This window comes from Shewanella indica, assembly GCF_002836975.1.
GTDB classification, from domain to species: Bacteria; Pseudomonadota; Gammaproteobacteria; order Enterobacterales; family Shewanellaceae; genus Shewanella; species Shewanella indica.
Genome location: NZ_NIJK01000029.1, coordinates 1 through 56,881, shown reverse-complemented (window position 1 = coordinate 56,881; position 56,881 = coordinate 1). Strand labels below are relative to the sequence as shown.

Sequence of the window (56,881 nt, the reverse complement as noted above, 5' to 3'; positions counted from 1 at the left end):
ATAGAAAACCATGATGGTGATACCGAAGTGGAGCTGGAAGAGGCTTTTATTCAAACTTTGGCGATGCCGGCAGGGTTTGCGGTGCGTGCCGGTCGTTTCCTGTCTGACGTGGGCTATCTCAATAACCAGCATCCCCACACAGACGCCTTTACCGACCGACCGGCGGCTTACCGTGCATTCTTGGGCAATCACTACTTCGATGATGGTATCCGCTTGAACTATGTGGCGCCGACTGATCTTTACTGGGTCATGGGGCTGGAGGCCTTCAAAGGTGACAAGATGCGTGCCGAGGATGAACACGGTGAACGCGAGTTCGAGGATGTGGGTGTCTACACCGCTTACACCAAGATAGGCGGTGATATAGGGGCAGACAGCTCATGGCAGCTTGGGGTGTCATATCTGCGCAACGAAAATGGCCGCATGACCCCTTTTGAAGAGCACGCGGGTGAGGAAGAGGAGCATGATCACGACCACGAAGGTCACAGTCATGGTGCTGCTTATACGGGGGAAAATACCTATATTGCCGACTTTGTTTACAAGTGGGCGCCCAACGGCAACTACAAGTATCAGCATCTGACTGTGAGTGGTGAGTATTTCCGGGTGGCGGATTTCGTTGCCGAGGCCGAGCATGAGCATCATGAGGATGAACACGCTCATGCTGAGCCGAAAGATTACCATCAGGGCTGGTATCTGAGCGGTGTCTACCAATGGAGCCCCAGCTGGTCTACCGGGATCCGTTACGGTGAGCTGGATACCCAGCAGGCCCATGACGATCATTTCCACGGTCAGAAGCTGAAAGAAACCGAGGTCAGCTTGGCTTGGCATCACAGCCACTTCTCTACCGTAAGACTGCAGTACACCAATCAGCGTGGCACTAATTTCGACGGTATTGAAGACGACAATGTTATCACTCTGCAATACGTTATGACTCTGGGGGCCCACGGTGCGCATCAATTCTAAATTTGTCGGCCTGGCCACGGCCGCTTTGACTCTGGTGGCCAGTTGGCAGGCTCAGGCCAGCCTGAATATTTTTGCTTGTGAACCTGAATATGCCGCGTTGGCCAAGAGCTTGGCGCCGGATGCGGACATCTATTCGGCCACAACGGCCTTGCAGGATCCTCACCAGGTGCAGGCGCGGCCCAGTTTAATCGCCAAGATGCGCCAGGCTGATCTGGCGGTCTGCGCCGGTGCGGATCTGGAAATCGGTTGGTTGCCTATGCTGCAGATGAAATCTTCCAACGCCAAGGTGCGCTCTACGGATCAGGGGCTGTTTTTTGCAGCCGATCAGGTTGAGACCCTGGATAAGCTGGATTCGGTCGACCGCAGCATGGGGGATGTGCACGCCAAGGGAAATCCGCATCTGCACTTTGACCCTTATCGGATGCTGGATATCGCCAAGGCGCTGAGCGCCAAGCTGGTGGCCCTGGATCCTCAAGGAAAAGCCGACTATGAGGCTGCGCTCAAGGCATTCAGCGAGCGTTGGCAGCAGGCTATTCCCAACTGGGAAGCCGAAGCGGCATCACTCAAGGGCAAGAAGGTTATCGCCTATCACACCAGTTTCCGCTATCTGTTCAACTGGTTGGGAGTTTCTCAGGTCGCGGATCTTGAGCCCAAGCCCGGGTTGCCTCCCAGTAGTTCACATTTGGCTTCGCTGCTTGAGCGGGCAGGGCAAGGGGATGTCAGTGCCGTGGTAGTGGCATCCTATCAGGATGAACGTGGCGCCAACTGGTTGGGTGAAAGAGCCAAGCTGCCGGTATTGGTATTGCCCATGTCGGTCGGTGGTAACGCCCAGAGCCAGGATCTTTTCAGCCTGTATGACAGCGCCATCTCGCTGCTCAAGAGTGTGAATTGATTATGGACAGCGGATTGTTCAGCATACTTCTGCCGGCCTTTGTGGCCGGCCTGCTGGTGCTTTCAACCCATGTGGTATTGGGGCGCCAGGTGTTGAAGCGCGGGATCATCTTTATCGATCTGGCGATAGCCCAAGTCGCGGCACTGGGGGCGATAGTGGCGCATCTTAATCATGATTTGGAGGAGATCCCTTATTCTCATGTATGGATGCCGGCATTGTTTGCCCTGGCCGGGGCCGGAATCATAGCCTGGTTGTCACGTAAAATGGCCTCTGAACTGGAGGCCATGATCGGCTGCTTCTATGTGTTGGCTGCAGTGGCTGCCATGTTGTTGCTCTCCAACGACCCCCATGGTGCCGAGCTGCTCAAGCAACTGATGTCGGGGCAGATCCTTTGGGTCAACTGGCCACAACTGATCTTGCCGGCTCTGGTTTATGCTCTGGTGTTGGGGCTATTGCTGTGGCGCCCGTCTTTGCTCAATGGCGCCGTGTTTTATCCCCTGTTTGCCCTGGTGATAACCCTGTCTGTGGAGCTGGTGGGTGTCTATCTGGTGTTCAGCACCTTGATTCTGCCGGCACTGGCGCTGAATAAATACAGCGGCCGTTTCGCACTTGGCTGGGCCTATCTGGTCGGAGTATTGGGTTATGTCGCCGGTCTGTGGGCCTCGGCGAGTTATGACCTGCCTAGTGGGGCCGCTATAGTGGCAACTCTGGCACTGAGCGCTCTGCTGTTTCGTATACTGTTAAGTTTCAGCGATCGTCACTGAGTTCAGGAAACTGAGAACAAGCCTCAAAATGCGGCCCGGCGGTCGCATTTTTTTGCTGTTAAAAATCAGCGCACAGATGTAAACAAAAGATTGAGCCGCAGCAGGCCTGTAGCTATACTGTCCGCCGTTGCATAAGCGGAGTAAATTTATGCTGTTGATAGTCCGTTCTCTGCTGCTGGCAGTGCTCTTGTTGCTGGCCTTTGTTTTTGGTGGCATTTTTTGCATTTTACGCCCGAGACACAGAGATAATGTACACCTGTTTGCCCGACTTTTTTCGGCGGTAGCGCCCATACTGGGTGTTAAAGTTATAGTGCGAGCAGGCAAAACCAAACCGGGTGAGCCCTGTATCTTCCTGGCGAATCACCAAAATAATTTCGATATGTTTACCCATACTGCTGCGGTTCCCAAGGGCACTGTCAGCCTGGGGAAGAAAAGTCTGTTGTGGATGCCGCTATTTGGTCAGCTTTATTGGCTTTCGGGTAATATTCTCATCGATCGCAAGAACCGTGCCCGCGCCTTTGAAACCATGGCCGAAACGGCGCGCAAGATCAAAGAGAAATGCCTTTCTGTGTGGATCTTTCCTGAGGGTACCCGTAGTCGCGGTCGCGGCCTGTTGCCCTTTAAGGCTGGAGCATTTCATACCGCTATAGCCGCCGGAGTGCCTATGGTGCCTGTGCTGGCTTCCAATCAATGCCATATCAAGCTCAACCGCTGGAACAATGGTGTGGTGATTATTGAGATGATGGAGCCGGTGGAAACCCAAGGCTTGAGTAAGGCTAATGTCAAAGAGTTGTCCGATAAGATCCATGCCACCATGGCCAGTAAGCTCAAACAACTGAATGCCGAGGCGGCAGCACTTATGGGTAAAACTGTGCCCGCGGATATCGTATAATACCCTCTGACCTATTTTTTCGGAGACAAGCATGTCCATTGAACGTCTGTTGCAGGCACAGAAGCAGGAAAACCGTGACATTATTCAGTCCTTGCTGGATGACGGTTCTGAGGCCGATGCTGAATACACCATAGAGCACCATTTTTCGTCCACTAACTTTGACCGTCTGGAAAAAGCCGCAGTAGATGCCTTTAAATTGGGCTTTGAGGTTAACGATGCTGAAGAGGTGGAACTGGATGACGGTAGTCTGATTTTCTGCTTTGACGCTATAGCCTATCATCAACTGGAAGCCGAGCTTCTGGATAAGGCCTGTGAGCAATTGCTGCAGCTTGCGGTCAAGCACAAGGTCGACTATGACGGCTGGGGCACCTATTACATAGGTGACGAGCTGGAAGATGAAGACGACGAAGAGCAGGACTAAGTCCTGTTACCAATAAAAACACCGGGTTCTTGACCCGGTGTTTTTGTTTCTGCCACCTTTACCGGCAGATTGATTTTCAGTTGTAGTCTACCGGTTTTTCGCCAATGACGACCGGAAGTTCTATCTGTTTACCGGCGCGGATCACCTGCAGGGTGACCTTGGTACCCGGGGTGGTCTCGGCAATCCTGTCCATCAGCATATAGATGCGGGTAACGTCTTCACCCTGATACTGAGTGATTACATCTCTGGGTCTCAAGCCAGCCAGCGCTGCCGGGCCATTAGGTTCTATGCCGGTCACCACTACGCCGCGAAGATCCGGCAAGTTGAGTATTTGTGCCACAACCGGGCTGACGTCTTCACCCGAGATCCCCAAGGCACCGCGAATAACCCGGCCATCCTTGATCAGTTTGCCCATGACGGCGTAGGCCAGCTTGATGGGAATGGCGAAGTTGATGCCATGGCCCCCCCCTTCACCACCTATCTGGAAGGCAGCAGTATTAATGCCTATGAGTCCCCCATGGGTATCAATCAAGGCGCCGCCCGAGTTACCGGCGTTGATGGCGGCGTCGGTTTGCAGAAAGTCCAGGTAGCCTGTACTCAGGCCATTACGGCCGGTGGCACTGATGATCCCCTGAGTGATGGTTTGTCCCAGGTTATAGGGGTTACCTATGGCCAGCACCACATCGCCCACCTGAGGAGGACTGTTGAGGTTAAGCGGCACCACGGGCAGATTTTCGCCTTGGATCTCCAGCACAGCCAGGTCGGTTTCCGGATCCTGACCAACCACTTCGGCACCGAATTTTCGGCCGTCCTGTAATGCCACGACAATCTCATCGGCCTTCTTGACCACATGATAGTTGGTGAGAATGTAGCCTTCTTTGCGCATGATAACGCCTGAGCCCAGGCCCTGTAGCGAACCGCCGTTAAGGGGGCGGCTTTGGTTGATGCTCAGGCTGTAGATATTCACCACTGCAGGCGCGGCGCGGCGTACCGCTTTGGCAAAGGACAGCTCTGCACCACTGTTTCCCCTGAACTGCAACAGGTTGCCACCAAGATTGCCTTCGCCCATAAAACGGCTGACCAGCAGAAAGACTGCTGCCATTACCAGGCCAAAGACCACTGCTTTGCAGATATAGATCAGGGTTTCTTTCATTGTGATGACATTGCTGAATATTAAAAAAGGCTCGTTAGATTAGCATGTTTCTTGCTATTGCGAACAATAGTCAAGGCTCGGGAAGTTAATTTTGTCCTGAATTGGGCGCCGGAAATAAAAAAAGCGGGGAGCACCCCGCTTTTTCAGGATGGTTGTTAACTTCTGAGGATCAGATACAGGTTGCTATTGCCCCTGACTATCTTCAGCGCCACCGCGCCTTGCTGCTCTTTAAGCTCCTCTTTCAGCGCTTTTAGGGTGGTGGTCTTGGTGCGGTTAACCCCAATAATCAGGTCACCTTTTTGTAAGCCACTCATGGCCGCTGGAGAGTTCTGGGCGATATCGGTGATTTCGATACCTTTCTTGCTGTTCTCCAGTGTGGCACCGGTCAACATCGGATGAACAGCACCCGCCGCAGTTTCTTTCACCTGGCTGGCTTCGCCCAGGGTAACTTTGACTGTCTTGTCATCACCATCACGTATCAGGCCAAGCTCTATTTTACTACCGGCACCCATGGTGCCAATCTTGGCCCGCAGTTCTTGGAAGCTCTTGATCTTGCGCCCATTGATGCTGACGATAATATCGCCGGCCTTGATGCCTGCCTTGTCGGCGGCGCTGCCTTCCATTACTTCGCTGACAAAGCCACCGTGCTGGGTCTCGAGACCGAAGCCTTGAGCCAGTTCATTATCCAGATCACGACCCATAACCCCCAGCACGCCGCGGCGCACTTCGCCGTGTTCGATTATCTGATCCACCAGGCTGTGAACCATGTTGGCCGGTATCGCGAAACCGATACCTACGTTACCGCCGCCGGGAGCCACAATAGCGGTATTGATACCGATAAGCTCGCCGCGCAGGTTAACCAAGGCGCCGCCTGAGTTACCGCTGTTGATGGCGGCATCGGTTTGAATAAAGTTTTCCAGCATCTCTATGCCAAGGCCGGTGCGCCCCAGAGCACTGACGATACCTGAGGTGACGGTTTGCCCAAGACCGAAGGGGTTACCTATGGCTACGGCAAAGTCACCGACTCTTAAGTCATCCGAGTCGGCGGACTTGATTGCCGTGAGGTTGTCGGCTTCAATCTGCAGCAGAGCGATATCGGCGTCTTTATCTTTACCTATCAACTTGGCCTTTATTTCACGGCCGTCGTGTAGACCTATTTGAATATCATCGGCGCCATCAATCACATGGTTGTTGGTGACTATGTAGCCCTTATCGGCATCTATGATGACACCGGAGCCCAGGCCGCGGAAGGGGCGCTCCTGTACTTGCTCCTGAGGGGCATTGGGGCCAAAGAAGTAGCGGAAGATATCCGGTACCCGTTGGCGGGAAACCTGAGTGCCGGAAACGGCGACAGAGACAACTGCTGGAGTAGTTTGCTCCAACATGGGGGCCAGGCTCGGCATGGTTTGGCCGGCAACAGCTTGAGGTAGAGCGGCCTGGGAAACCACAGGAGCCAGTGTCAGTGTGGCTCCAAGCAGGGCGGCGGAAACAAGAGATAACTTGGTCTTCATCTATGCATTGCTCCTAATACGGGATCAAATAACCATGTACTGTTTGCCACCAAGGTGGCTGAATCTTAAAGGCTCTTTTACGAGCGTTCGGTAATTAATCCGACTTTAATCTTGTTTAAAAAGTTCATCCTTCATTAATAAAGATTAATTTTTAATGCTTTCCGGCGAGAGTACGGCGTCACTCTTGTCATCAAGGTCACTGATACTGGTTTGCATAAATGGCAAAGGGGCCAGCTGCTCCTCTTTGGCTAATCTTTGGCTGCCCTGATTCCAGTGCTGATTAAGGCGATTGATTTGCTCTGTCAGTTGTCCCAGCAGTGCTCTTTGTTCAGCCAGATGATCACTGACTTCCTGTTTGTGTTGGCTCAACTCCATCTTGCTGCGTTCAATAGCCACACTTTTACTACTCTTGCCGAGTCCGCGGCTGACCAAGGTCTTGCCGATATAACCCAGTATTAACCCCAGAATGAAAGCCGCAAACACCAGTGGCCATTCCATATCGACTCCTTAAGTTTGTCTTTGTGTCTTAAGTTTTTGCCCGATCCCATAGGGATAATAGGCAAAATATACCCCGAGCGTGGGTCTCATGATACCATTTGCCGCCCCGACTCTGTTGCTTGAGTTGGGTTAGGGAAGATGCGAACCAGTCCTTGTGGGACTGGTTCGCATCTTCCCTAGTACCCATCAAATAAGGTTAAAAGAGAAGAATTCAAGTGTCGCAGTTAACCCCTTGGCAGCATTACCAACAAGATCTCACCCGTGAAGATTTCAGCCATGACCCGGCGCAGGAGCAAGCGGTAAAGGCATTGCAGCGTGTTTATGATGAGCTGCAAAGGCCGCAAAAGTCCGGATGGCGCAATTGGTTCAGCCGGGAAAAAAACAGCAAGGTTCAGGGGCTTTACCTCTGGGGCGGTGTTGGGCGCGGCAAGACCTACCTCATGGACACCTTTTTTGATGCCCTGCCGGGTGAGCAGAAACTAAGGGCGCATTTTCATCGCTTTATGCACAGAATTCATCAGGAGCTGGACGCGCTCAAGGGAACCAGGGATCCTCTATTGGTGATAGCCAAACAGATGGCAGCGAAATATAGAGTGATCTGTTTCGATGAGTTCTTTGTTTCGGACATCACGGATGCCATGTTACTGGGCACTCTGTTCGAAGCCCTGTTTAAGGAGGGCGTGGTCTTGGTGGCCACCTCCAACATAGTACCGGATGATCTTTATAAAAACGGTTTGCAGCGGGCCAGATTTTTACCGGCTATCGCCGAGATCAAGGCCAACTGCCAGGTGCTGAATGTCGATTCAGGAATCGACTACAGACTGCGAACTCTGGAGCAGGCTGAGATCTACCATCATCCACTCGATGAAACGGCCGAATCCAACCTGCAACGTTATTTCACCCAACTGGCGCCCGAGTCGGAAGTCTCTGAAACGCCGCTGGAAATCGATGGACGCAGCATAGTGATCCGCAAACAAGCCCAAGGTGTTTTGCTGGCTGACTTTAGAGCCCTGTGCGATGGACCGCGCAGTCAGCGGGACTATATGGAACTGGCGCAATTGTTTCATACTGTGCTGCTCAGCGGCCTGGAACAGATGGGCGCCCAACAGACAGGGGATGATATCGCCCGTCGTTTCCTGGCGTTGGTGGATGAGTTCTATGAACGGCATGTGAAACTGATCATTTCGGCTGAGGTGCCGCTCGAGCAGATTTACACTGATGGGCAATTGAGTTTCGAGTTCCGCCGTTGCCGCTCCCGCCTGATTGAGATGCAGTCCCGGGATTATCTGGCGCTGGAACATCTGCCATAGCTAAAGGGAAAATCCGCTTAGATGCGGGAAATTCAATCAAATAGCCATACTCAATAAGCCTTGGATGGCGGCAAAGTGCTAACAGCTTGAAAAAGATCGTCTTTTAAGGCGAGATATTAAAAAGCAGGTGATTTTTAGTTCAGCTTTGACTATAATCCGCCACCTGCCCACGTTACTCCGCCGATTGGGCGGATTTAAAAGCCAGTTTCTTTGCTCGAAGGGGCAGAGAAAGGCATTTTTGTGTTATCTGCATCCGCAGGTAGCATGTGACAGAATTTAACTTTGGGTTTTTGTAATAATGAAGACTTTTACTGCTAAGCCAGAAACTGTAGCTCGTGACTGGTACGTTGTTGATGCCGAAGGTAAGACCCTGGGTCGTATCGCCACTGAAATCGCTCTGCGTCTGCGTGGCAAGCACAAGGCTGAGTACACTCCTCACGTAGATACCGGTGATTACATCATCGTGATCAACGCCGAGAAAGTAACTGTGACCGGTAACAAGGCTGCAGGCAAGACGTACTACTCGCACTCAGGCTTCCCAGGTGGCATCAAGCAAATCAGCTTCGAGAAGCTGCAAGCTCACAAGCCAGAAATGATCATCGAGAAAGCAGTCAAGGGTATGTTGCCAAAAGGCCCCCTGGGTCGTGCCATGTTCCGTAAGCTGAAAGTTTACGCTGGCGCAGAGCACAACCACGCTGCACAACAACCTCAAGTTCTTGATATCTAAACGGGATTAAGCAAATGGCTGCAACTCAGTACTACGGCACTGGCCGTCGCAAAACTTCAACTGCTCGCGTATTCGCTAAAGCAGGTAGTGGCAACATCGTTGTTAACCAACGTCCTCTGGATGTTTACTTTGGTCGTGAAACCGCTCGTATGGTTGTTCGTCAACCACTTGAGCTGGTTGAAATGACTGAAAAACTGGACATCTATGTAACAGTTAAGGGCGGTGGTATCACTGGCCAAGCTGGCGCTATCCGTCACGGTATCACCCGTGCTCTGATGGAGCTGGACGAAGCTCTGCGTCCTACTTTACGCTCTGCTGGTTATGTAACCCGCGATGCTCGTAAGGTTGAACGTAAGAAAGTGGGTCTGCGTAAAGCACGTCGTAAGCCACAGTTCTCCAAGCGTTAATATCGCTTTCGAGATACCAAAAACCCAGCGTATGCTGGGTTTTTTTATGGTTGAGATTTATCTCTGACAGCCCTGTATACTTTGGGCACTTGTGGCATAAAGGGAGAAAATCATGAGTTGGCAATTGTTGTTGATAGCCTTGGGTTTGGTATTGATACTTGAAGGTCTTGGACCCTTATTGTTCCCCAACCGCTGGCGTCGTTATCTGCTGGAAGTGGCTTCCCAACCGACCGCCATCATGCAACGCCTGGGCGGCGTCCTGGTTGTTGCAGGAATCGTCATATTGATTATTTTTTCATAAATACTTGCCCCTTTCATGCCAATATCTGTTAGAATCCTGCTTTAACCGCAACCTTGCAGCAAACAATGGGCAAAAATGTAGTTGTTCTCGGCACTCAATGGGGTGACGAGGGAAAAGGTAAGATTGTCGACCTTCTGACCGAACAGGCAAAATTCGTAGTCCGTTACCAAGGTGGCCACAACGCTGGTCATACTCTGGTTATCGATGGTGAAAAAACCGTTCTTCATCTGATCCCCTCAGGCATTCTGCGCGATAACGTCAAGTGCATTATCGGCAACGGCGTGGTTTTGGCGCCCGATGCTCTGATGAAAGAGATCGGCATGCTGAAAGATAAAGGTATTCCGGTAGAGGAACGCCTACTTATCTCTGAAGCTTGTCCTCTGATCCTTCCTTTCCACTGTGCGCTGGATATCGCTCGCGAAAAAGCGCGTGGCAATAAGGCTATCGGTACTACAGGACGCGGCATAGGCCCGGCTTATGAAGATAAAATTTCCCGTCGCGGTCTGCGCGTAGGGGATCTCTTCAATCCGCAGCTATTTGCCGAGAAGCTGAAAGAAGTGATGGCCTATCACAACTTTATGCTGACAGAGTACTATAAGTGCGAAGCCGTTGATTACCAGCAGACTCTGGATGAAGCGTTGGCTCTGGCAGACTATTTGAAAGGTCTGTGTGTGGATGTCACCGAATTGCTGGATCAAGCCCGCAAGAATGGCGACAACATACTGTTTGAAGGCGCTCAGGGCACATTGCTGGATATTGACCACGGTACTTATCCATTTGTAACCTCTTCCAACACTACCGCGGGTGGTGTGGCAACTGGTTCTGGATTCGGCCCTCGTCATCTGGACTATGTCTGCGGCATCATCAAGGCTTATACCACCCGTGTGGGTGCCGGCCCATTCCCGACTGAACTGGAATGTGAAATCGGCGATCACTTGGGAACCAAGGGCCAGGAATTTGGTGCGACAACCGGTCGTAAGCGTCGTCCGGGTTGGTTGGACATAGTGGCTATGCGCCGCGCGGTTCAGATCAACAGCATCAGTGGTTTCTGCCTGACCAAGCTCGACGTTTTGGACGGCTTGAAAGAAGTGAAGCTCTGCGTAGGCTATCAGCATCCAGACGGTACTGTGTCCAATGTGACTCCGCTGGCAGCAGAAGGCTATGAGCACGTTACTCCTGTGTATGAAACCATGCCAGGCTGGAGTGAAAACACCTTTGGTGCCACTTCACTGGAGCAACTGCCACAGGCAGCAATCAATTATATCAAGCGGATTGAAGAACTGCTGGAAACACCTGTCGATATCATCTCAACCGGGCCAGACCGGAATGAGACCATGATTCTGGTGAATCCATTCAGTTAAGTAAAAAGGCCGCCTAAGCGGCCTTTTTCGTTTATGGGGCTTACACTGTTTGCCCTTAAGAATTGGGTTATACTGCCGATGAAAAGACAGTCTATTTGTCATCAGGACAGCTTATGTTGCGTATAGCCCTATTACTCTTGTTAGTAACCAGTGCCAATGTGTTGGCCGAAGAAACCAAGGCCGTGGATATCTACAGCCAGGAAGAACTGCTGGAGCTTATTCGCAGCAAGCAATACCTGACCCGGGTCAAAGCCGATGACTGTCAGCTGGTGCAGGATATTGAGGCACGCGCCGAAGTGCTCAAGCAGCCGTTGTACCAGTACCTCTGGGGTGAGATGCTTAATTTCGGCATCTGCGTCAAGGCCAATCCACCCAGAGGAATATCGCTGCTCAGGGATGCCGCCGAGCAGGGCAGTGCCGAAGCCATGGTGCGCATTGCCGAGTATTATAAAGATGGCAAGTTTGTACTGCAGGACAAAGAACGTTCGGTGCAGTACCTGTTACCCGCTGCCGCCAACGGTGACTTGCCGGCCAGGATGATGCTGGTCGAGCTGTTTGCCAAGGGGTATGGCAGCCCAAGGGATTATGTCTTGGGGTATCACTGGCTCTACAACCAGGTGTTCAGCGATGAACAGACCCAGCAAGACGCCAAAAGATTATTGCAGCTGTTAGCGGCTAAAATGCCCGCCAGTCAGGTGGAGAAGGCCAAAAATGAACATCTGCAAAGCCGTTAATTAGCTTGTCGCATTGGATGCGACAACGAAGAAATTGGAAATTGAATGATAAAAGATCCTCATTTTGAGCGAGAGCAAGATAAGTACGACAACCCCATTCCCAGCCGGGAATTTATATTGGAATATCTGCGCTCGCAGACCTCTCCCCTGAATCGTGAGCGGATCGCCACGGCCCTCAACATCTCCGACGAAGAACAACTCGAGGCGCTGCGGCGTCGGCTGCGTGCCATGGAGCGCGATGGTCAGCTGGTATTTACCCGCGGCCAGTGTTACGGCCTGCCGGAGCGGATGGACTTGATCCAGGGCACAGTGCTGGGCCACAGAGATGGCTATGGCTTTTTCCGTCCCGATGAAGGCGGTGATGACCTGTTTATCAACCATGGCGATATGCTCAGGTACTTCCATGGCGACAAGGTGTTGGCGCAAAAGGCCGGAGTCGATCGCAAGGGGCGCCGCGAAGCCCGCATAGTGCGCCTGGTTGCCGAGCGAACCGCCGCTCTGGTGGGGCGCTTCCATGTCGATTGCGGCATGGCCTTTGTTATCGCCGATGATAAGCGTATTACCCAGGAAATATTGATAGACAACGCCGATCGCAACGGCGCCCGTCAGGGCGATGTGGTGGTGGTGGAACTCACCCGCAGGCCGGGACGCTATGTCAAAGCCGCCGGTAAGGTGGTCGAGGTGCTGGGTAAAGAGATGGCACCGGGAATGGAAATAGAAATTGCCCTGCGCAACTATGATCTGCCCCATACCTGGTCTGCCGCCATCGAGAAGAAACTGAACAAGATCCCCGATGAAGTGCAGGAACAAGACAAGGTAGGGCGGGTCGACCTGCGACAACTGCCCTTGGTCACTATAGACGGTGAAGATGCCCGCGACTTTGACGATGCCGTCTATGCCGAGCGTAAGCGTAGCGGCGGTTGGCGCCTGTGGGTGGCCATTGCCGATGTCAGTTATTATGTGCGTACTCAATCGGCGCTGGATCAAGAAGCCCGTGCCCGAGGCAACTCTGTGTACTTCCCGTCACAGGTGATCCCTATGTTGCCGGAAAAGCTCTCCAACGGCCTGTGTTCCCTGAATCCGGGAGTTGACCGCCTCTGTATGGTGGCCGAGATGACAGTGTCGGCGGCGGGTAAGTTGTCCGGCTACAAGTTCTATCCGGCGGTGATGCATTCCCACGCCCGCTTCACCTATACCCAGGTGGCGGCTATGCTGGAAGGCGAAGAAGGCCTGGAAGAGCATAAGCCTTTATTGCCGCATCTCAAGGTGTTGCAGGAGCTGTATCTGGCGCTCGATAGCCAGCGGGCCAACCGTGGCGCTATCGCCTTTGAGACGCTGGAAACCCAGTTCATCTTCAATGAGCAGCGCAAGATAGACAAGATAGTGCCCAGAGCCCGTAATCAGGCGCACAAGATCATCGAAGAATGTATGATCCTCGCCAACGTGGCGGCGGCCAAGTTTGTCAAAAAGCACAAGGGGGAAGTTCTCTATCGGGTGCATGAAGCGCCATCCGAGCAGAAGCTGACTCAGTTCAAGGAGTTTCTGGCTGAGCGGGGCCTCTCCATGGGCGGCGGTTTAGAACCCGAGCCCAGTGACTACCAGGCGCTGATGGAAAAAGTGCAGGGGCGCGCCGATGCCGAACTCATTCAGGTGATGTTGCTGCGCTCCATGCGCCAGGCGACTTACACACCGGACAATGAAGGCCACTTTGGTCTGGCGTTGGAGGAGTATTCTCACTTTACGTCGCCCATTCGCCGTTATCCTGACTTGGTGTTGCACAGGGTGATCCGTTACCTGCTCGCCAAAGAGCGTGGCGAAGCGAGCGATAAGTGGACCCCGGACGGCGGCTATCACTATCAGCTCGATGAGCTGGATCAGCTTGGCGAAGAGTGTTCCAACACCGAGCGCCGCGCCGATGAAGCCACCCGGGACGTCTCCGACTGGCTCAAGTGTGAGTTTATGCAGGACCATGTGGGTGACACCTTCAATGCGGTGGTGGCTTCCGTCACCAGCTTCGGGCTGTTTGTGCGTCTCAATGATTTGTTTATCGACGGTTTGGTGCATATCTCCACTCTGGGCAGCGACTATTTCCAGTATGATCCCATGCGCCAGCGCCTGATAGGTGAGCACTCAGGGCAGATCTACCAGATTGGCGATGCTGTGACGGTCAAAGTCGCCTCGGTCAATCTGGACGACAGGCAGATAGACTTGCTGATGGTGGACGAAGAGGGCCGCAGCCAGCGCCGTAAAGGCCGCAGCAAGAGTAAGCCGCTGACCGCGCGGGAAAGGGTCAATATTGAAGGAGCCCGCCGCTCGGCCAAGGCACAGAAGCCGACAGGTAAAGGGAGCGCCAAGTCTAAGTCCACAGGCGCATCCGCCAAAAGCAAATCAACCAAGGCTGCCGGCAACGCCGGGGCGAAAAAGCCCAAGGCAGCCAAACGAGTCAAGAGAAAGAAGTAAATGAAAAAACAGGAACTGGTGTTTGGCATTCACGCGGTCGAGTCTTTGCTGAAACACGCTCCGGAGCGGGTATTGGAAATGTGGCTGCTCAGTGGTCGTCAGGATGACAGGATCAAGCCCTTGTTGGAGATGGCGGCTCAGTGGGGCATTCGCCCCCAGCAGGCATCCCGCAAGACACTGGATGACAAGGCCGAAAGCTCTCAGCATCAAGGGATCATCATCCGGGTGCGTCCGGCCAAGGTCTTGACCGAAAACGATCTCGAAGCCCTGCTGGATAAGACAGACTCGCCATTTTTGCTGATCCTGGATGGGGTCACAGATCCCCACAATCTGGGGGCCTGTCTGCGAAATGCCGATGCGGCCGGGGTTCACGGCGTCATAGTGCCTAAAGACAACTCCGTGGGACTGACGCCGACCGTCAGCAAGGTGGCTTGCGGCGCGGCCGAGACAGTGCCGCTGTTTCAAGTGACCAACCTGGCGCGTACCATGAAGCGTTTGCAGGAACGGGGTGTGTGGATTGCCGGCACTGCAGGCGAGGCCGACAGCACTTTGTATCAGGCTGACCTCAAGGGGGCTCTGGCCATTGCCATGGGCGCCGAAGGCAAGGGGCTGAGACGCCTGAGCCGCGAAAGTTGCGACACCCTGATCTCTATTCCTATGGCGGGCAGTGTCTCCAGTCTGAACGTGTCGGTGGCGACCGGCATCTGTCTGTTCGAAGCTGTGCGTCAGCGTCTCTAACTGCCGAATATGGCAGCCTCTCTTGAGAATACGGGCCATAAACTGTATAGCAGTGCCGGCCCGTATCCCATGCAACTGCAACAAGGCTATCTGGGTGAAATCTATGGCATGGCGTTCTTCGAGCGCCTGGGCCGGGATTATCATTTTCAGGCAACTGAAAGCCAGTTAACAGAAATCCACTTAACTGAAAGCCACTTAATAGAAAGCCAAGCCGCATTTTCTCTACTGTTCAAGGTGGAACAATATACTGCCAAGGCTTTGCTGCAATTGCTGCCTGAACTGACGAGTCTGGATGAGGCGTTGCAGGAGCAAGTGCGCATGCAAGCGCAAAAAGAAGTGGACAGTTGGCTGAAGCTTCCCTGGCATGAGTTGCTTGCGGCGCTCAGCCTCTGGGTTGAACCTTACCAGCAAAAATATGCCAAGTGGGCGGATGATGCCGAGATCAACTCTGAGTACGGCGCTGCCTTTCGTCTATTGGAGCGGCATGAAACCGCCATCTATCGCTATCTGCAGGCGCTTGAGCGCGGTGACAAGCGTTCAGCGTTAAGCCTGGAGTGTTTTCTTGGAGCTCTTTAGTTGAAAGAGCTCTTCAAGCGAGGGAGTTACTGAAAGGTATAGAGCAGGTTGAAGGTGGTGATGGTATCTGTCTGTCTACTGCCTTCCGGCACCACTTCTGTATATTTGACGTTAAAGCCTATTTTGAAGGCCCAGTCCTGAAACAGGGTATTTTTATAGCCCATGTCCAGCGCCAGGGTGTTGTTGTTTTCGCCCACCTCGGCGGTCAGGTCGGCAGTGAAACTGGTGTATTCGTGGATTTTCTGCTCGAACTTGGCCGCGGTTCGCAGGATCACATCCTTTTCGGCCACAGGGTCCGGAGCGGCATCGGTTTCCTTGGGCATGTTGTATCGGTAACCCGGGCCGACTTCGAAGCTCAACTTGGTACGACGGGTACTGATGGCATCGAAACCATAACCACTGGACGCGGTATAAATTTCTGTGTAAGAACCGAACTTGTCCCAGATAAATTCGCCGCGGCCGAAGATATAGCCGCCGTTGAGTTTGTAGTTGGACTGCAGTTGCAGATTGTACTTCTCGGCAGTGGTTTTTTCAGAGTCAGAGGCGAAATAGGCCTTGAGGGTTCCTTCCTGTTTGGCGTTTTCCGTGTCGTAAACCAACTTGGTGCGACCATTGAAACTGCTTGAGTCTGTGTTACCAGTGTTGAGCTGAAAGCCGGCCTCAATCTCAGCGGTGAAGTCGCTCGGAGGCTCGCGATAATCCGGAGGCACCAAGGCCCACGCCGAAGTCGGTAGCGCAAACAATAACGCCAATACAGAGGATCTTGTCATTATTCTTGTGTCTTTTGCTGTCACTGCCATAAATTTAGCGTCACATAATACCTGCTGATGGGGCCGAGGCAAAGTTATTGCTTGAATTTACCGCGGCCTTTATGTACTATTTCGCGCCTAATTCAGTCACATTAATTTTCGTTCCTTGCCTCCATTTGGTCTGACTGAGCCAACCACGAGGCTAGATAACCGTAAGGAGCACTAAATGCGTCATTACGAAATCGTATTTATGGTTCACCCTGATCAGAGTGAACAAGTACCAGGTATGATTGAGCGCTACACAGGTGTTATCACCGAAGCTGGCGGTCAAATCCATCGTTTGGAAGACTGGGGTCGTCGCCAACTGGCTTACCCAATCCAGGATCTGCACAAGGCTCACTATGTTCTGATGAACGTTGAGACCACTGCAGAGTCTGTTGAAGAGCTGGAAACTGCTTTCCGTTTCAACGACGCCGTTCTGCGTAGCCTGGTGATGCGCACTAAAGCTGCCATCACTGAAGCATCTCCAATGGCCAAAGCTAAAGACGAGCGCGATTCACGTCGCAGCGCCGTTAGCGAAAAAGCTGCTGAAGAAACCCAAGAAAACGCTGAAGCAAGCGCTGAGTAAGTTTTTCTGTGACCACCAATCACTTGGTGTTGTCCGGTACCGTCATTCGGTCCAGACACTTTGATAGCCCGGCTGGAATACCTCACACGGTACTTCAACTGGAACACAGGTCGCAGCGTTTCGAGGCCGATTTGCCCAGAAACGTCTACTGCCAACTTCAAGTGATATTGAGTGGTGAACGCTTCAAGAGCGTAGCAGACAAGCTGAAAGCGGGTGTGGATATCCAAGTCAGTGGTTTTCTGGCTCTACAACAGAGTCGCAATGGCCAAAGCCGACTGGTGTTACACGCCGAAAATGTCGAATTGAAAAATTAGGAGACTGTCAAATGGCACGTTATTTCCGTCGTCGTAAGTTCTGCCGTTTCACTGCTGAAGGTGTTACGGAGATCGATTACAAAGATATCGCTACTCTGAAAAACTACATCACAGAAAGCGGTAAGATTGTTCCAAGCCGTATCACTGGTACTTCTGCCAAGTATCAGCGTCAACTGGCTCGCGCTATCAAGCGTGCTCGTTATCTGTCACTGCTGCCATACACTGATCTGCATCAGTAATCGGCACTGTTCTAGCTAGAGGAATTGATAATGAACGTTATTCTGCTTGATAAAATCGCAAACCTGGGCAACCTGGGTGACCAGGTATCAGTTAAGGCCGGTTACGCTCGTAACTACCTGCTGCCAAAAGGCAAAGCTGTTGTTGCCAACGCTGAGAACGTAAAAGTTTTCGAAGCTCGTCGTGCTGAGCTGGAAGCCAAACTGGCTGCCGACCTGGCCGCTGCCACTGCTCGTGCAGAGCAGATCTCTGCTCTGGAAGCGGTTGTTATCGCTTCTAAAGCCGGTGACGAAGGCAAGCTGTTCGGTTCTATCGGTACCCGTGACATCGCTGATGCAGTAACTGCTGCCGGCGTTGAACTGGCCAAAGCCGAAGTACGTCTGCCACTGGGCGCTCTGCGCACTACTGGCGACTTCGAAGTTGAAGTTCAGCTGCACACTGAAGTAAAAGCGGTAGTTAAAGTAACTGTTGTTGCTGAAGCTTAATCCCGGCTTTTACTAGAAAAACACCGCCTTCGGGCGGTGTTTTTTTATGCCTGTTTGGTCGCTGAGTGCCTCGGGGGCCCCCCTTTCTTCTTTGCCTGCGAATGCCCAAATCAAGCATCTATTACCAGCACACCTTCACTACTATATAGTCGCTTGTTCACGTCGCTATTACAGCGGCATTGATTGAAGATTTGTTATCTCTGGTAGAAGCGCTGCTGACTTGATTGGCGATGACTACAGAGACGAAAACACCCGCCGGGGCGGGTGTTTTCAGGGGTATTGCAGATTAGTGGCTATCAGTTGCGCACCAGTTCCAGCTCTTTGAGCAGGTTGTCGGCATGATCTACTTCATCCATCATCCACAGAATGTAGCGGATATCCACGTGTACGGCGCGGGTGATGGTGGGGTTGAAGTACCAATCTTTGGTGATGGCTTCATAGGTGGAGTCAAAGTTGAGACCAACCAGCTCGCCCTTGCCGTTAAACACAGGGGAGCCTGAATTGCCTCCTGTGGTATCTACGCTGGAGAGGAAGTTAACCGGTACAGAGTTGAACTCGGCCGGGTTATCCAGGCAGGAGAACAGGCGGCACAACCAGCTGCGGGGATCCTGATACAAGTGCTGCACCTTATGCTCGCCCAGTCGTCCCTGCTTGATGGCATCCAGCAGCTTTTGCGGTGCATTGTAGGGCTCGACACCTGTGTGCTTGGCAACTATCCCTTCCAGCTTGGTAAAAGGTTGCTTGTAGAGCGCATCACGGGACTGATAGCCATCGACCATACCATAGCTGATCCTTAAGGTGCCGTTGGCATCCGGATAGACAGGCTTACCCATGGCCTTGTTATAGGCGATGATCGCCTTCATGTAGGCGGGGCGGGCGATGGACAGCTTACCGGCCAGTTCCTTGTCGGCTTTTTCCTGCGCCATATTGGTGTCGTACAGGGCTACTGCCATACGAATGAAGGGATCGCTGCTGCTCTCGAAAGCTTCTGGCTTGGCCTGCATCCAGTCGAGGCGTTTTTCTGGGTCGGTCAGCTCGGTCAGGGCATACATGCCTTCGAGCTTGTCGCCCAGGCTGATGCCTTGCTCGGGTGTCAGCAACTGATCCATCACGGCGACCCGGTTATCCTGCGCCAGGTAGGCGTCGATATCCATCTGCCATAGTGTCTTGTCGACGCTGATATCGAAGCTGGAATCAAGTCGCTTGAGACGGGCAGCGAACATCTTCATGTCACGTTCTTGATAACCCGCTTCGCGCTCGGCATCCGGCTTTTGGTTTTCTTTGGCCAGGCGATAAAGCTGCTTGGCGGCGCCGAGCAGAGCACTGGATTGAGCGTTGTCAAAATAGTAGCTCTGCTGATACTTGTGCTGTTGCTCGGCCAGCAGTTGTTCGAGCTCACTCAGTTGCGCCATCAGCGGCTGTGCGTCTTTATCTTTGGCCAGCCAGTCGCGGAAGGCATTTTCCTCGACCTGCTTGATGGCGGCGATGTCAGTGGCGTGGAAGCCATCCAATAAGCCGTTGAGTTTTTTCATCCGGTTGGCCATGCCGGCCAGAGTCCCGGCATACTTGATGGCGATATCCTTGTCGGAAGCGCCCATGCCCTCAATGGTGTCGATTTTGGCCTGATAGCGGGCGGCTTGGGTCGGATAGAGCCAGTCGCTGGCGAATCTCAGCTCTGAGGTCAGGCGGTAGCGGCTGGTTGAACCCGGGTAACCGGCCACAAACACGCCATCACCGGCCTTAACGCCATCGGCATTGACCTTGAGGAAGCTCTTGGGCTGATAAGGCACGTTATCCTCGGCATAGGCTGCCGGTTTGCCATCCTTGCCGACATAAGCCCTGAGGAAGGTAAAGTCGCCGCTGTGACGAGGGTATTCATAGTTATCTATGTCGCCACCGAAACCGCCAACACTCTCGGGTGGCGCATAAACCAGGCGCACATCGCGAATAATCAGCTGTTTGATCAGGTAGTATTCAAGTCCATTGTGGAAACTACGTACTGAGCAGCGGTAGTTGTCGTCGGCTTCACACTCTTTGACCACCGCCTTGCTGTTGGCCTGGATGGCTTCATAACGCGCCAGTGGCTCGCTCGGCAGGTTGACCGTTATTTTATCTGTGACATCTGTGACCGCCTCGGTGACATAGAGGCGCTCGTTGGGACCGGCCGAAGGCTCCAGGCGTTGTTCTTTGGCCAAAAAGCCGTCGGCCAGATAGTTGTGTTCTTTGGTGCTGTTGTATTGGATACCCCGATAGGCACAGTGATGGTTGGTGACAACCAATCCTTGGGGTGAGACGAAACTGGCGGTACAATAGCCGAGGCCCACCACGGCGTTCATGGGGTACTTTCCGAGATCGGCCAGTTGCTCTGCCGGGATGGCGATGCCGCGCTCACTGAGCTTGTCGGCAATAGAGGGCATTTGGTAAGGTTGCCACTGCCCTTCATCGGCTATGGCGAGGCCGGAGGTCAGCGCCAAGGCTGCAGCCAATGCATTGCGCATGTTCATTCCTTATTTATTGTTAGTGTCCGTTTGGATATGAAAAACAGGTGATTGTAGGTGTAAAATTCCTGTTCTGATTGAACCGGGTTTTATATCACATTTTGCCTGATTGTTGGAGAGTTGGAGATTTATGCAACAGCAAGGTGCCTTTAAGGCCAAAGATAAGCGAAGAGACGTCCAGGTTGACGCGCTCAAGCTGCCCCCCCACTCCATTGAGGCGGAGCAATCCGTGCTCGGGGGACTAATGCTGGATGCAGAGGCCTGGGACAAGGTGTCCGAGGCCGTGGTCAGAGAAGACTTTTACTCCCGTTCCCACAGGCTGATTTTCGGTGCCATGCAAAAGCTAGTAGAAAATGGCCAACCCATAGATTTGATTACGGTTTCAGAACAACTGGAACTGACTGACGAGCTGGAAGATGCCGGTGGTTTTACCTATCTGGGTGAGATCGCCAAGAATACCCCCAGCGCCGGTAATATTCTCTCCTACGCCGAAATCGTGCGCGAGCGTGCCGTGGTGCGGGAGATGATCCGGGTGGCACATGAGATTGCCGATGCCGGTTACAACCCAGAGGGGCGGGACTCAGGCGCCTTGCTGGACTTGGCCGAAACCAAGGTGTTCAAGATAGCCGAGCAGCGCGCCAACGCCAACGAGGGCCCGGAGGGGATCAAGACCATCCTCGAAAAAACGGTCGACAAGATTGAGCAGCTGTACAACAACCCGCACAACGGTGTGACCGGGGTATCCAGCGGCTTCTCCGATCTGGATAAGATGACCGCAGGTTTCCAGTCCGGTGATCTGGTTATTGTCGCGGCCCGTCCTTCCATGGGTAAGACCACCTTTGCGATGAACCTTTGTGAATACGCGGCGCTCAATGAAGACAAGCCAGTGCTTATCTTCAGTCTCGAGATGCCCTCGGAACAGATCATGATGCGTATGTTGGCGTCGCTTGGCCGGGTGGACCAGACCAAGATACGTACCGGCCAGCTGGATGATGATGATTGGGCGCGGGTGTCATCCACCATGGGGATCATGCTCGAGCAGGGCAAGATGTATATCGATGACAGCTCGGGCCTGACACCGACCGAAGTGCGCAGCAGGGCCAGGCGTATCGCCCGGGAATACGGTGGTCTGTCTATGATCATGGTCGACTACCTGCAGTTGATGCAGGTGCCGGCGTTGGCCGATAACCGGACCCTGGAAATTGCTGAAATCTCCCGCTCGCTCAAGGCTTTGGCCAAGGAGCTGGAGATCCCGGTGATCGCCCTGTCACAGCTGAACCGCTCATTGGAGCAAAGGGCCGATAAACGCCCGGTAAACTCTGACTTGCGTGAATCCGGCTCTATCGAGCAGGATGCGGACCTTATCATGTTTATTTATCGTGACGAGGTGTATAACGACGATTCGCCCGATAAAGGCACGGCAGAGATCATCATAGGTAAGCAACGTAACGGCCCCATAGGCCGGGTCAGGCTGACTTTCCAGGGGATGTTCTCCCGCTTTGACAATTACGCCGGTCCGCAATTTGAAGAGGACTAAACCTCTGCGGACGGTTTTCCCGGCGCGGCCAGAGAGCGCGCCATCCAATCCAAGATTGAAGGTAAGCTTTGAAACCCTTTCCCAGAGCAGAGATTAGCAGCCGGGCGCTGCAACATAATCTGGCCAGGCTGCGTGAGATCGCGCCCGCCAGCAAAGTTATTGCTGTCGTCAAGGCCAACGGCTATGGCCACGGCTCACTGAACGTGGCCAAGAGCCTGAGCAGTGCTGACGGCTTCGGTCTGGCGCGGCTCGAAGAAGCGTTGGAGCTCAGGGCCGGTGGCGTAACGGCCAAGCTGTTGTTGCTCGAAGGTTTTTTTCGCAGTACTGAGTTGCCTCTACTGGTTAAGCATGACATAGACACTGTGGTGCATCATGAGTCGCAGTTGCAGATGCTGGAGCAAGCCAAGCTGGATAAGCCGGTAACTGTGTGGCTCAAGGTCGACAGCGGCATGCACAGATTGGGTTTTCGCAGCGACGAGTTTAGCGAGGTGTATCAGCGGCTGCTGGATTGCCCGCAAGTGGCCAAGCCCATCAATCTGATGACCCATTTCGCCTGCGCCGATGAGCCGGACAATGACTATACCCGCAAGCAGTTGGAGCATTTCAACCAGCTCACCGCCGGGTTGGATGGCGACCGCAGTCTGGCCAACTCGGCCGGTGCCCTCTATTGGCCCAGCAGCCAGCAAAACTGGATTCGCCCGGGTATCGCCCTCTATGGGGTGTCCCCTGTTGTCGGTGACCGAGGCGCCAACCACGACCTGCAACCGGCCATGAGTCTGGTGTCACAACTGATAGCCGTGCGCGAGCACAAGGCCGGGGAGAGCGTGGGCTATGGAAGCTTTTGGCGTTCATCAAGAGATACCTGTCTCGGGGTGGTGGCTATAGGTTACGGTGACGGTTATCCCCGCAATGCCCCCGAGGGCACGCCTGTGCTGATTAATGGTCGCCGGGTGCCTGTGGTTGGCAGGGTGTCGATGGATATGCTGACTGTGGATCTGGGGCCTGATGCCCGGGACGCGGTCGGTGATGACGCCCTCTTGTGGGGGCCGGCGTTACCGGTGGAAGAGGTGGCGGCTCATATCGAAACCGTGGCCTATGAACTGGTGACCAAGTTGACTCCCAGAGTGGCTGTCTGCCTCGATTGAGTCTGAATCATGCCATTGAGTTGGCAAATAATAAAGGGCGCCTCGGCGCCCTTTGTCATTACTGTCCTTCGAAACAGATCTCTATGTAGGCCGAGCCCTTGGGAGCGACAAAAGGCATGATTATCTTCTTGCCCTGAGCCTGATGGGAAATCTTATGGCCTATGCCGGAAACCACCACAGGGGTGGCCATTTCAAACTCATAGCCCTTGTCCGACAACAGATTCTTGGCGCCGCTGGTCACCATGTTGGTGATTTCCCCCACCAGATCTGTCACTTCTTCATTGATATTGCCGGGGTTTTCTCCCAGCATATTTTGCATTATCTCCAGGATCAGCTCTTGTTCAAAGGTGATCGACAGTGATCCTTTGGTCTGTGGGCCCACCATACCGATAAGCCCGGAGACATCACCTTTGGCCAGGTTGTCTGTCTTGAGTCTGGGCTTACCCGGGGTCAACTGCATGTTGGCCATGGTGGAAACTACGTTGAGGAGTGACTGAAGAAAGGGATTGATAAAAGTGACATTCATGCCGGATTTGTTCCTCTTGCTGCCAAGGGATGCGGATAGTGCAAGGCTAATCCATAAGCGGTTTCACTCCAGCCCACTGGATCACACTCTTATTAGCTTAGAACAATGGCTTGGGCTCTGTGGCGATTTCTTGCCCGGAAAAACTGTGCCCGGCATAAAAACCGGGCACAGAACGAGCTTCAGGAGACTTTTTCGATTTTGGCCGGCAGTCCCTGGCGGGCCGAGGCGCCGCTGGCCCAATCCACCAGGGGATAGGAACCCGAGCGGCTGGGATCCAGCACGGCGAGATCGTTGAGGTTAACCCCGGCGCGGATCAGCGGGTTGGCGGCAACCTGCTTGTCATCTATGCTGAATGCCCGCGCGCCGAGCTCCTTGTGACCAAAGCCGTGTTCGATGGCGATACACTCGGGATGCACGCCGGCGACGCATTCCACCAATGCCAGCACACTGCCGTTGGGGGTGCTGATTTTCACTGTATCCCCTGTGGCTATCCCCAATCTTTGGGCCGTGTCTTTATTGATCCGCACTGGATTATTGGGGTGCACCTGTCTGAGCCTGTCAGAGCCGATACTCATGGAGCTCATGGTGTGCGACTTGTAACTCGACAGCAACATGGGCCAGGACTGGCGGTCGAAGGCTTGCCTGAGTTCTGTGCCATCGGCCAGGCGCTGACCATAACTGCGCGGACAGCCACTGAGAAACTCGCCGCTCTGGGAGTGACGGCGACTGCCCACCTGAGGGTTCCACAACATCATCGGCTTGGGCCAGACCTTGGTGGGGTTGCCTTCGGCGTCCCTGGCCTGGTTCATTGATTCGAAACGGCCGCCGCGGGCATAGAGATAAGCCACTCTCGATGCTTCCTCTTCACCGAGACGAGCCTTGAGTTCGGGAATGATCCTGGCAACCCCGGACCAATAGAGATCTTCCTTGCCTATGGCGGGGACTTTTTCTCCCAACCAGGCGACGTTGGCGGCGCCGTAGAGAGAAAAGTCGGCGGCGCGAGTCAGCGGGTGGCGTGTGCCATCATGGGCCAGCACCGCATTTTCACCGAAGCCGGGCAAGGCCAGCGCCATGGCAACCCGGGTAAGAAAGCTTTCCATGCACACGGGATCGCCATCCACTGTGTGCTCTACCCTGGGTTTGACTATCGGCCAGCGGCCGGTGGCTATCTTGGTCATGGTGCCCTGCCAGGCCGAGGTCCAGCCCCAGGACTCATAGGTGAGGGTGTCCGGCACTATATAGTCGGATAACGCCGTGGTTTCGTTGATAAAGCTATCGATACTGATAAACAGCGGCAGCACCTTGGGATCTTTGAGTTTATCGCCTATGGCGGCGCCGAGCCCGGCCTGACCATAGACAGGGTTGCCCATATGGTTGATCCAGGCCTTGAGCGAATAAGGGTAACCGTTGACCGCCGCAGTTAGATGCTCGCTCAACATGGGCGCCGAGATCGGGAACCAGGGCTCCTTTGCCGGGTAGGGCGACTCGCCGGCCTGCTGCTTGCGCTTGTATTCCGAGCTTTTTTCATAGGGGAAACGGGAGCGCGACAGGAATACTCCCTTGGGCTGCACCATGCCGTCAAACTCGGCCAGATTGTAGCGTGGGCCTTTGCCGAAGGCCGGGAAAGTACCGCCCTTGGCCAGCGCGCCGCCCTTTTGGTTGATATTGCCTATCATGGCGTTGAGCATCATGATGGCCCAGGCGGTATAGAAGCCATCACTGCTCATGGTGCCGCCGTGGCTGATCACCGCCGCCTTGCTGCCATGGCTGGTGAACTTGTTGGCCAGGGCTTCAATCTCATCGACCGGCACATCGCATTCGGCGCTGTATTGCACCAATGTCTTGAGCCGGGCCGATTCGGCCAGCAGGCTGAAACTGCTTTTGCAGGCCAGGCTCTGGCCATTTGGGCCTGTGAGTCTGCTGTCCACTTCAAGCTGCGCCTTGGGGCAGGCCTCGGCGGCCATGGGTTCACCGCTGATGGCGTCCAGCACCAGCAAGGGGTCTTCATCACCGAAGGGCTTGCCGCTGAAGGCCAACCCCAATTCGCTGGCGTGCAGATATTGGCCGTACCTCGGATGCGCCTGGTCTGAATGCACCAGGAAACCGGCATTACTGAAACCGCGGAAACCGGCGGCTTTGGCGGCCTTGGCATTGGGAGCGCTGAGAAACTCGGCGCTGTAGCGCTGATTGTCGATGATCCAGCGCAGCATAGCCATCGCCAGCGAGGCGTCTGTGGCCGGGCGGATCGGCAACCAGACATTGTCCGGCGCCGACGCCAGATTGGAGGTGTTGGGCAGCATGGGCGAAACCACAACATAGCTGAAGTTGCGGTTGTTGACCCTGGCATTGGCCATTTGCCGCGCTTGGCGCTTGAAGGGGTTGCCGGATTGCTGCGGTGAAGTGCCGATGAACAACAAGAACTCGGCATGATCCCAGTCCGGTTTCAAGTGGGCGTACTTTTTCAGATCGTCCAGCAAGGCGCCGGCACCGGCCCGATAGCTGAAGCCACAGTAAGAGCCGTGGTTGGCAAAGTTACGGGTGCCGAAGCTATTGAAGGTGAAGCGTTTTATCAGCGTGTCCCGCCCCTCATCCGAGGCGTTGCTGACCAATAGCTGATTGGCCTTGGGACCATATTCAGGGTTGGCGGGATCCAAAGGCGTGTTGAGATCGCGAATCGCCCTGAGTCCATCCACATGGCCTTCACCAAACAGATCGCCACCTTCGACAACCTCCTTGAGCAACTGCTCGAATGCTATGCTCTGCCACTGGCCCGAACCTCTGGGGCCGACCCGTTTCAGGCAGCGTGTTACCCGATAGGGGCTGTCCAGTAACTCCAGCATGGCGTTGCCGCGGGCGCAGGCGGTGGAACGCCCGGCAAGCCCCTGCTCCTGCCAGGCGCTGGTGGACACCAGGGCATCGCGCACCGGGGTGTCAAAGTCCAGGTGTTCACGGGCCGACAGCGGATGATAAGGATTACCACTGATACGGATAATGCTGTCGGTTTCATTATCGATACGGGCCCGTACCCCGCACTTGGTCCAGCAGCCGAAACACATGGTGTTGGCCAGGTGCTGGTTGTCATTGGCGCTCAGTTGGCCGCTATTCAGGTCAACCCTGAGCTCAGGTGCCAGCGAGTTGCCATGAATCGCTTCTTGGGTATTTTTGCCCGAGCTGCCATTGACCAGGCCCTTGCCCAACTGGGTCAGGGTGTGGCTGTAGCCTGCAACAAACAGTCCGGTACCACCTGTGATGGCAGCCCCTTTGATAAAACGGCGTTTACTCTTGTCCATTATGCGGCTCCTTTCAGTCCGGTGGCAGACTGACGTATCAGTTCGGAAATCAGGGTGATCAGGGCCAGCCATAGGCCAAAGGTACCCAGGATCCCCAGCAGCCCCTGTGGGCCCCAGGGCAGTTCATAGAAGTAGGTGCCGGCGCCATACTTGGGATCCGTCTGTGCCTGGATAAGCACCAGCCAGCGAAAGCCCCAAGCCAGGTGGATGGCGGCAAAGCTGCCAAACAGCAAGGCCCAGCGGGGCAGATGTCTGAAGGCCAGCAGCAGAGCCAACAAGGCCAGGGTTGCCAGCACCCAGATAGCGGCCAGTTGCCAACTGGGGCTGTCGCCGAGCAGTAATCTGGCTTCATTGGCGCTGTTGCCGCCACTGAGGGCCCAGCCGATAAGCAACAGGGCAAACAGGGCGAAGGAGCCACGCAGCCAGAGCAGCAGCTGTTTGTCGGTCTCCTGCTTATGGCCATTGAACAGGCGGTTGAGCCAAATCAGCATGCCGCTGCCGGCGGCCAGGGCACTGGCGGCGAACAGGGGCGGCAGCCAGTAGCTGTGCCACAGTGGCCTGGCCTTGATGGCCATGGTTTCCATGCCGGTGTAGAGGGCGATACTCAGGCCGCTGAGCAGGGCAACCCAGGCCATCGGCTTGAGCCAGGGCTCACCTTGCCAGTTCCCCAGGCGTAACCAGTATCCCAGGCGGCTCCAGCCATCTTTGGGCTGAGTCGGAAGGGAAGGGCGCAGCAAGAGGTAGGCAAAGGCCAGCGCCGCTGTCATAAACAGCGGCAGTAACCAGGCGCCATACCACATCCAGGAATCCGGTCTGAGCTGCATATAGAAGTGCCAGGCGCGGGCGGGTTGGTGCAGATCGGCCAAGAGTGCCACAGGTGCCACTATGGCGGTGCTGAGGATCAGGCTGCCGCAGAGTGTCAGCAGGCGCTTATCCTTGGCGCCGGGGCGGATAATGGTCAGCGCCGCAATCCACACCGCGGAATAGGCCAGTCCCATCATAAAGAAGTATTGCACCGCCCAGGGTAACCAGGTGATGGCGATATCCGGGGTCAAGATCTCTTTAATGTCCATGGTGCAACTCCTCTCCAGTGGCGGTCATCAGGCTGCGAACCGGCGCTTCGCCGCGGATCCTTTCTTCAAATGCGGCTGTCATCCCCAGATAGAATACGCAGGGCGAGGTTTCGGCCGAGGGCTTGAGTACCTTGATCTCGTCTCTGTGCTCGGCCAGCATGCGACTGATTTGGCTGCCGGGATCGTTGAGATCGCCGATGATCCTGGCCTCACCGACACAGGTTTCGACGCAGGCCGGTAGCAAGCCCGCTTCCAGCCGATGGGCGCAGAAGGTGCACTTGTCGGCGGTGTTGGTGTCATGGTTGATAAAGCGCGCATCGTAGGGACAGGCCTGGACACAGTAGCCGCAGCCGACACACCAGTGGCTGTCGACTACCACTATGCCGTCCTGGCGCTGGAATGTGGCGCCTGTGGGGCAAACCGGGATGCAGGGTGGGTTTTCGCAGTGATTGCAGAGCCTGGGCAGCATCATAAAGGCGCTTTCCTGCCCTTGGGTCACTTCATACTGGTTGACTGTGGTACGAAACTGCCCCAATGGGGGTTGATTTTCTATGGTGCAGGCGACAGTACAAGCCTGGCAACCGACGCAGCGGCGCAGGTCGATCAGCATGCCATAGCGTTTGCCACTGGTTGCCTGGGGCTTGGCGGTCGATGCCTGGGCGACGGGCAAAAACGCAGCTCCGGCGCTGATGGCGGCGATTTGCCCCAGTAGTTGACGTTTACTCTTGTCCATACAGACTCCTGAGTCTTGCGGTGATTGGAAACCCACCGGGCTCCTGTTGCCTGTATTCTCGGCAACTGGCGCCCCTGGTCTCTATAGTGGTTTTCCACATATCGGGGCCGCTATTGATCCAGCGCAAGAAATTGAGGCTAGAATGGCGGGCAGACTGATGCTGACCCTGCCGCTTGTGGCCGCAACATTTCCTAACCGGAGCCAAAACCAAGAGATGAGAACCCTGTATCTACTGTGTTATCTGTTTGCGACTGTACTGCTCGGCCATTGGCCGTCAGCTGCGGCAGCGACTGAGCCTTTGCCGCTATCAGGCCCAGCCATGACAAGCGGAGCGCTGACCGATAAGGCGGTGGTGGATATAGGTGTGTTGGCTACCCGGGGCTACAGCGACAGCATCAACCGTTGGCAACCCACCATGAATTGGCTCGAGCAGCAGATCCCGGGATATTACTTTCGCCTGCACCCCTTGACGCTGGAGCAGCTGTCGCAGGCGGTGGCTGCTCAGGAGCTGGACTTTGTGATCACCAATCCGGGCCAATCTGTGCTGTTGGCGCGGCAGTATTCCTTAAGCTGGCTGGCAACCCTCAAGAGCCGCCTCAATGCCGGTGAGCCGATGCAGGTGGGTTCGGCGCTGGTGGTAAGAAGCGAGTCCAGCTTGCAACATCTGCAAGATCTCAGGCACAAGCGTCTGGGGATAGTCTCGACCCAGGCCTTCGGCGGCTACCTGACCTTGGTGTATGAAGCGCGGCTCAAGCAGATTGATCTGCCAAGCTATGTGGCCGAGATCCAATCTTTGGGATTCCCGCTGGATAATCTGCTCTATCGCCTGCGCGATGGCAGCATAGACGCCGCCGTGGTGCCAGTCTGCCAGTTGGAGCAGATGGCGGCGGAGGGGCTTATCGATGCCGGGCACTATCGGGTGCTGGACAACCAGGCGCCGGCAGGGTTTGCCTGCGAGGTGTCGACCCGCCTCTATCCCAACTGGTCCATGGCCAAGACCAGCCGTGCCGGTCAGGGGCTGGCCAAGCAGTTGACCCTGGCCCTATTGGCACTGCCGGAGGACAGTGAGGCGGCCAAAATGTCCGGCTCGCTGGGGTGGACCACGGCGGTCAGTCAACTGGCCATTGATAAGCTGCTCAAGGATCTGGACCTGCACCCATTGCAGGCGCCTTGGTGGCAAAGGGCGTTGCAGTGGCTCAAGGCCCACAGTCATTGGGGCTGGAGCTTGCTGGCGCTGCTGGTGCTGCTCAACGGTTATCACTTCTGGCTCGAATACAGTTTCAGTCGCCGCGGCCGGGAACTGGCCAAGGCCCAGCGGCAACTGAGTGAAAACCTCAGTCTGCTGGAACATGCCCAGCGGGCGGCGGTGGCCGGTGAACTGGGTGCCAGCCTGGCCCATGAGCTGAACCAACCTTTGGCGGCCATAGGCAACTATTGCCACGGCGCCAGTGTCAGGCTGCAACAGGGGCAACTGGACAAGTTGCCGCTGGCACTGGAGCAGATACAGGCGGAAGTGGGCCGCGCCCACGGTATCATTCAAAGGCTCAGGGGGCTTTTGAAAAAGCGCCCGCCGCAAAAACAGTTGCAGCCGTTCAGCCCCTTGCTGAGCGAGACGCTTATTCTGCTGGGGCATGAATTGGAGAAACAAGCGATCCGCGTTGATTGGCAGATTGTCGGCGAAGAAAGCCCCATGCAACTGGATACGGTCGCCATGCAGCAACTCTTGTTGAATCTGCTTAAGAATGCCATCGAAGCCTTGGCTGAAGAACCTAAAGCCGAGCGAATTATTGCGCTGCGGCTGGATTATCAATCTCAGCCCGGCAAGCTCTTGCTGGAAGTGCAGGACAATGGCCCAGGGCTTAAACAGGATGGCAAGAGCCTGATGCAGGCCTTTACCAGTACCAAGACAGATGGCCTGGGGCTGGGGCTGGTGATCTGCCGCGAAATCGCCGAGAGCCATGGCGGCAGCATCAGCCTGCTGCAGCCGCCAGAGGGCGGTTGTCTGGTCACTGTGGTGCTGGCTTAAACCCGTTTTGCCAAGGAGAAAGAAAAATGCCGGGACAATTTGCGGCCCAAAACAGTTCACCAACCGATGACAAGCGTCAGTCAGTCTATCTGGTGGATGACGATGATTCGGTGCGGCGCTCGTTGGGGTTTATGCTGGAAGGCTATGGTTTTGAGGTGCAGGCCTTTGAAGATGCCGAGCATTTTCTCAAGGCGCAGCTGTTGGATCTGCCCGGCTGCCTGATCCTCGATATGCGTATGCCAGGGCTCAGTGGGGCGCAGCTGCAGCAACTGCTCAACGAGCGTAATAGCCCGCTGGCGGTGATCTTTCTCACCGGCCATGGCGACGTGCCGCTGGCGGTGGATGCACTTAAATCCGGCGCGGTGGACTTTTTTCAAAAACCCGCCGATGGCGCTCGCCTGGCCGAGGCGGTCACCAAGGCGCTGAGTCACTCTGCCGAAATCGCCAAGCGCCGAAAGCTGCAAGGCATCTACCAGGCGCTGACTCCGAGGGAGAAAGAGATATTGCATCTCATCGCCAAGGGCTATAAGAACCAGCAGATAGCCGACGAACTCTGCATCGCCATGCGCACAGTGGAGATCCACAGATCCAACCTGATGAAGGGCATGCAGGTGAGCTCGCTGGCTGAAATGTTGTTGATTTATGCCGGGATAGAGACAGAGTTTGAGTAACTCGGGTCAAAAGTCTTCGGCGGCAAAAGAATGACCTTTGATTCGGGTTTATGAGCGGGATTTATCTGCGGCTGTCGTTTTATGGCCGCAGAGGGTAAAATAGCGGCCCATTTTTTGCGTACCGGATCTGTGAATGCCAAGCCCTATCGATGCCAACCGCCGTTTTTCCATTGCCCCCATGTTGGATTGGACGGACCGCCATTATCGTTACTTTGCCCGGCTGATGTCGAGTCAGACTCTGCTCTACACTGAGATGGTGACCACAGGCGCGATACTGCATGGCAAGGGCGATTATCTGGCTTATAACCAGGAAGAGCATCCGTTGGCATTGCAATTGGGTGGCTCCAATGTTGAGGATCTGGCCCGCTGCGCCGAAATCGCCCGGCAAAGGGGGTATGACGAAGTTAACCTCAATGTGGGGTGCCCTTCGGATAGAGTACAGAACGGCCGCTTTGGCGCTTGTTTGATGGAAGAACCCGAGCTGGTGGCCCATTGCGTCGATGCCATGCGCCAGAAGGTGGATATCCCTGTGACGGTCAAGACCCGTATCGGCATAGACGATAAGGATTCCTACGAATTTCTTTGTGACTTCATTACCAAGGTGAGTGCTGCCGGCTGCGATACTTTTATCGTTCATGCCCGCAAGGCCTGGTTGCAGGGGCTTAGTCCCAAGGAAAACCGTGAGATCCCGCCATTGGATTATCCCAGGGTTTATCAATTGAAGCAGGATTTTCCCGGCCTGCATATCAGCATCAATGGTGGTATCAAGAGCTTTGAAGAGATGCATGCTCATCTGGCCCTGCTGGATGGGGTGATGGTGGGGCGCGAAGCCTACCAAAATCCCTATCTGCTGGCCGAGGTGGATCAGAAGATCTTTGGCCTCGATAGCCAGGTTATGAGTCGCGATCAGGTGGTGGATGCCATGTTGCCCTATGTGGAAGCTCATTTGCAGTCGGGTGGCCGCTTGAATCATATCAGCAGACACATGACAGGCCTGTATCAGGGGATCCCCGGCTCTCGCAGTTGGCGCCGTCATCTGAGCGAGAATGCCCACAAGCCGGGTGCCGGCATAGAAGTGCTGCTTAAGGCCCGTGAAATGATGCACAGCGGGGTTTGACCTTGCTGTAATACCCGAGTGGTGAAAATCGCTATGGTGATAGTGCTTTTTACCAACAGATAGGAAATTGCTGTATTTTTGTGCTGTCACGGTCAGTCATTCTGTGTTAATGATTGGCCGTTTTTATTTTTATTTCATTTAATATCATATCCTTAATCGAAACTTTTCCCAGTTGGCACGCCCTTTGAATTAGTCATCTTGACCGCTGACCCGTTCAGCTTAACCAGAAAGGGATGACAAGCATGAAAACTTCCAACCTGACTATTCAATCTCTGTTTCTTGGCGTTGTTATGGCTTCAGCCAGTGTTTCAGCCCAGGCCGATGTACTGCCTACCCAACCTATCTTCAGTGCTGTTGAACAGAACCTGAGTCAGCAGGCTCAGACCATGTTGCTCAGTGCCAAGCGCGAAATGCTGGCCTCTCTGCAACAGGAACTGGAGCGTAGCGTGGCCCAACTGAGCGACGAGATGACTCAAGAAACCCTGAGTCAGATCACCGAGTTACCCGTGGAGACCAGTGTTCTGACCCAAGCCAAGGATTGAGGTGCCTATGTGGATAAATAGCACTTTGGCACTACTGATGTTTCTGCCGTTGCTTGGTTACACCCTGATGGCGTTGTTAGCCTGCGGTGCCCGGCAGATACAGTTAACGAGATAATCGGAGTCAGTTATGTTTGATTTGGAACGCACACTCAAGGGAAATTCTTCCATCGTCTGTGGCCTATGCCGCGATATGGCCGAGCGTTTTGGCTGGTCGGTATTCTGGACCCGCATTGTTGCCGCAGTCATCACTCTGATGCACCCATTGCTCGGAGTGACGGCTTACTTTGCCCTGGCACTGTTGTGGCCCAAGTGGGTGAAATGAGTATGTATAACAAGAGTCGAAACAAGCACAGAAGATATAGGTTGCTGTCTCAGTTACTGGTGTGGAGCATAGTCGGCGCGCTGATCCTTATGGTCTCTCTGCTCAGCCGCGAGTTTATGTCAGTGGGGATCTGGGGTAGCCCGTTTTTATGGCTGGATGCCGAAAATTGGAGCTGGGTGTTGACCCTGATAACCGCGATGTTGGCATTGGTGTGGGCCGCAATGACTTTCAGTGTGTTGGCAGTGGTGTGCGTACTTTGTGTTGCTGCGGCATTACTGATGTTTATCAGCGGCTTTGCAATGATTTGGCCGGTGCTGGTTTTGGCATTGGCAGTATGGGGAATAGGCAAGTCCAGTCAATGGCAGGAGTAGTGTTGCTGCAACTGGCTTGATGTCAGCCCAGTCGCAGCAACATTGGATTCAGCTTCGATGATTTAACCTTTGTTGAGAAACTGGCGGAAAACCGCTTTGGCTTCATCGCTCTGCAGACGCTGGCCGAAGAGTTCCAACTCCTGATGCATCTGGTGTTGTACCCGGCTCTTGTGTGGCCGCATAAGTTGTCTGGTGAGTTGCAGCGCCTGAGGTGGCTTGGAAGCCAAGGCTTTGGCCTTTTCCAGCGCATAAGGTAAGAGTTCCACCGGACTCAACATGCGGTTGATGAGTTTGAGATCCAGCGCCGTTTCGGCATCGAAACTCTCGCCCAGCAACAGCAGCTCAGAGGCCTTTTGATAGCCGACCAATTCAGGCAGTAGCAGGCTGGAGCCGGCTTCAGGCACCAGTGCCAGGTCGATAAAGGGCAAGCGGAACTGGGCTGTATTATCGGCATAGACCAGGTCACAATGCAGCAATAGCGTGGTGCCGATCCCGACAGCGGCTCCGCTGACAGCGGCGACCAAGGGCTTTTTCAGCTCCAGCAGGCAAAAGAGAAATCGCACTGCAGGGTGGTTGGGCCCCAGATCCGGCTGCTTGAGAAAATCAGCCACATCATTGCCTGAAGTAAAGCAGTTTTCACTGCCTGTCAGCAGAAAGGCGCGGATCTCGTTGTCCGCTTCCCCCTGGATCAGGTATTCTGTAAGCTGCTTATACATATCGAGATCGAGGGCGTTACGTTTATCCGGGCGGTTAAAACGTATGATACGTACACCCTGCTCATCCTGAACCTGAATCGTGCTCATTCGTTGTTTCCTTTACTGACGAAATGGGTTTTACATGGAGTTTAAGACATAGATGGCGATATTCAAACAACTGTTTAAAGTTATCTTGCTGGCCGGTATCAGTGCCAGCGCCTTCGCCTCGAACATAATGCTCGAACAAGGATATATCCGGGCCATGCCCGCTTCTGTTCCCAATACGGCGGCGTATCTGACACTCAGCAACCATGGCGCGGCGACTGAGCTGGTTTCTGCCAGCACCCCTGCGGCCCGTGAAGCCATGCTGCATACCCTGATCGAAGAAGATGGCCTGGTTAAAATGCGCCATGTGGCGGCTTTCCCGCTGCCTGAGCATGGTCAGTTGACGCTGCAAAGCAGTGGCGATCACATTATGATTATGGGCCTCAAGGCGCCGTTGCAGTTGGGGCAAAAAGTGCCTATGACACTGAGTTTTGCCAATGGTGAAACCCTCAATATCGAACTCGAAGTAAAATCCCCCCATGATGCTCCTGCAGCCCAAGAGCATCATCATCACCATCATTAAGGAGAACCCGGGATGCAAATGACATGGAAAAAAGGTGTCGGTGCTGCGGCCATAGTGTTCGTTATCGCATACGGCATCAGTGTTTGGTGGAGTATTGAACCCGATGTATTGACCCCTGAGGTGATGACATCGGAAAAAGGCGAAAAGATAACAGGTTATGCCACCACCAGCGCGCTGATAAATACCATGGAGACCTTGCTGGATAAGCAAGGAGGTTGGTTGTCCAACGACATGATGCCGCCTTCTGTGATGATGGACAACATGCCGGCGTTTGAATTCGGCGCCTTGGAACAGGTGCGGGATCTTGCCTTGATCATGCGTAAAGAATTCAGCCGTTCTCAGTCACAGTCCACAGCCGATAAAGATCTGCTGGAAGCACACTCCAAGCTGAATATCGAGCATACCAGTTGGCTGGTGCCCAGTGCCGAGAGCGAATATCGTGATGCCATCAAGCTATTGAAGGTTTACCGGGCGCGGATGATGGATCCCAATAACCCGGATGCTCAGTTTTATGCTCGCGCCGATAACCTCAATGAATGGTTGAAAGAGGTGCAGAAGCGTTTGGGCAGCATGTCACAGCGTCTGGCAGCCAGTGTGGGTCAGGAGAGGTTGAATACCGATCTTGCCGGCGACAGTGCCGCCCGTCAGTCGACCCCCAACCTGGCGAGTCAGCAGATTAAGACCAGCTGGTGGCAAATAGACGATGTTTTCTATGAATCCAGAGGCTCTGCCTGGGCTTTGCTGAATTTCATGAAGGCGGTAGAAGTCGACTTTGCTGACGTACTGAAGAAAAAGAATGCCGAAGTGAGTCTCAAACAGATCATCCGTGAACTGGAAGCGACTCAGCAAACAGTCTGGAGCCCAATGATCCTCAACGGTTCCGGATTCGGTTTGGTGGCCAACCATTCCTTGGTGATGGCCAACTATGTGTCCCGCGCCAATGCCGCGGTGATTGATTTAACCAACTTGCTTTCACAGGGTTAATTTATGAAAAAGACTTTATTGGCGACAGCCTTGCTGGCTTCTTTGATGGCGACCTCCGCCCAGGCAGCAACAGTCGTAGGCTTTAAGGTAGGCGCCGATTACTGGAAAGGAGATGCCAGCGGTACTTTCGCCGAGAAAGGCCAGCCGCAGCAGGAGTTCAACTATGACTCTTCCGCCCAGTACAGCCTTTGGTTCAGCGTTGAGCACCCTGTGCCACTGCTGCCCAACCTGAAGATCCGCGAAAACCGCCTGAAAGAAGATGGCGCGATGAGCAATGCCAACTTCAACTTCAACGGCCACAGCTTCAGCGGTGATGTTTACGCCACGGCTGACCTGAGCAACACAGACTTTATCCTCTACTATGAGCTACTGGACAATGACCTGGTTGCTCTGGATGTAGGTGGTGCCTATAAGTTGATGGATGGTTCTTTCCGGGTGGCTGACAAGGGGCATCCGGAAGAGCGTGATATCGACAGCGGTGTGGTCATGGGTTATGCCAATGCCGAGGTGGGCCTGCCTTTCTTCGGCCTGTACGCCTTTGCCGATGTGTTGGCCGGTATCAATGAGTCCAGTGTTTATGACTACCAAGTAGGCCTAGGCTGGGAGTTTGATGGTGTGGCGCTGGATACTCGGGTGCGTGCCGGCTATCGCGACTTTAAATTTGACGTAAACGGCTTCAACGGCATGAGCAGTAATATGCAGTTTGACGGCTTCTTTGCCGGTGTGGAACTGGTGTTCTAATTCCGTTATCCGTTGATAAGTCACAATAAAAAAAACCGCCAGCTGGCGGTTTTTTTATTGGCTGAGCTCCAGCTTATTGCTGTGCAGGAGTTGTCAGGCCGTTATTGATTGAGATGACGTCATCTTCATTCAGGGTGCCTGTGGCCTGCTTCAGTGCCAATATCGACTTGATATAGCCGTAACGGGCGTTGGACAGCTGGCGTTTGGAATCATACAGATCCCGGGTACGGTTCAGCACGTCAACTATGGTACGGGTACCTACTTCAAAACCGGCTTGAGTGGCTTTCAATGCACTTTCGGAAGAGAGCACTGACTGCTCATAGGCTTTGATAGAGCTGATAGAAGCACCAACATTGTTGAAGTTGTTGCGAACATTTTTGACTACCTGGCGGTAGGTCTGCTCCAATCTCTGACTGGCTTCAACATAGGCATATTGCGCTTGTTTCACCTGAGAGCTGACTTTGAAACCTTCAAAGATAGGCACGCTCAGGTTAACGCCTACGGTACCGTTATCGAAGTCAGGTTGATTCTGACTGCCGATTTCTTGCTCCAGGCCCTTGGTATAACCGGCATTCAGGCTCAGAGACGGCATATGGCCGGCTTTATAGAGGCTGATGGTTTCCTGAGCGATATCTTTACCGATACGCTGGGTCAGCAGATCGACACTGTTGGTCTCGGCCATTTTAAGCCAATCGTTTGGCATGGCTGGAGTTGGGCTGGCCGCAGAGAAACGGTCTGTATCCAGAATGTCGATGCTCTTGTGATCTATGCCGGTGATTTCACGCAGGGCTTCATAGCTGTTGATCAACTCGTTCTCGGCCAGGATTTCGGCTGCGGTCGCCAGGTCATACTGAGCCTGTGCTTCATGGACATCGGTAATGGCTGTTAGACCAACAGCAAAGCGCTGTTTGGTTTGCTCCAACTGCCGCTCAATGGCACGCTTCTCGGCGCCTTTGAACTCGTAATTATCCTTGGCGGCCAACACGTCAAAGTAAGCGGTTGTTACCCGGGTGATCAGTGTTTGCAGAGCTGAAGCATAGACGGCGTCGGCCTGTGATGCGGCTTTCTCCGCCAGGCTTAAACCGACCCAGGCAGAATGATTATAGATGACCTGGTTAAGCTTGATTGCACCTGTCAGGCCACTGGTGTCATCAGAAGGATCGTTCCAGGCTTTGTCATAACCAACATTGGCACTGATAGTCGGCAGCAGAGGCGCACGACTTTCTTCAATTTTTTCATACAACTGGTCTCTTTGGGCCTTGGCCTGGAGCACCACTGGATCATTGGTTAATGCCTGCTGATATATCTGAAGTAAATCGTCGGCTTGAACGGCCGGGGCAGAAACTGCGAGCGTTAACGCCGCGCATAAAGTGCGGATCTTGAATTTCATTGGCTGTCCTTATAGACAAACACCCTGTGACGGGCGGTTTCAACTTCGTTAGACTGTTAATGCCTTTGATAAAGGCGGTTTGCGCTTCCCGACGCTTCCCGATACAGCAAAACTTAATGGTTTTGATACTAAAAAATCAACCGTTTTCAAGTCAATTCGGAAGTGTAACAGATTTTATTGGTAAATGGTGCCGGGTGGGTTGAAATTGCATCTTTTATAGCTAAAGCGGAGTGAAAATGGCAGTAGAAAAATTCACCAAAGAGGATGTTCAGGTGCTGGGGCAGCGCACGCTATACCGTGGCTTTTTCCGGATGGAGGAATATCGTTTCCGTCATCGGCTGTTTGCCGGGGGCTGGAGTGAGGAAGTGAGTCGCGAGGTATTTGAGCGGGGTCACGCCGTAGTGGTTTTGCCCTACGATCCGCAAGAAGACAAAGTGGTGCTGATAGAGCAGGTGCGATTCCCTGCATTGGAAACCAGTGAATCCCCTTGGCTGCTGGAGTTGGTGGCGGGTATGATTGCCCCCGGCGAAGTGGCCGAGGATGTCGCCAAACGGGAACTTTTGGAAGAAACCGGACTCAACTCCAGTGCAATTTCGGCCGTAAGCAGCTATCTTTCCAGCCCCGGAGGTTGTAGTGAGCGTTTCTACTTCTATTGGGCTGAGGTAGATTCATCCAAAGCAAACGGGCTGCACGGCTTGGCCGAAGAGCATGAAGATATTCGGCTGCATGTGCTTTCCCGCGTTGATGCTTATGCCAAAGTGCTCAGTGGCGAAATCGACAACGCTTCAACCGTACTCGGGCTGCAATGGTTGCAGCTCAATTATCAAGATTTACTGCAGGCCGATGAACAAGAGAGATAGTGACAAGAAATACCAGCCGGATGTCAGCCGCTTTTTAGCTTTGTGTGGTCGCAACTACGGTCATATTCAACGCTGGTTGCCGGAGCAAGGTGAAGTGGGTGAAAGCTGGCAGGTAGAAGGTGATTTCGGTTGCCTGGATGTCGAGCTGCTGGAGAATACCCGCTATACCCAGCTGGTGAGTATTTCCCGTCATGTGGGGAAGGGCGGATTGGTGCCTGTCCCCAAAGTTACCGTGCGGATTTATCATGATGCTAAATTAGCAGAAGTGTTAAGCAGCCGACAGATTTACCAATTGCGGCCGGTGTATGATTATCCGAACTTACGCATGTATCACCGCGATGAAAAGTACCAGGTAAACGCCTTCCTGGAGGAGTTATTGAAAATAGACTGTCAGGCGCGCCTCGTTTGTCAGTCCTGAGATTGGGTAATCAATGTGCTGAAAGAGGCAATCACATACGGTATTCCTGAGGACAAGAGTGTTCGTTTGGTGCAGATCACAGATCCTCACCTGTTTGCCGAACCTGAAGGACAGCTTCTTGGCGTCAATACCGCCAACAGTCTCAACGCCGTTATCAATACTATCCAGGCCGTCAAGTATCCCGCTGACATGCTGCTGGCCAGTGGTGACATCAGTCAGGATTATTCCGGTGAGTCATACCGTAACTTTGTTGAAGCCATCAAACCGCTGAATTTGCCTTGCCATTATTTGCCGGGCAACCATGATGACCCCAGGATCATGTATCTACATATGCAGGGCGAGCGTGTCTATGGTCACAGGCGGGTGTTGGCCGGGAGTTGGCAGATTATCCTGCTGGACTCTACAGTGCGGGGAAAACCCGGTGGTCATATGGCCGAAAGCGAAATTGAGATCATCCGTAGTGCCATCGCCGCCGAACCTGACAGGCATGTGCTGTTGGTGATGCACCATAACCCTGTGTTGGTGGACTGCACCTGGTTGGATCAACATTGCATGGACAACGGCGCCCAGTTCCTCAAAGAAATGGGGCGTTACCCTCAGATAAAGGGCATGCTCTGGGGTCATGTTCATCAGCAACTGGATACTGAATATCAGGGGGAAGGTCACAAGCTTTCCTTGATGGCGACACCATCGACCTGTATTCAATTCAAACCCTTGTCTTCCTATTTTGCGCTGGATGCACTACAGCCAGGCTACCGTTTACTGGAGCTCAAGCCAGATGGTAGCATGCTCACCAATGTTTATCGGATCCCGGGCGAACGCTTCGCACCGGATGCTGAGGCCAGCGGCTACTGAGTTTGCTTTGGAGCAGTGGCCCCTTGTGAGGAACTATGCTGCTCTATATTCACGGTTTCAACAGTTCTCCTTTGTCTGACAAGGCTGTGCTTACCCGTACCTATATTGAACAACACTTTCCCGGTGTGCGACTGGAACAGCCACAACTACCCACTTCGCCCAAGGTGGCGATGGAACTACTGATTCAGTTGACCGAAGCCGCCAAGGCCAGCGGCGAGCCACTGGCGTTTATCGGATCATCCCTCGGCGGTTATTTTGCCTCTTGGTTGGCAGAGCGTTATGGCGGCAAGGCGGTACTGATAAACCCGGCGGTGCGCCCTTTTGAGCTCTTTGGTGATTATTTGGGGGCACAGTACAACCCCTATACCGATGAACACTATCAATTATTGCCGGAGCATCAGCTACAGCTGATTGAATTTGATACGCCGGTCATTCTCAATCCGGATCGTTTTTTTGTATTATTACAGCCTGCCGATGAGGTACTGGATTATCGCCAGGCTCTGGGCAAATATCACTGCTGTGAGATGCTGCTGGAAAGCGGTGGAAACCATAGTTTTGTGGGTTACGGCGACAAGCTGGGCTCAGTCTGCCGTTTTTTACACTTATCTTGACAATCAGATCCTCGCGGCCCACCATGGCCTGAACATAAAAGACAGTGTGCGCTATGACCAATCAATACACCTCCGATGCCATTGAAGTACTGAACGGACTGGATCCGGTAAAACGCCGTCCCGGCATGTATACCGATACCACTCGACCCAACCATATGGGTCAGGAAGTCATAGATAACAGTGTCGATGAGGCCTTGGCCGGGTTTGCAACTCGAATCGATGTGGTGTTGCACACAGACAACTCCCTTGAAGTCACAGACGATGGCCGTGGTATGCCGGTGGATATTCACCCTGAGGAGGGGATCCCCGGGGTCGAGCTGATCCTGACCAAATTGCACGCCGGTGGTAAGTTTTCCAACAAAAACTATCAATTTTCCGGTGGTTTGCACGGGGTGGGGATCTCTGTGGTCAACGCTCTTTCTCGAAGAGTCGAGATCACTGTGCGCCGCGATGCCAAAGTCTATGAAATGGCCTTCGAGCATGGCGATAAGGTCGAGAGCCTCAGGGAAACCGGTACCTGCGGGCGCCGCAATACCGGCACCCGGGTGCAATTCTGGCCTGAGCCCAGCTATTTTGATTCGCCCAACTTTTCGGTCACCAAGCTGACTTACCTGTTGCGGGCCAAGGCGGTGCTCTGCCCCGGGCTCAGAATTCGTTTCACCAACAAACAAAACGCTGAGGTCCATGAGTGGTTTTATGAAGAGGGTCTGACCGACTATCTGAAAGACTCCCTTAAAGAGGCACCGGCTCTGCCGCAGGAGCCTTTTGTTGGTAGTATCAAAACCAATTTGGAAGCCGCCGACTGGGCCATTACCTGGCTGCCCGAGGGCGGAGACAGTATCAGCGAAAGCTATGTTAACCTGATCCCAACGCCGCTTGGTGGTACCCATGTGAACGGTTTCCGTCAGGGACTGCTCGAGTCGATGCGTGAATTCTGTGAGTTTCGCAACCTGATCCCAAGAGGAATTAAGCTTAGCCCGGAAGATATCTGGGATAAGGCCAGTTTTATTCTGTCGGTGAAGATGCAAGATCCGCAATTTGCCGGTCAGACCAAGGAGAAACTCTCCAGCCGCCAGTGCTCTGCATTTGTGTCGGGTGTGGTGCGTGATGCCTTCAGCCTCTGGCTCAACAGCAACACAGATCAGGCCGAACTGCTGGCCGAAATGTGCATCAATAACGCCCAGAAGCGTCTCAGGGCGGCGAAGAAAGTTGCCCGCAAGAAGGTCACTTCCGGCCCTGCTCTGCCCGGTAAACTGACCGACTGTACCGGCCAGGACCCGGCGCGTTCCGAGTTATTTCTGGTGGAAGGGGACTCGGCCGGTGGCAGTGCCAAACAGGCCAGAGACAGAGAATTTCAGGCGATCATGCCGCTGCGGGGTAAGATCCTCAACACCTGGGAAGTGGAAGCGAGCCAGGTGCTGGCCTCTCAGGAAGTGCACGATATCTCAGTGGCTATAGGCTGCGATCCCGACAGCGACGATATTTCCGAACTCAGGTACGGCAAGATCTGTATTCTCGCCGATGCCGACTCAGACGGTTTGCACATAGCGACCTTGCTGTGCGCGCTGTTTCTGAAGCACTATCGCACCTTGGTTGAAAAGGGGCATGTGTATATCGCCATGCCGCCACTGTTCCGTATCGATATAGGTAAAGAAGTGTTTTACGCTTTGGATGAGCCTGAAAAGCAAGGCATTCTTGACCGGATTGCCGCAGACAACAAGAAAGGTAAAGTGCAGGTCACCCGCTTTAAAGGTCTGGGTGAGATGAACCCACTGCAACTGAGGGAAACGACCATGGATCCCAACACCCGTAGATTGGTGCAGCTGACGATAGACGATGTCGACGAGACGGTGGCATTGATGGACATGTTGCTGGCCAAAAAGCGTTCGGGTGATCGCAAGTCGTGGCTGGAAACCAAGGGAGACCTTGCTCAGCTGTAATCGCCCTTGATGTGCCAATAACTATAAAATTTAAAGGCAAGGATATGATGAACCTGAATAACAGAATCGGTATCGCGGCCGGTGGAGGCTTGCTCCTGTTGGGAGCTGTGTTGCTGAGCGCAGCGGCCCATGCATCTCAGTCGATGATCATTACCGTGACTAAAGGCTTTGGTGTTTCTCTTTATGCTACAGATGTTGGCGATGCCAAACAGATGGCAGTAGGAGATGAAGGCACTCTGTTTGTCGGTTCTCACAAGAGCGGTACGATTCACGCTTTGGTCGACAGTAACCATGATGGCCGGGTCGATAAACGTTATCTGATAGCCAAGGGCTTGGATTACCCGGAAGCCTTGGCTTTTCACAAGGGTGACCTTTATGTTGCCCTGGAAGATAGAGTGGTGGTGTACCAGGATATTGAACCTAGGCTCAGACGTCCTCCGCGCGCTCGGGAAGTCTATGATCAACTGCCGGGCAATGGCAGAAAGAGTGCCAGAGCCATGCGCTTTGGTCCGGATGGCAGGCTCTATATTGCTATCAGCGCCCCTTGTAATGTGTGTGAGCCCAGCGCCCCTTTTGGCAGCATCATTGCCGTGAATGTAGACTCGGGCGGGAGTCAGCAGATAGCACTCGGAATACGTAATGTCATAGGTTTTGACTGGTCGCCACTGGATAACCGCCTTTGGTTTGCCGATATGAGCCGTGATTGGATGGGGGATAATCTGCCTCCTGATGAAATCAACCGGGTTGACGTTGCCGGGGCGCATTATGGTTTCCCTTATGTACATGGCAAAGATGTCCAGGAACCTGCCTATGAAGAACCCAAGAGCCTGAATATCACCAAGCCAGTCTATGAACTGCCGGCCCATGTATCCCCTATGGGGATGCTGTTTTATCGCGGAAACCAGTTTCCCGCTGAATACCATAACCGGATTTTATTGGCAGAGAACGGCTCCTGGAACCGTTCCAGCAAGGTGGGCTATCAGATAGTGGTGCTGGAAACCGATGGCCGCCAGGTGAGCAATCGCCGCACCCTGGTGAGTTTTCTCGATGGTGAGTTTCCGGTGGCCAGACCCCATTCACTGGCGATGGCCCCGGATGGCGCCGTCTATATTTCGGATGATCTGAAGGGAAACATCTACCGCCTGTACTACAAAGACACTGGTGCAGAAGATGCTGAATCTGAGTCGGACTATGCGCCGGCACCTGAACAGGAAAATAAATAATGAGTGATGCGATAGCCTTGAGCCTGGATGGCGTGGAGCAGATGCCGCTCAGGCGCTTCACCGAAGAGGCGTATCTCAACTATTCCATGTATGTGATCATGGATCGGGCCTTGCCGCATATCGGCGATGGCCTTAAGCCGGTGCAACGGCGAATTGTCTACGCCATGAGCGAGCTGGGATTATCGGCGGCGGCCAAATACAAGAAGTCGGCCCGTACCGTGGGTGACGTGCTGGGTAAGTATCACCCGCACGGCGACAGCGCCTGTTACGAAGCTATGGTACTGATGGCGCAGCCCTTTACCTATCGCTATCCCTTGGTGGATGGTCAGGGTAACTGGGGGGCACCGGACGATCCCAAGTCGTTTGCGGCCATGCGTTATACCGAAGCCAGGTTATCCAAGTTTTCCGAGGTGCTGCTCAGCGAACTTGGTCAAGGTACAGTGGACTGGGGCGTCAACTTTGACGGCACCCTGAAAGAGCCCTTGGTACTGCCGGCCAGACTGCCGCATATTTTGCTCAACGGTATTACCGGTATCGCTGTGGGTATGGCGACGGATATCCCACCCCATAACGCCCGCGAGCTCGCCAGCGCCTGTATCGAGCTGCTGGATAATCCTAAGGCTGATCTGCCGCGGCTGATGGAATTGGTGCCAGGGCCCGATTATCCGACAGCGGCCGAAATCATTACCCCGAGCGCCGAAATTGCCAAGGTCTATGAGTCGGGCCGCGGATCAATCAAGGCCCGTGCGGTTTACACAGTGGAAAACGGTGAAGTGGTAATAACGGCTTTGCCGCACCAGGCCAGCTCCAGCAAGATCCTCGAGCAGTTGGCGGCGCAGATGCAGGCCAAGAAGTTGCCCATGGTGACAGACTTGCGCGATGAATCGGACCATGAAAGTCCGGTGCGCTTGGTAATAGTGCCGAGATCCAACCGGGTCGATATCGAACAGATGATGGCGCACCTGTTTGCCACCACAGATCTGGAAAAGAGTTATAGGGTCAACCTCAATGTGCTCGGTCTCGATGGTCGGCCCCAGGTTAAGGGCCTCAAGCAACTCTTGAGTGAGTGGCTGGAGTTTCGAATTCATACAGTGCGCCGCCGTCTGGAATTCCGTCTGGATAAAGTACTGGCCAGGTTGCATATTCTTGAAGCCTTGATGATTGCCTTCCTCAATATCGATGAAGTGATAGAGATCATCCGCTTTCACGATGAACCCAAGGCCGAACTGATGCGCCGCTTTGGGCTGACAGACAAGCAAGCCGAAGCGATTCTGGAGCTCAAGCTGCGCCATCTGGCCAAGCTGGAAGAGATGAAGATCCGTGGTGAGCAGGATGAGCTCGAAGCCGAGCGGGAAAAGCTGCAACTGCTGCTCAGTTCGGAACGTCGCCTGAAGACCTTGATCAAGAAAGAGTTGCAGGCAGATGCGGAAACCTATGGTGATGACCGCCGCTCGCCACTGGTGGTGAGAAGCGAATCAAGAGCCTTGTCGGAGCAGGAGTTGGTGCCAACCGAGCCCGTGACTGTGGTGCTATCTGAAAAGGGTTGGGTACGCTGTGCCAAGGGGCATGATATCGACGCCGCCGGGTTGTCCTACAAGGCAGGTGACAGCTTCCTCTGCGCCGCGGCCGGACGCAGCAACCAGCAATCTGTGTTTATTGACAGCGCCGGGCGTGCCTTCGCCACGGATACCCATACTCTGCCTTCGGCCCGCAGCCAAGGGGAACCTATTACCACCAGATTCAATCTGGCCCCGGGGGAGAGCATGGAGCACGTATTGCTCGGGGATGATGATAACTGCTTCCTGCTGGCGAGTGATGCCGGTTACGGCTTTATCTGCGCCTTTAAGGACATGGTGTCGCGCAACAAGGCGGGTAAGGCTTTGCTGACGCTGCCGACCAATGCCAAGGCTTTGACGCCACGTAAACTGGACAAGTCCAGACCCAGTTCGATTCTGGCCATCACCAATGAAGGGCGGATGCTGATGTTCTCCATGGAGGCACTACCGCAGTTGGCCAAGGGCAAGGGCAATAAGATCATCGGCATCCCATCGGAGCGGGCGAAAAACCGTGAAGAGTTGGTGACTCACCTTTACTTGGTGCCGGAAGGCGCCAATGTCACCCTTTGGGCCGGCAAGCGTAAGCTGACACTAAAGAGCAGCGATCTGGAGCATTATCGTGGTGAGCGTGGCCGCCGCGGTGCCAAGCTGCCTAGAGGGTTGCAAAGAGTCGACAGTGTTGAAGTCAGTGTGGAGGAACCGGCGCTGTAGCCCGACCCAAAAGTAGCCCGGCCCAAAAACCACAAAAGCCGCATCATGATGCGGCTTTTGTTTTTTACCTGATATATCAGGCGACTTCGTAATAATTGGGCTCAAGATCCAGCTGATTTTGGATGATTTGCGTCGCCATCCGTACACACTTACCGCATTGATCACCCACCCCGAGGCGTTTTTTCACCTCGCTGAGGCTAACATCTCCCTGGCTGACTGCCTGCTTTATCTGGGTATCCGTAATTGCATGACACAGACAAACGTACATTTATCGGGCTCCGGTTACTGCTGGTAAGTGGACGTTATTTTTCAATACGCAATTCTAAATGAAAACTGTTATCAATACTAATAACGCTTGGATATATTTTAGGGTAGATCACCCTTTAGTTGGTTATTAGGGAAGGTGCGAACAAGTCTCATGTGTGCTCTGCGTCGGCTTGCGGGCTTGGATGCAAGGCGTGGTTCGCAGCAAATGGCTCTAGTCCTTTGCAAGAACTTCCTTAGGTCTTTAGTCAGCAAATAGCACCGCGCCCGGAGGAATGGGCGCGCTAGAGGAAGGATTAGTAACCTCTGTCGAAGTACACCAGGTTCTCCAGTGATTCAGCATTGAGATAGTGGTGATAGTTGCGGGCGAAGATATCGACCACCTGAGACGGGAAGCTGGGCGCTGAAATATGGGGAGTGATTACCGCATTGGGGCGATCCCAGATGGGATGCAGCGGTGACAGCGGCTCCTGGGCAAACACATCCAGCACGGCTTTAAGCCGGTTTCTGCGGCCGAGTTCGACCACCAGGGCATCGAGATCTAGGGCGTCGCCGCGGCCTATGTTGAACAGTATCGCGCTGTCTTTGAGTAGTGCCAGTCTTTCTTTGCTCAGCAAACCTCGGCTTTCCTGAGTGCTCGGCAGAGTGTTGACAACCACATCGGCCTGGGGCAAAAGCTCATCGAGCTGGGCCGGGCTGATGATGCAATCAAAGCCCGCGACGGCCCTTTGGCTGCGGTTCATGCCCCAGACCTGCATTTTGAAGTGTTTGGCGCTGGCGGCCAGGTGCTCGCCGATGGAACCTGTGCCCAGGATCAGCATCTTCATCCCCTGCAAGGTGGCCAGAGGACCTGGGTGCCAGTATTTCTCCTGCTGCTGGTGATGATACAGCGCATGTTGGCGAACTTCGGCGAGCAGATAACCGAACACATATTCACTCATCAAGGGGCCGAAGATCCCCTTCACATTGGTCAGCAGGTAGTCTTTCCTGGTTTTAGCGCCAAGCAGTTTATCGACACCGGCGAAGGTTGATTGCAACCAGCTGAGATTCTTGCCGTGACTCAGCAGCGGTTGGGCCAGAGCCGGCTCGGCCAGCCAGATATCGGCACTGGTGATATTGGCCGGGTCATCGCCCAGAATAGTGAGGCCAGGAAGTGATTTTTCTGACAACAACTGTCGATATTCAGCATTTTCCCGGGTGAGTAACAGCAGCTTGTATGCCATAGTATCAGTCCTTGTTGTTTTCGTTATTTTTATGGATTTATATTTTAATGGATTCAGTTACGCAACTACTGACCCAGCTGGGCAGTCAGCTCTATCCCTGGCTCAATGAGATAGCTACCGCCATGGTTGCCTGCGTCATTTTGGTGTTCGGTGCCGACTTCAACCGTTTTCTGCGCCGTAAGCTCGGGGCACGCAATTTTGTACTGCGCACGCTGATCTTTATTCTGGTCAACGCCTTTGGTTACGGCATGCTGATAGTGGCTCTTAGCCCCTGGCTCGCCAGGCAGCTGGCGCACCTACCGGCGCTGTGGACTTTACTCTTGGTCAGTGGCACTTTTATTTTTGTCGGCGGCTGGGCCCAGCGCAACAACCAGAGTTGAACAATCTAACCAGAGATCATTCAAACGACTGCTCACTCAAACCAGTGGCGGTAGTCGGTTTGTGACTCCTGAGTCAATGCGGCGGCGGCTTTGTCTGGATAGTTGGCAAAAATTCCATCTACCCCCAGCGCCGCCAGCGCCCTGATATCATCGGCATCATCTACGGTATAGACATACACTTTGGCGCCGCGCTGATGAGCATCGGCTACCAGTTCACGGTTGATAAAGCTGATATCCAGATGCAGTGACCAGGCTTTGAGCTCACTGACCACGGCGGCTTGGTTGAGCGCTATCCCCTCGAGCAGTGGCGCTACCGGTACGTCGGGCAACTGCTGTTTTACCTGTTTGAGCCAGAGATGATTGAATGAAGACACCAGTAGTTGCTCTGGCTGATATCCGAGTTGCAGTAGCTGCGGGTATTGCTGGATAAAAGGCTCGACGCAACCCACTCCCTTGAGCTCTATGTTGACCGTCATGCGCCCCTCGATAAGCTCAAGTACCTGGCGCAGGGTAGGGATAGGCTCTCCCTCGACCCTCAGCTGTCTTAGATAGCTGCTGCTTTGCTGCGCGAGCAGCCCTTTGCCGTCGCTCTTGGGACTCAAACGGCGGTCATGAAACACCCAGAGCTCACCATCGGCGTGGTGCACGTCCAGCTCAACTGCATCACAACCAAGCTCTAGTGCCAGCGCCATCGCCTTAAGGGTGTTTTCCGGCGCATAACCACTGGCGCCACGGTGTGCGAAAATCAACATCTGCGATTAACCTCTGATAATACCGCTGGTGTCTTTGTTGTGCGTGTTGCTGATATGCACTTCGAGCTGAGGGTAGGCCAGCTCCAGCTGGTTCTCCTTGAGCTTCTTGCTGATCCGCTTGTGCAGATCGTGGCGCAGCGGCCAGCGGGAAGACATATCTTTGGCGTAAGCCCTGACTTCATAGTCTTGAGTGTGCTTGCCGAAACCGGCGAACCAGACTTCCGGTTCTGGGGTCTCCAGTGCGTTCTCACACTCTTTCACCGCCTGGTAGAGCGCGGCCTCCACTCTAGCGGGATCTGAATCCCTGGCGACCGAAACATAGATGATCACCCGGGTAATGGGATCCGACAGCGACCAGTTAATTAGCTGCTCTGTGATAAAGGCCTTGTTGGGGATGATAATTTCTTTTCTGTCCCAATCTATGATGGTGGTCGCGCGGATTTTGATCTTGGATACCGTACCTGTAAGGTCGCGAATAGTGACGGTATCGCCGATCCGCACCGGCTTTTCAAACAGTATGATAAGGCCCGAGATAAAGTTGGCGAAGATCTCCTGCAGACCAAAACCAAGACCCAGAGTCAGCGCTGCAATTAACCATTGCAGCTTGGACCACTCCATCCCCAGGGTGGCAAAGCCGATGACAATACCGATAAAGACCACCAGGTAACGGGTCACAGTGGTGATGGCAAAGCCGGTTCCCGGGGAGAGATCCAGTTTTTGCAGTATAGTCAGCTCCAACAGGCCGGGCAGGTTGGTGGCTATCATCATGGAAAAGCCGACCACGATAGCGCCAAATACCAGTGATTTCATGGTGATGGGTAGCGGTTGCTCGACTCCGCCTATTCCGGTAGTCGTTGTAGTCCAAAGAGTAATGCCATCAAGGAAGCTGAATAGGGCGGTATGAGTTTGGGTCCACAGGCCGACCAGGCAGGCGAGAAACGCCAGCAGCAGCAGGGATCTCACTAACCCCAGTGATTGGCTGGACATGGTTTCCAAATCGACAACCGGCTCTTCATAGGTGTCCTGATGATCGTTGTTGCTTGATGAGGTATCACCTTTTTCCCGCTGCGCCAGACGCTCGGCCCGGCGGGCCTTGGCGCGATCGAAGGCGATGCGGCGCCTTTCAATCAACATCCAGCGTTTCAGCAACTGGTACAGCAACAGAAAGCCGAGTCCCAGCAGTAAAGAAAGCTGCAGCTGCAGCAGCATCTGGAAGGCGGTGAAGTAGTAGCCTCTGAATGCCAACACGGCGCTCAGTGGCGGCACCAGCAACAACAGTAGCCACAATAGCTTTTGCAGCAGACGCTTATTCTTGTCGTCCAGATGGCTTTCACGATAGCGACGGGACAGAGTCAGTACGTCCCGATAGAGCATAAACAGCATGATACAGAACAGAATAAAGGCGCCGCGGCCTATGCTGTTGCGCACCAGAGATGAGTCGAGAATTTCGGTAAAGCCCATGACGCCCACCAAGGGCATGGTCATGATAATAAAGCGGCGAAAACGCTGCTGGCCCTGGCGGATCACCTCTTGTGGCCGTTTGAAATGGCCTATAAGCAGGCCTTTGTCCAGTGCCAGTAGATAGATGAAGCGATAGAGCTGGTACAGGCTGCCTATAGCCAGCACGCCCATACCTATGGCTTGAATGGGGTTACTGTCGGACTGCAGCATAATCAAGCCGGCCGCCACTATGGGAAAGGGTTTGAACAAGCTGTAACCGGCGCTGATTAGCAGCGCTTGGATGGTGTAGATGAACTTATCCTGGGTCACCTTGCCGACCGGCGCCTCACATTCGCGCATCATGGTCTTGAATCTGGGGGTGAGAATATCCTGTGCTACCAGACACAACACCGCCAGGATGATCCACCAGGACCAGTATGGACTCAGTTCGGTCAGCCCCTGCTTTATCTCAGGCAGGTCGGTTTGTTGCCAGAGCCAGAGACTGGAGCGCTGCAGATCCGTCAGCCACAGCTTGCTGATGCTGTAGGCATTGGGTACCCAGAACAGGTGTTCATTGAGGGTGGACTTGAGTCTCTGATAACTGTCGGTGAGCAGCTCATACTTGCTTTTGAGCTTGGCTAGTTCACTGAGGTAGGTGTCATAGCCTTTCAATAACTGACTCAGCAAGGCCTGTTGCGATTCAAGCAGTCGTAACTGAGATTCATTGTTGTAGGCTTGGGTCGTTAGCAGTTGCTCATTGGCGGCAAATTGCTGCTCAATCTGATAGCGATTGAGTCTGGCATCGGCTATCTGGGTTTGCAGGTGTTCTTGGTTGGGGGGCTTTGGCAGTGACTGCAGGATCTGCAAAAAGCGCTCACCGAAAACCGGGTTCATCTTGACCCAGCTGATCTGCTCTTTGATGTTGTCCAGTTGCTTGCTGTGGGACTGATCCTGCTTCTCCGCCTGCTCCTGCAGGGCAATGGTCTGTGCCGTCTGCTCAGTCAATTGCTGTAACTGCTGACCATACTTTTGGTTGGCCAGACTCAGCTCTGTGGTCAGGCGATCGCGGCCATCAGCCTCGGCATTAAGAGTTTCGGCCAGTGTGGCATTGACCTGCTGCTGCCTGGCATCGGTAATGGCGCGGTTAAGCTGTTCGATAAGCAGCTCTTGTTGCTGCAACTGCTTGCGTACCAGTTGCAGTTGTAACTGATGCAGTTCGCGCTTTTGTTGGCTGACCGCCAGTTCGCTTTCCAGAGTGGTGAGCTGTTGCTCCAGCAATAACAACTGTGCCTGTTGCAGCTCTTTGGCGGCATTGTCACCGGCCACCGCCTGACTCTTTTGCTGTTGCAGCAGGGCCTGTCTGATTTTTACTATTTCGGCAGGTAATTCGCTGTGGCGCTTGAGCATGGCGCTGTTGGCCTGACTGAGGCTGGTTTCACTCTCTTTCAGTTCGGAAAGGCGCAGATAGGCCATGGAGGCCTGCTGATCCAGATCCTGATGGCGTTCGGGCTTAAGTGGTGCGGCGGCTTCCTGCAGCAGATCATAAAGATGCTGGCGTCGGCTCTCGAAATTAAGTTGCAGTTCCTGATAACTGCGGTTGGTGTCGGCAAGTTGTTGAATGCTTTTTTCCAACTGCGCCAGTTGTTGCTCCTGCGACAGGGTTTCAGTGTTTTGTTGGTTAAGACCCAGACGTTTATCCAACCCCAGTGGCGAGTTGGCCTGGGCAGAGGCGATAAAAAGACAAAACAGCAGAATGCAGGCTCGAACCATAGTTAAATTCAAAGAGTTAAATACAAAGAGTGAATCGACAGCTCATATTAGCTAAGTTAAGCGGGTTTTGATATGTCAGCCAAGGTTCTTTTTCGGGGCTTGTGATTTGTGACTCTGTGATGTTTCAAACAAGGCGGTTGCCACCACCAGAGTACCGCCGATAGCGGTTGTTAGCGTCAGCGACTCATCCAGCAGCAACCAAGCGAGCATGGCGCCATAGAAGGGTTGCAAGCAGGAGACTAAACCGACAGTTTTGGCGCTCAAGTATCTGAGTGCCGAGGTAAACAAGGCATGGGGCGCCGCGGTAAAGACGACTCCCAAAAGCAGCAGTAATCCCCAGGTTTGGTTGCTGATGTCTCCGGCATCAAGACTGTGCCAAGGGGCCAACACCAGCACTGCCACCGCGGTTTGGTAAAACATCGCCTGCTGGCCGCTGTAGGCGGTGAAGTGGCGTTTGTGCAATAGGTTGCGGGCGGTGAACAAGATGGCGGAAACAATGCCGACCAGGATCCCAAGGGTAACATCGTTGCCCAATGACGGCTCGGGGATCAGCAGAATCACCCCCAGCAGTACTGCCAAACCGCTGATAAGATCTCTAAGGTGTAAGCGACTGCCGGTAAACCAGGGTTCGACCAGCACTGTCATCACGGGATAGGTGAAAAAGGCTATCATGCCGATGGCGACAGAGGAGAGTTGCATCGCCGCAAAGTAGGTCACCCAATGGAGGCTGACGATCACCCCAAGCAACAGGGCAACAAGGTAATCTTTGCCGCGCAGCAAGCGCAGGCGCTGACGGCTGAGTTTAACCAGCAGCGCCAGAACGATGGCGGCGATAATGCAGCGCAGCAGAGTGATATCGAGGGCGCTTAAGGGGATAAGCCGGGAGAACAGGGCGGTTCCTCCGAACAGGAGTACCGCCAGATGAAGTTCTGTCAGGCCTGTACGTGCTTGCCCCTTGGCAGACAAGTTCAGTCCTCTATTTTGGCAAAAGGTGTACCCATACGGGTTACGGCACCTGGCTCAACACCATCGGCAAATTCATCCAGGGCGTCCTTGGCAAACAGCATGACCACGGTACTGCCCAATTTGAAGCGGCCCATCTCGGCACCTTTCTCCAATGTGATGGCATCCGGCCCTGTGGTGGGGTATTCCCAGGTAAACACGCGCTTGCCTGTCGGCGGCGTGACAGTACCGGCCCAAACGGTTTCTATGCTGGCCACTATGGTGGCGCCGACCAATACCATTGCCAGGGGGCCAATCTCGGTTTCGAATATGGCGACCACTCGCTCGTTACGGGCAAACAGTCCGGGTACATTGCGGGCGGTCAACGGGTTGACTGAGAAGAGTTCGCCGGGCACATAAGTCATTTTTGACAGCGTGCCTTTGATGGGCATATGGATTCTGTGATAGTCCTTGGGAGCCAGGTAGATGGTGGCAAAGTCACCGTCTTCGAAGCGTTCGGCGTCTTTGGCTTGATTCCCCAGCAGGGTCAGAGCCGAATAGTGGTGGCCTTTGGCCTGAAAAATACGGCCGTCTTCAATGGGACCACACTGACTCACGGCGCCATCGACCGGGTGCACTATATATTCTGAGTCCTGATACAGAGGGCGTGCGCCGTCTTTCAGGGCGCGGGTGAAAAAAGCGTTGAAGCTCTTGTAAGCTTCAGGCTCGCTTTGGGCCGCTTCTGACATATCTATCTTGTACTGTTTGATAAACCAGCGAATAGCCCAGGTAGTCAGCTTGCCGGCTTCGGCCGCTGCCAGTTTCCCTACCAGGCGGGACAACAGGTGTTTGGGCAGCATGTACTGCAGTGCAATCTTCACTTTATCCAATTTTTGCTTCCTTCAAATGGGCTTTGCCAGCTTAAATGTCGTCCATGCCGGCGCGGAAGTGGCGGGCGTGACGCTGTTCATCCAGACTGGAGATAATTCTGTGATAATTGTTGAATCTGTCTTCGGCAATTTTGCCTTCCTCTACCGCTTTACGCAATGCGCAGCCGGGATCGTCCAGATGTTTGCAGTCGCGGAATTTACAGCCGCCGAGAAAATCCCGGAACTCCACGAAGCACCAGCCGACACGGTCGGCAGGTAAGTGCCAGAGGGCAAATTCGCGAACCCCGGGGGAATCAATCAGATCGCCACCGCTGGGCAGGTGAAGTAGTTTCGCCGTGGTGGTGGTGTGTTGACCCAGGCCTGAATTTTCCGATATTTCCCCGGTTTGCAACTGCGCCTGCGGTAGCAGGGCATTGATAAGAGATGATTTACCTACCCCGGATTGCCCGGCGAATACACTGGTTTTGCCTTGCAACAGGGTTTTCAGTTGTTCTATCCCTTCAGCAGTTTTACTGCTGACTTTATAGACCGGGTAGCCGATAGCACGGTAGCGGGCCAGGGCGGTTTCCACTTCAACAGTCTGAGTCTCATCCAGCAAGTCGACCTTGTTGAGAATGATCACCGGCGGGATCTCTGTGTCTTCTGCCGCCACCAGGTAGCGGTCAATAATCTGGGTGGTAAAGCTGGGCAGTACAGATGAAACTATGAAAATTTGATCTATATTGGCGGCAATAACTTTAACGCCATCATAGAGATCAGGCCGGGTCAGTGACGAGCTGCGTGGGTGGACGGCTTCAACCACTCCTGCGACGGTAGTTTGTGGGTCGGTCGCCAGACGTACCACCACTTTATCGCCGGTAACCAGGCTGCCTATGGTGCGGCGAAGATTACAACGAACCAGTTGGCCATCATGGGTTTCAATATCGGCATGCTGGCCGAAACGGGAAATAACCGTGGCCTCCAGTTCGGGGCCGAGTGAGCTATCTTGTATTTCAGGAGCAGCCTCAGCAGCGTTTTTCCCACGTTGCAGACGCTTCTGGTGATTGGCTTTCATACGGCGCAGTTGGCCATGGCTCAATGGTTTCTTTTTACTCACAGGCAGCTCTTCGCGGTATAAGGTGATTTTGTGTCTTGGCAAAAAGCAGTATGATACACGGTCTTAAATAAAAAAGCCTGAATTTAGGCGAACTGGAACGGTGGGCTGAGCTATGGTTGCGGATGAAAATAACCTGATTTGGATCGATCTCGAGATGTCCGGGCTGGAGCCTGAAACCGATAGAGTATTGGAAATAGCAACCTTGGTTACAGACAAGGAGCTGAACATTATCGGTGAAGGGCCAGTGATAGCCATTCATCAGAGTGATGAAGTGTTGGCCGCCATGGATGATTGGAATCAACAGCATCACGGCGCTTCCGGGTTGATTGAGCGGGTGAAGGCCTCCAAACACACAGAGGCTGACGCCATAGCTGAGACTATTGCCTTTTTGAGTAAGTATGTGCCTAAAGGCGTGTCTCCCATGTGCGGCAACAGTGTTGGTCAGGACAGACGCTTTCTGAACAAGTATATGCGTGAGCTGGAAGAGTACTTCCATTACCGCAATATCGATGTCAGTACGGTGAAGGAACTGACTAAGCGTTGGCAGCCTGAAATTATGAAGGATTTCAAAAAGCAAAATACTCATCAGGCGTTGATGGATATTCAAGAGTCGATCGCCGAGCTGAAGTTCTATCGTGAGCGAGTATTTAAAATTTGAGCGATCGGACGATAAATCTGTTTTAGGGGGTTGCAGCAGATGGAAATTTCCATATAATGCGGCCTCACCTTTTCGCTGGTGGTAACCAGTGTGAACGGTTAAAGTAAGTGGAAATGCGACATTAGCTCAGTTGGTAGAGCGGTACCTTGCCAAGGTACAGGTCATCGGTTCGAACCCGATATGTCGCTCCAAATTCCAGACACCCACTGTCTTTAAATGTGGACTTAAGTGATGCGACATTAGCTCAGTTGGTAGAGCGGTACCTTGCCAAGGTACAGGTCATCGGTTCGAACCCGATATGTCGCTCCAAATTCCAGACACCCACTGTCTTTAAATGTGGACTTAAGTGATGCGACATTAGCTCAGTTGATAAAACAGAAGTCGGTACCTTTGTTGATTATCAGCTCGGATGATGCAGCAAACAAGCGATGCGACATTAGCTCAGTTGGTAGAGCGGTACCTTGCCAAGGTACAGGTCATCGGTTCGAACCCGATATGTCGCTCCAAATTCCAGACACCCACTGTCTTTAAATGTGGACTTAAGTGATGCGACATTAGCTCAGTTGATAAAACAGAAGTCGGTACCTTTGTTGATTATCAGCTCGGATGATGCAGCAAATAAGCGATGCGACATTAGCTCAGTTGGTAGAGCGGTACCTTGCCAAGGTACAGGTCATCGGTTCGAACCCGATATGTCGCTCCAAATTCCAGACGCTCACGGTCTTTAAATGTGGACTTAAGTGATGCGACATTAGCTCAGTTGACAAAACAGAAGGTCGGTACCTTTGTTGATTGTCAACGCAGATGATGAAGCAAACAAGCGATGCGACATTAGCTCAGTTGGTAGAGCGGTACCTTGCCAAGGTACAGGTCATCGGTTCGAAC

The 56,881-nt window shown here is 53.8% G+C and carries 56 protein-coding genes and 4 tRNA genes (1 of these 60 cut by a window edge); 42 read left to right on the top strand and 18 right to left on the bottom strand.

Annotation, left to right across the window (positions count from 1 at the left end; all coding sequences use genetic code 11):
- From CX650_RS09260 to rraB, 5 genes are all read left to right on the top strand, one after another.
- Positions 1-960, top strand: the 3' portion of a protein-coding gene (locus CX650_RS09260) for a hypothetical protein (RefSeq protein WP_101095639.1). The gene continues 240 nt to the left of window position 1, outside the view; 960 of the gene's 1,200 nt are visible here — the last part of the coding sequence; the start codon falls outside the window, past its left edge; its stop codon occupies positions 958-960.
- The gene (locus CX650_RS09255) at positions 944-1,852 is read left to right on the top strand and encodes a metal ABC transporter solute-binding protein, Zn/Mn family (protein WP_039034462.1); all 909 of its coding nucleotides are present in this window, start codon (positions 944-946) and stop codon (positions 1,850-1,852) included. Before CX650_RS09260 ends, CX650_RS09255 begins: the two co-directional genes overlap by 17 nt.
- Before the next feature lie 2 nt (positions 1,853-1,854).
- Positions 1,855-2,616, top strand: coding sequence for a metal ABC transporter permease (locus tag CX650_RS09250; RefSeq protein WP_101095638.1), 762 nt, complete (start codon positions 1,855-1,857; stop codon positions 2,614-2,616).
- 148 nt (positions 2,617-2,764) lie between these two features.
- A complete protein-coding gene (locus CX650_RS09245; protein WP_101095637.1) occupies positions 2,765-3,508 on the top strand; it encodes a 1-acylglycerol-3-phosphate O-acyltransferase in 744 nt (247 codons plus the stop codon).
- A 31-nt stretch (positions 3,509-3,539) separates the two neighbouring features.
- A complete protein-coding gene (rraB, locus tag CX650_RS09240) occupies positions 3,540-3,929 on the top strand; it encodes a ribonuclease E inhibitor RraB (RefSeq protein WP_025009331.1) in 390 nt (129 codons plus the stop codon).
- 76 nt (positions 3,930-4,005) lie between these two features.
- Here the strand turns inward: rraB and degS are convergent, their stop codons facing one another.
- The 3 genes from degS to CX650_RS09225 all read right to left on the bottom strand — a co-directional run bounded on the left by degS (position 4,006) and on the right by CX650_RS09225 (position 7,091).
- Positions 4,006-5,088 carry an outer membrane-stress sensor serine endopeptidase DegS gene (gene degS / locus CX650_RS09235; RefSeq protein ID WP_101054883.1) on the bottom strand — a complete coding sequence of 361 codons (1,083 nt, stop codon included), beginning with the start codon at positions 5,086-5,088 and terminating at the stop codon, positions 4,006-4,008.
- 149 nt (positions 5,089-5,237) lie between these two features.
- Entirely contained in the window at positions 5,238-6,593 is a 1,356-nt protein-coding gene (gene degQ / locus CX650_RS09230; protein WP_101095636.1) for a Do family serine endopeptidase DegQ, read from the bottom strand.
- 144 nt (positions 6,594-6,737) lie between these two features.
- Positions 6,738-7,091 carry a ZapG family protein gene (locus tag CX650_RS09225; RefSeq protein ID WP_071476843.1) on the bottom strand — a complete coding sequence of 118 codons (354 nt, stop codon included), beginning with the start codon at positions 7,089-7,091 and terminating at the stop codon, positions 6,738-6,740.
- A gap of 215 nt (positions 7,092-7,306) precedes the next feature.
- Between CX650_RS09225 and zapE the strand changes: the two genes are divergently transcribed.
- The 9 genes from zapE to CX650_RS09180 all read left to right on the top strand — a co-directional run bounded on the left by zapE (position 7,307) and on the right by CX650_RS09180 (position 15,705).
- Entirely contained in the window at positions 7,307-8,401 is a 1,095-nt protein-coding gene (gene zapE, locus CX650_RS09220) for a cell division protein ZapE (RefSeq protein ID WP_101095635.1), read from the top strand.
- A gap of 298 nt (positions 8,402-8,699) precedes the next feature.
- Positions 8,700-9,128, top strand: a complete 429-nt coding sequence (gene rplM / locus CX650_RS09215) for a 50S ribosomal protein L13 (RefSeq protein WP_025009334.1) — start codon at positions 8,700-8,702, stop codon at positions 9,126-9,128.
- A 14-nt stretch (positions 9,129-9,142) separates the two neighbouring features.
- Positions 9,143-9,535, top strand: a complete 393-nt coding sequence (gene rpsI / locus CX650_RS09210) for a 30S ribosomal protein S9 (protein ID WP_025009335.1) — start codon at positions 9,143-9,145, stop codon at positions 9,533-9,535.
- Positions 9,536-9,647: 112 nt separating this feature from the next.
- Complete coding sequence (locus CX650_RS09205) at positions 9,648-9,836, top strand: DUF2065 domain-containing protein (protein ID WP_039034467.1); 189 nt, start codon at positions 9,648-9,650, stop codon at positions 9,834-9,836.
- A gap of 65 nt (positions 9,837-9,901) precedes the next feature.
- The gene (locus tag CX650_RS09200) at positions 9,902-11,197 is read left to right on the top strand and encodes an adenylosuccinate synthase (protein WP_039034468.1); all 1,296 of its coding nucleotides are present in this window, start codon (positions 9,902-9,904) and stop codon (positions 11,195-11,197) included.
- Positions 11,198-11,310: 113 nt separating this feature from the next.
- Entirely contained in the window at positions 11,311-11,931 is a 621-nt protein-coding gene (locus tag CX650_RS09195; RefSeq protein WP_071476839.1) for a tetratricopeptide repeat protein, read from the top strand.
- Between the two features lie 45 nt (positions 11,932-11,976).
- A complete protein-coding gene (gene rnr, locus CX650_RS09190; RefSeq protein ID WP_101095634.1) occupies positions 11,977-14,391 on the top strand; it encodes a ribonuclease R in 2,415 nt (804 codons plus the stop codon).
- Entirely contained in the window at positions 14,392-15,129 is a 738-nt protein-coding gene (gene rlmB, locus CX650_RS09185) for a 23S rRNA (guanosine(2251)-2'-O)-methyltransferase RlmB (RefSeq protein ID WP_101095633.1), read from the top strand. It begins immediately after the preceding gene.
- A gap of 69 nt (positions 15,130-15,198) precedes the next feature.
- Positions 15,199-15,705, top strand: coding sequence for a hypothetical protein (locus tag CX650_RS09180; RefSeq protein ID WP_157823010.1), 507 nt, complete (start codon positions 15,199-15,201; stop codon positions 15,703-15,705).
- Between the two features lie 26 nt (positions 15,706-15,731).
- Here the strand turns inward: CX650_RS09180 and CX650_RS09175 are convergent, their stop codons facing one another.
- Complete coding sequence (locus CX650_RS09175; RefSeq protein WP_039034472.1) at positions 15,732-16,475, bottom strand: DUF481 domain-containing protein; 744 nt, start codon at positions 16,473-16,475, stop codon at positions 15,732-15,734.
- 205 nt (positions 16,476-16,680) lie between these two features.
- Here CX650_RS09175 and rpsF point away from each other — a divergent pair, with 205 nt between their 5' ends.
- Genes rpsF through rplI form a run of 4 tightly spaced genes read left to right on the top strand, consistent with a single transcriptional unit; the run spans position 16,681 to position 18,118 of the window.
- Positions 16,681-17,082, top strand: coding sequence for a 30S ribosomal protein S6 (gene rpsF / locus CX650_RS09170; protein WP_025009342.1), 402 nt, complete (start codon positions 16,681-16,683; stop codon positions 17,080-17,082).
- 8 nt (positions 17,083-17,090) lie between these two features.
- On the top strand, positions 17,091-17,396 hold the full coding sequence (gene priB / locus CX650_RS09165; protein ID WP_028779665.1) for a primosomal replication protein N: 306 nt from the start codon (positions 17,091-17,093) through the stop codon (positions 17,394-17,396).
- Between the two features lie 11 nt (positions 17,397-17,407).
- The gene (gene rpsR, locus CX650_RS09160; protein WP_025009344.1) at positions 17,408-17,635 is read left to right on the top strand and encodes a 30S ribosomal protein S18; all 228 of its coding nucleotides are present in this window, start codon (positions 17,408-17,410) and stop codon (positions 17,633-17,635) included.
- 30 nt (positions 17,636-17,665) lie between these two features.
- Entirely contained in the window at positions 17,666-18,118 is a 453-nt protein-coding gene (gene rplI, locus CX650_RS09155) for a 50S ribosomal protein L9 (RefSeq protein ID WP_025009345.1), read from the top strand.
- A 296-nt stretch (positions 18,119-18,414) separates the two neighbouring features.
- On the opposite strand, the gene CX650_RS09150 is transcribed toward rplI, so the two are convergent.
- Entirely contained in the window at positions 18,415-20,616 is a 2,202-nt protein-coding gene (locus tag CX650_RS09150; RefSeq protein WP_101095631.1) for a S46 family peptidase, read from the bottom strand.
- A gap of 130 nt (positions 20,617-20,746) precedes the next feature.
- On the opposite strand from CX650_RS09150, the gene dnaB reads away from it, so the two are divergent.
- Both dnaB and alr read left to right on the top strand, forming a co-directional pair.
- A complete protein-coding gene (gene dnaB, locus CX650_RS09145; RefSeq protein WP_101095630.1) occupies positions 20,747-22,153 on the top strand; it encodes a replicative DNA helicase in 1,407 nt (468 codons plus the stop codon).
- Positions 22,154-22,221: 68 nt separating this feature from the next.
- The gene (gene alr / locus CX650_RS09140) at positions 22,222-23,298 is read left to right on the top strand and encodes an alanine racemase (protein ID WP_101095629.1); all 1,077 of its coding nucleotides are present in this window, start codon (positions 22,222-22,224) and stop codon (positions 23,296-23,298) included.
- Between the two features lie 58 nt (positions 23,299-23,356).
- Here the strand turns inward: alr and CX650_RS09135 are convergent, their stop codons facing one another.
- The 4 genes from CX650_RS09135 to dsrO all read right to left on the bottom strand — a co-directional run bounded on the left by CX650_RS09135 (position 23,357) and on the right by dsrO (position 28,920).
- Positions 23,357-23,824 (bottom strand): chemotaxis protein CheX, encoded by a 468-nt coding sequence (locus CX650_RS09135; protein ID WP_101095628.1) that lies wholly within the window; start codon positions 23,822-23,824, stop codon positions 23,357-23,359.
- 179 nt (positions 23,825-24,003) lie between these two features.
- The gene (locus CX650_RS09130; RefSeq protein WP_101095627.1) at positions 24,004-27,114 is read right to left on the bottom strand and encodes a tetrathionate reductase subunit A; all 3,111 of its coding nucleotides are present in this window, start codon (positions 27,112-27,114) and stop codon (positions 24,004-24,006) included.
- Positions 27,114-28,187 carry an NrfD/PsrC family molybdoenzyme membrane anchor subunit gene (gene nrfD, locus CX650_RS09125; RefSeq protein ID WP_101095626.1) on the bottom strand — a complete coding sequence of 358 codons (1,074 nt, stop codon included), beginning with the start codon at positions 28,185-28,187 and terminating at the stop codon, positions 27,114-27,116. The genes CX650_RS09130 and nrfD overlap by 1 nt, the downstream gene beginning before the upstream one ends.
- A complete protein-coding gene (gene dsrO, locus CX650_RS09120) occupies positions 28,177-28,920 on the bottom strand; it encodes a sulfate reduction electron transfer complex DsrMKJOP subunit DsrO (protein ID WP_039034479.1) in 744 nt (247 codons plus the stop codon). Before dsrO ends, nrfD begins: the two co-directional genes overlap by 11 nt.
- A 142-nt stretch (positions 28,921-29,062) precedes the next feature.
- On the opposite strand from dsrO, the gene CX650_RS09115 reads away from it, so the two are divergent.
- From CX650_RS09115 to CX650_RS09090, 6 genes are all read left to right on the top strand, one after another.
- Positions 29,063-30,946, top strand: a complete 1,884-nt coding sequence (locus tag CX650_RS09115) for a sensor histidine kinase (RefSeq protein ID WP_229799885.1) — start codon at positions 29,063-29,065, stop codon at positions 30,944-30,946.
- 26 nt (positions 30,947-30,972) lie between these two features.
- On the top strand, positions 30,973-31,617 hold the full coding sequence (locus CX650_RS09110) for a response regulator transcription factor (protein WP_052248120.1): 645 nt from the start codon (positions 30,973-30,975) through the stop codon (positions 31,615-31,617).
- 133 nt (positions 31,618-31,750) lie between these two features.
- A complete protein-coding gene (gene dusA / locus CX650_RS09105; protein WP_101095625.1) occupies positions 31,751-32,734 on the top strand; it encodes a tRNA dihydrouridine(20/20a) synthase DusA in 984 nt (327 codons plus the stop codon).
- Between the two features lie 242 nt (positions 32,735-32,976).
- The gene (locus tag CX650_RS09100) at positions 32,977-33,276 is read left to right on the top strand and encodes a hypothetical protein (RefSeq protein ID WP_039034481.1); all 300 of its coding nucleotides are present in this window, start codon (positions 32,977-32,979) and stop codon (positions 33,274-33,276) included.
- Between the two features lie 127 nt (positions 33,277-33,403).
- Positions 33,404-33,598 (top strand): PspC domain-containing protein, encoded by a 195-nt coding sequence (locus CX650_RS09095; RefSeq protein WP_101095624.1) that lies wholly within the window; start codon positions 33,404-33,406, stop codon positions 33,596-33,598.
- Positions 33,595-33,969, top strand: coding sequence for a hypothetical protein (locus CX650_RS09090; protein ID WP_129585965.1), 375 nt, complete (start codon positions 33,595-33,597; stop codon positions 33,967-33,969). Before CX650_RS09095 ends, CX650_RS09090 begins: the two co-directional genes overlap by 4 nt.
- A 62-nt stretch (positions 33,970-34,031) precedes the next feature.
- Here the strand turns inward: CX650_RS09090 and CX650_RS09085 are convergent, their stop codons facing one another.
- Entirely contained in the window at positions 34,032-34,772 is a 741-nt protein-coding gene (locus tag CX650_RS09085) for an enoyl-CoA hydratase (RefSeq protein ID WP_101054931.1), read from the bottom strand.
- A gap of 52 nt (positions 34,773-34,824) precedes the next feature.
- On the opposite strand from CX650_RS09085, the gene CX650_RS09080 reads away from it, so the two are divergent.
- The 3 genes from CX650_RS09080 to CX650_RS09070 are packed head-to-tail and all read left to right on the top strand — an operon-like array spanning position 34,825 to position 37,017.
- Entirely contained in the window at positions 34,825-35,292 is a 468-nt protein-coding gene (locus tag CX650_RS09080) for a copper chaperone PCu(A)C (protein ID WP_167388635.1), read from the top strand.
- Positions 35,293-35,304: 12 nt separating this feature from the next.
- Positions 35,305-36,276, top strand: a complete 972-nt coding sequence (locus CX650_RS09075) for a DUF2333 family protein (protein WP_101054933.1) — start codon at positions 35,305-35,307, stop codon at positions 36,274-36,276.
- Between the two features lie 3 nt (positions 36,277-36,279).
- Complete coding sequence (locus CX650_RS09070; RefSeq protein WP_071476827.1) at positions 36,280-37,017, top strand: TIGR04219 family outer membrane beta-barrel protein; 738 nt, start codon at positions 36,280-36,282, stop codon at positions 37,015-37,017.
- A gap of 73 nt (positions 37,018-37,090) precedes the next feature.
- Here the strand turns inward: CX650_RS09070 and tolC are convergent, their stop codons facing one another.
- Entirely contained in the window at positions 37,091-38,407 is a 1,317-nt protein-coding gene (tolC, locus tag CX650_RS09065; RefSeq protein WP_101054937.1) for an outer membrane channel protein TolC, read from the bottom strand.
- A gap of 236 nt (positions 38,408-38,643) precedes the next feature.
- On the opposite strand from tolC, the gene nudF reads away from it, so the two are divergent.
- From nudF to parC, 7 genes are read left to right on the top strand one after another with little or no spacing between them, the layout of a single operon-like run.
- Positions 38,644-39,267: an ADP-ribose diphosphatase gene (gene nudF / locus CX650_RS09060; RefSeq protein ID WP_101054939.1), complete on the top strand. Its 624-nt coding sequence runs from the start codon at positions 38,644-38,646 to the stop codon at positions 39,265-39,267.
- Positions 39,251-39,685: a DUF1249 domain-containing protein gene (locus CX650_RS09055; RefSeq protein ID WP_101054941.1), complete on the top strand. Its 435-nt coding sequence runs from the start codon at positions 39,251-39,253 to the stop codon at positions 39,683-39,685. Before nudF ends, CX650_RS09055 begins: the two co-directional genes overlap by 17 nt.
- 15 nt (positions 39,686-39,700) lie before the next feature.
- Positions 39,701-40,540, top strand: coding sequence for a 3',5'-cyclic-AMP phosphodiesterase (cpdA, locus tag CX650_RS09050; RefSeq protein WP_101095623.1), 840 nt, complete (start codon positions 39,701-39,703; stop codon positions 40,538-40,540).
- Between the two features lie 35 nt (positions 40,541-40,575).
- On the top strand, positions 40,576-41,151 hold the full coding sequence (locus tag CX650_RS09045) for a YqiA/YcfP family alpha/beta fold hydrolase (RefSeq protein ID WP_101095622.1): 576 nt from the start codon (positions 40,576-40,578) through the stop codon (positions 41,149-41,151).
- A gap of 53 nt (positions 41,152-41,204) precedes the next feature.
- Positions 41,205-43,091 (top strand): DNA topoisomerase IV subunit B, encoded by a 1,887-nt coding sequence (parE, locus tag CX650_RS09040; protein WP_071476826.1) that lies wholly within the window; start codon positions 41,205-41,207, stop codon positions 43,089-43,091.
- 44 nt (positions 43,092-43,135) lie between these two features.
- Complete coding sequence (locus tag CX650_RS09035; RefSeq protein WP_052248121.1) at positions 43,136-44,314, top strand: PQQ-dependent sugar dehydrogenase; 1,179 nt, start codon at positions 43,136-43,138, stop codon at positions 44,312-44,314.
- Complete coding sequence (parC, locus tag CX650_RS09030) at positions 44,314-46,581, top strand: DNA topoisomerase IV subunit A (protein WP_039034492.1); 2,268 nt, start codon at positions 44,314-44,316, stop codon at positions 46,579-46,581. Before CX650_RS09035 ends, parC begins: the two co-directional genes overlap by 1 nt.
- A 76-nt stretch (positions 46,582-46,657) precedes the next feature.
- Here parC and CX650_RS09025 read toward each other — a convergent pair whose 3' ends face one another.
- A complete protein-coding gene (locus CX650_RS09025) occupies positions 46,658-46,849 on the bottom strand; it encodes a bacterioferritin-associated ferredoxin (protein ID WP_025009364.1) in 192 nt (63 codons plus the stop codon).
- Between the two features lie 292 nt (positions 46,850-47,141).
- Positions 47,142-48,068, bottom strand: a complete 927-nt coding sequence (locus tag CX650_RS09020; protein WP_101095621.1) for a D-2-hydroxyacid dehydrogenase — start codon at positions 48,066-48,068, stop codon at positions 47,142-47,144.
- Between the two features lie 47 nt (positions 48,069-48,115).
- On the opposite strand from CX650_RS09020, the gene CX650_RS09015 reads away from it, so the two are divergent.
- Positions 48,116-48,448, top strand: a complete 333-nt coding sequence (locus tag CX650_RS09015) for a DUF3392 domain-containing protein (protein ID WP_039034494.1) — start codon at positions 48,116-48,118, stop codon at positions 48,446-48,448.
- A 32-nt stretch (positions 48,449-48,480) separates the two neighbouring features.
- Here the strand turns inward: CX650_RS09015 and CX650_RS09010 are convergent, their stop codons facing one another.
- The 5 genes from CX650_RS09010 to rsgA form a co-directional block, all read right to left on the bottom strand.
- Positions 48,481-49,200: a glycerophosphodiester phosphodiesterase gene (locus tag CX650_RS09010; protein WP_101095620.1), complete on the bottom strand. Its 720-nt coding sequence runs from the start codon at positions 49,198-49,200 to the stop codon at positions 48,481-48,483.
- Between the two features lie 6 nt (positions 49,201-49,206).
- Positions 49,207-52,410, bottom strand: coding sequence for a mechanosensitive ion channel domain-containing protein (locus CX650_RS09005; protein WP_101095619.1), 3,204 nt, complete (start codon positions 52,408-52,410; stop codon positions 49,207-49,209).
- Positions 52,411-52,485: 75 nt separating this feature from the next.
- Positions 52,486-53,376 (bottom strand): DMT family transporter, encoded by an 891-nt coding sequence (locus CX650_RS09000; protein ID WP_373297486.1) that lies wholly within the window; start codon positions 53,374-53,376, stop codon positions 52,486-52,488.
- 2 nt (positions 53,377-53,378) lie between these two features.
- Complete coding sequence (gene asd, locus CX650_RS08995) at positions 53,379-54,242, bottom strand: archaetidylserine decarboxylase (RefSeq protein WP_039034498.1); 864 nt, start codon at positions 54,240-54,242, stop codon at positions 53,379-53,381.
- Positions 54,243-54,273: 31 nt separating this feature from the next.
- Positions 54,274-55,338 carry a small ribosomal subunit biogenesis GTPase RsgA gene (gene rsgA / locus CX650_RS08990; protein ID WP_101095617.1) on the bottom strand — a complete coding sequence of 355 codons (1,065 nt, stop codon included), beginning with the start codon at positions 55,336-55,338 and terminating at the stop codon, positions 54,274-54,276.
- A 112-nt stretch (positions 55,339-55,450) separates the two neighbouring features.
- On the opposite strand from rsgA, the gene orn reads away from it, so the two are divergent.
- From orn to CX650_RS08965, 5 genes are all read left to right on the top strand, one after another.
- Positions 55,451-55,996: an oligoribonuclease gene (gene orn, locus CX650_RS08985; protein WP_039034500.1), complete on the top strand. Its 546-nt coding sequence runs from the start codon at positions 55,451-55,453 to the stop codon at positions 55,994-55,996.
- A gap of 115 nt (positions 55,997-56,111) precedes the next feature.
- A tRNA-Gly gene (locus tag CX650_RS08980) sits at positions 56,112-56,187 on the top strand.
- Positions 56,188-56,229: 42 nt separating this feature from the next.
- Positions 56,230-56,305 (top strand) — tRNA-Gly (locus tag CX650_RS08975).
- Between the two features lie 121 nt (positions 56,306-56,426).
- Positions 56,427-56,502 (top strand) — tRNA-Gly (locus CX650_RS08970).
- Positions 56,503-56,623: 121 nt separating this feature from the next.
- Positions 56,624-56,699, top strand: a tRNA-Gly gene (locus CX650_RS08965).
- Positions 56,700-56,881: the final 182 nt, after the last annotated feature.

Bases quoted from the DNA above. Each gene is read 5' to 3' on its own strand.
- rraB (WP_025009331.1), top strand. From the start codon at position 3,540: ATGTCCATTGAACGTCTGTTGCAGGCACAGAAGCAGGAAAACCGTGAC.
- CX650_RS09005 (WP_101095619.1), bottom strand. From the start codon at position 52,410: ATGGTTCGAGCCTGCATTCTGCTGTTTTGTCTTTTTATCGCCTCTGCC.
- rlmB (WP_101095633.1), top strand. From the start codon at position 14,392: ATGAAAAAACAGGAACTGGTGTTTGGCATTCACGCGGTCGAGTCTTTG.
- CX650_RS09020 (WP_101095621.1), bottom strand. From the start codon at position 48,068: ATGGCATACAAGCTGCTGTTACTCACCCGGGAAAATGCTGAATATCGA.
- dsrO (WP_039034479.1), bottom strand. From the start codon at position 28,920: ATGGACAAGAGTAAACGTCAACTACTGGGGCAAATCGCCGCCATCAGC.
- CX650_RS09070 (WP_071476827.1), top strand. From the start codon at position 36,280: ATGAAAAAGACTTTATTGGCGACAGCCTTGCTGGCTTCTTTGATGGCG.
- CX650_RS09015 (WP_039034494.1), top strand. From the start codon at position 48,116: ATGGATTCAGTTACGCAACTACTGACCCAGCTGGGCAGTCAGCTCTAT.
- CX650_RS09200 (WP_039034468.1), top strand. From the start codon at position 9,902: ATGGGCAAAAATGTAGTTGTTCTCGGCACTCAATGGGGTGACGAGGGA.
- CX650_RS09175 (WP_039034472.1), bottom strand. From the start codon at position 16,475: ATGACAAGATCCTCTGTATTGGCGTTATTGTTTGCGCTACCGACTTCG.
- dnaB (WP_101095630.1), top strand. From the start codon at position 20,747: ATGCAACAGCAAGGTGCCTTTAAGGCCAAAGATAAGCGAAGAGACGTC.
- CX650_RS09025 (WP_025009364.1), bottom strand. From the start codon at position 46,849: ATGTACGTTTGTCTGTGTCATGCAATTACGGATACCCAGATAAAGCAG.
- CX650_RS09115 (WP_229799885.1), top strand. From the start codon at position 29,063: ATGGCGGGCAGACTGATGCTGACCCTGCCGCTTGTGGCCGCAACATTT.
- CX650_RS09245 (WP_101095637.1), top strand. From the start codon at position 2,765: ATGCTGTTGATAGTCCGTTCTCTGCTGCTGGCAGTGCTCTTGTTGCTG.
- CX650_RS09225 (WP_071476843.1), bottom strand. From the start codon at position 7,091: ATGGAATGGCCACTGGTGTTTGCGGCTTTCATTCTGGGGTTAATACTG.
- rpsF (WP_025009342.1), top strand. From the start codon at position 16,681: ATGCGTCATTACGAAATCGTATTTATGGTTCACCCTGATCAGAGTGAA.
- nudF (WP_101054939.1), top strand. From the start codon at position 38,644: ATGGCAGTAGAAAAATTCACCAAAGAGGATGTTCAGGTGCTGGGGCAG.
- rplM (WP_025009334.1), top strand. From the start codon at position 8,700: ATGAAGACTTTTACTGCTAAGCCAGAAACTGTAGCTCGTGACTGGTAC.
- CX650_RS09085 (WP_101054931.1), bottom strand. From the start codon at position 34,772: ATGAGCACGATTCAGGTTCAGGATGAGCAGGGTGTACGTATCATACGT.
- CX650_RS09100 (WP_039034481.1), top strand. From the start codon at position 32,977: ATGAAAACTTCCAACCTGACTATTCAATCTCTGTTTCTTGGCGTTGTT.
- rnr (WP_101095634.1), top strand. From the start codon at position 11,977: ATGATAAAAGATCCTCATTTTGAGCGAGAGCAAGATAAGTACGACAAC.
- CX650_RS09195 (WP_071476839.1), top strand. From the start codon at position 11,311: ATGTTGCGTATAGCCCTATTACTCTTGTTAGTAACCAGTGCCAATGTG.
- CX650_RS09095 (WP_101095624.1), top strand. From the start codon at position 33,404: ATGTTTGATTTGGAACGCACACTCAAGGGAAATTCTTCCATCGTCTGT.
- nrfD (WP_101095626.1), bottom strand. From the start codon at position 28,187: ATGGACATTAAAGAGATCTTGACCCCGGATATCGCCATCACCTGGTTA.
- CX650_RS09075 (WP_101054933.1), top strand. From the start codon at position 35,305: ATGCAAATGACATGGAAAAAAGGTGTCGGTGCTGCGGCCATAGTGTTC.
- CX650_RS09150 (WP_101095631.1), bottom strand. From the start codon at position 20,616: ATGCGCAATGCATTGGCTGCAGCCTTGGCGCTGACCTCCGGCCTCGCC.
- parE (WP_071476826.1), top strand. From the start codon at position 41,205: ATGACCAATCAATACACCTCCGATGCCATTGAAGTACTGAACGGACTG.
- CX650_RS09110 (WP_052248120.1), top strand. From the start codon at position 30,973: ATGCCGGGACAATTTGCGGCCCAAAACAGTTCACCAACCGATGACAAG.
- CX650_RS09080 (WP_167388635.1), top strand. From the start codon at position 34,825: ATGGCGATATTCAAACAACTGTTTAAAGTTATCTTGCTGGCCGGTATC.
- CX650_RS09090 (WP_129585965.1), top strand. From the start codon at position 33,595: ATGAGTATGTATAACAAGAGTCGAAACAAGCACAGAAGATATAGGTTG.
- CX650_RS09135 (WP_101095628.1), bottom strand. From the start codon at position 23,824: ATGAATGTCACTTTTATCAATCCCTTTCTTCAGTCACTCCTCAACGTA.
- CX650_RS09055 (WP_101054941.1), top strand. From the start codon at position 39,251: ATGAACAAGAGAGATAGTGACAAGAAATACCAGCCGGATGTCAGCCGC.
- orn (WP_039034500.1), top strand. From the start codon at position 55,451: ATGGTTGCGGATGAAAATAACCTGATTTGGATCGATCTCGAGATGTCC.
- rpsI (WP_025009335.1), top strand. From the start codon at position 9,143: ATGGCTGCAACTCAGTACTACGGCACTGGCCGTCGCAAAACTTCAACT.
- CX650_RS09180 (WP_157823010.1), top strand. From the start codon at position 15,199: ATGCAACTGCAACAAGGCTATCTGGGTGAAATCTATGGCATGGCGTTC.
- dusA (WP_101095625.1), top strand. From the start codon at position 31,751: ATGCCAAGCCCTATCGATGCCAACCGCCGTTTTTCCATTGCCCCCATG.
- degQ (WP_101095636.1), bottom strand. From the start codon at position 6,593: ATGAAGACCAAGTTATCTCTTGTTTCCGCCGCCCTGCTTGGAGCCACA.
- CX650_RS09250 (WP_101095638.1), top strand. From the start codon at position 1,855: ATGGACAGCGGATTGTTCAGCATACTTCTGCCGGCCTTTGTGGCCGGC.
- rpsR (WP_025009344.1), top strand. From the start codon at position 17,408: ATGGCACGTTATTTCCGTCGTCGTAAGTTCTGCCGTTTCACTGCTGAA.
- CX650_RS09045 (WP_101095622.1), top strand. From the start codon at position 40,576: ATGCTGCTCTATATTCACGGTTTCAACAGTTCTCCTTTGTCTGACAAG.
- parC (WP_039034492.1), top strand. From the start codon at position 44,314: ATGAGTGATGCGATAGCCTTGAGCCTGGATGGCGTGGAGCAGATGCCG.
- CX650_RS09035 (WP_052248121.1), top strand. From the start codon at position 43,136: ATGATGAACCTGAATAACAGAATCGGTATCGCGGCCGGTGGAGGCTTG.
- CX650_RS09010 (WP_101095620.1), bottom strand. From the start codon at position 49,200: ATGTTGATTTTCGCACACCGTGGCGCCAGTGGTTATGCGCCGGAAAAC.
- CX650_RS09130 (WP_101095627.1), bottom strand. From the start codon at position 27,114: ATGGACAAGAGTAAACGCCGTTTTATCAAAGGGGCTGCCATCACAGGT.
- tolC (WP_101054937.1), bottom strand. From the start codon at position 38,407: ATGAAATTCAAGATCCGCACTTTATGCGCGGCGTTAACGCTCGCAGTT.
- CX650_RS09205 (WP_039034467.1), top strand. From the start codon at position 9,648: ATGAGTTGGCAATTGTTGTTGATAGCCTTGGGTTTGGTATTGATACTT.
- rplI (WP_025009345.1), top strand. From the start codon at position 17,666: ATGAACGTTATTCTGCTTGATAAAATCGCAAACCTGGGCAACCTGGGT.